Here is a 57671-nt window from a genome sequence, read left to right as displayed (position 1 = left end):
ATCAGGCCGGTACGATCAAGACCCGCGCCGATGATCATAACCGCAATAATGGACATCACTGCATTACTGGCAAAGCCATTGAACAGTTTCTGGTTATCGACCAGCCCCTGCTCCAGCCCCATAAGGGGGGCAAACAGTGAAGTCAGCCCCAGCAACACCATGATACTCACGGCAGCGACATCAACGCCGACGATTTCGAATACAAATAAATAGATCGTGAGCATCAATATGCCGGACACCCAGGCAATTTCGATATTGGGTGTTACGGTGGCAAGCGCCAGTGCTACCACCAGAAATACCAGCCCCGCGAGAATCTGACGCAGTGCGGATGATGAAACATTTATATTCATAACAATCTCTTACCGGATTATTTTAATGCGGCATATAGTGAATATTTTGTGAAGTCCGTAAAACGACGCGCGGATGTTATACAACTGTCTGTATACTGAGAAGCAAATTAAACAGGCCAATTTGAACAAGATTTTAGCACACGTGTCATGGATATCGAGCAACTCAAGACCTTTCTGGAAGTCGACCGCATGCGAAATTTTCGCAAAGCCGCCGAGAACCTGTTTATTTCCCCGTCAGCGGTTAGCGCACGCGTTCGCCAGCTGGAAGACACGCTGGGATTGTCGTTGTTTCGACGCGATCGACAGAAAGTCAGCCTGACACCGGCGGGCGAACGTTTCGAACGCCACGCCCGGTTTATTGTAGGCGCCTGGGAACGGGCGCATGAAGAAGTCGCACTCAGTGACCAGGTCGACAAGCGCCTGGTCATCGGCGGACTGTCCAGCCTTTGGGAAATCTACTTGCAGGGCTGGCTCAACGGTATTCATTGCAGCGCTCCCCTTATCGGGCTGCGCGCCGAGGCCGGGACTTCGAAACGTATCGTTCAGAAGCTCGAACAAGGGATTATCGACCTTGGGTTTCTGTTCGAGCCACCGCGCTTACGTGACATGGTTGTGCAGGAAGTCAGGGACGTTTCCATGATCATGGTCTCAACCGAACAGGATATTCCGGTCGATCGTGCACTGGCGGAAGGTTATGTTCGCGTCGACTGGGGCACTTCATTTACCAGCCTGCATGAAAGCCATTTTCCACAACGTCCGATTGCGGCTGTACGTGCCAATGTTGGCAGTATTGCGCTTGGCCTTATCGAGAATTGTGGAGGGGCAGCCTATCTTCCTGCCACACTGGTGGAAGCGGATATCGCTATGGGTAAATTATGGCGGGTACCGGATGCGCCGGAAATCCTGCTCAAAAGTTACGCGGTATTTCCTATTCATGGCGAGCACCGGTCATTGATAGATCAATTGCTGGAGCGGCTCCAGCCCGATATGGGTGGAGCCGGATGATGCGATCTTCAGCAGACCTGAATACATATTTTCCGGAATCGGCCGATCCGGTTGCCATGAACTTACTGGTCTCTGACAGGTCACAGCTTGCGTGTGTCCTGACATCATTTATACTGTGAACTCATGTTGAGTCGTAACATCTTGTCTTTGATCATTTCCTTGCTGCTGACGCTGTCGCCAATGGCGGCGCTGGATGCGGCTGCTGCCATTGCGGGCAAGGGAGATTGCATGATGATGGACATGAATCACAACACCCCTGCGGGCTCTGATCTGTCAGCCCAAAGCGCAGACGGACAAATGACACCGGACTGCCTGCATTGCAAGGATGACAGCTGCGATGACCACAACTGCGCCAGTCACGGTTGCTCTGCGGGCCATAACCTGTCTTTGATTCAATCCCCCGGCCTGGCTGCACTGGACCACAACACCGTAAGCTATAGCGCCTGCCTGATAAACGGTCTGCTGTCACACAGTGCGCCGCCCCTGCTTCGTCCACCTGTATAGTACCTCCTTGATCGTAATCTGACGCACGCGCCGTTGTGCCGTGTGTTGTTGTGACTCAATTTGGGAGCTACCGACATGTCTGAGTGTCGTATTAATACTTATTTCAGGCGTAATACCGCCTTTTCAATGCTGGTTGGAGCACTGTCAGTGCTGGCAATGGGCCTTGGCCCGGGCATCAGTCAGGCCGCATCCATGTTGACACTGGAAGAGGCCGAGCAACTGGCGCAGACAGAAGACCCGGCCATTATCGCCAGTCGGGCAAGAGCCGAGGCGCTACGAGAGCAGTCTGTTGCCGCCGGCCAGTTACCGGATCCAAAGCTTTTGCTGGGGATGTGGAACGTACCGGTTGATGATTTCAGCATCAGTCGTGAACCAACCACCCAGCTGCGTACCGGTATACGCCAGGCTTTCCCGCGTGGCAACTCACTGGAATACCGGCAGCGCAGTACGGAATGGATGGGTAAGGCAGAAGCCTCCAGGACGCGCACGACACGACTTGAAATACAACGTGATGTCAGACAGGCATGGCTTGAACTGTTTTACCAGCAACGGGCTGCCGGGATCGTGCAGCAGTCACGCAACCTGTTCCAGCAACTGGTCGAGATCACCCGTTCACATTTCGCCAGTGGGCGTGTCAGCCAGCAGGATGTGCTGCAGGCACAACTGGAACTGTCACGCCTGGATGACCGCGCTACCCGCATCAGCAAGCAGGCCGATATCCAGCGTGCCAGACTAAGCCGCTGGCTGGGCGAGCGCGCCTGGGCACCGATCGATGAAACTTTCCCTGAACTGCCTGCTTTACCTGAGCGGGATCAACTGCGCACCGGCCTGCTCTCACACCCGGCAATCGAGGCGGCCAGTGCACGGGTTGAGTCCAGGCAACAACTGGTCAAGGCTGCACGTGAACAGTACAAGCCCGGGTTCAATGTCGGTGTGGAATACCGCAAGCGTTTTGGCGATAACCCTGATGGTAGTTCCCGCACCGATATGATGGCAGCCATGGTGACACTCGACCTGCCCCTGTTTACTGACAAACGGCAAGACAGGCAATTGTCCGCAAGCCAGTCATTGGCCGGTGCCGCGATACAGGCGCGCGAACAACGTTTGCGCGAACTGCGACGCATGCTGGACGCAGACTACGCACGCTGGGAACGACTGGGTGAACAGGAAACCCTTTACCGCGATAATTTGCTGCGTGAGGCACACGCGAATGCCGATGCCGCGCTGTCGTCCTACCAGAACGGGATCAATGAATTCACATCCCTGATGCGGGCACGGCTGATGGAACTGGAAGTAAGCCTGCAGGACATCCGCATCCGCGTCGATCGCGCAAAAGCTGCGGCTGCTCTGCTGTTCCTGGCTGCCGAATTGCCTGACGCCCAGAATAACCCGGGAGATAACCCATGAAACTGTCTGTCACCTCACTCTGTCTTGCCGTGATTATGGCAAGTGGTATGTCTGCCTTGAAATCAACACCGGCGTCTGCTGCCGAAGACAAGGAAATTCTCTACTGGGTCGCCCCGATGGATCCCGGCTATCGTCGAGAAAAACCCGGTAAGTCGCCGATGGGAATGGACCTGGTTCCGGTCTATGCCGACGCAGAAAATGAAGGCGATATTGTCAAAATTAACCCGGTCATGGTGCAGAACCTGGGGGTTCGTACCGCAAAGGTCGAGCGCGGAAAGCTCTGGCGCATGATCGAGGCTGTTGGTTATGTGGCATTTGATGAGCGCAAGCTCAGCCACCTGCACCTGCGAACGGATGGCTGGATCGAGAAACTCACGGTCAAGTCCAACGGTGAGCGTGTCAAAAAAGGTGACGTACTACTGGAGCTGTATTCACGTGAACTGGTCAATGCCCAGGAAGAATATATTCAGGCGCTGCGCGGCAGTAATGATTATCTTACACGCGCATCAAAAGAACGGCTGGAAGCGCTGGGCATGAGTAAACAGCAAATCCGTGAGGTTGCCAGCAAGCGCCGCGCCTTCCAGCAGGTACGCATTCTCGCCAGCCAGGATGGCATTGTTAATAATCTCAATGTACGGGAAGGCATGTATGTCAAACCCAGTACAGAAGTCCTGGCGCTGGCAGACCTGTCCTCGGTATGGTTGCTGGTCGATGTGTTCGAACGCCAGTCCGCATGGGTGGCTGCCGGACAGCCGGCCGAAGTCAGGCTGGGATATATCCCGGGGCGGGAATGGGAAGGTAACGTCGAGTTCGTATACCCGACCATAGATCCGAAAACGCGCACCCTGCAGGCGCGTTTGCAATTCGACAATCCCGACGAAACACTCAAACCGGATATGTATGCCGATGTACGTATCTACGCAGGACCAAAAGAAAACGTGCTGAGTATTCCGCGTGAGGCCCTGATCAAGGACAGCGATTCCCAGCGTGTGGTGCTTTCCCTGGGTGAAGGTCGCTTCCGTGCTGTGCCGGTCGTGGCAGGTATGGAAAGTGGTGAATATGTGGAAATCCTGGAGGGCCTGAACGAGGGTGACAAGGTGGTGACATCTGCCCAGTTCCTGATTGATTCGGAAGCCAGCCTGCGCGCCAGTTTCAGCCGTATGGGGTCTGATGACAACCCGGTAGAAGGCACTGCGATTGATGCCCCCGTGATGGGCATGGGGGTCGTAAACGAGATCTTTGCTGGCGAGCGGCGTGTGAACATTTCCCATGAGCCGATCGAGGCGCTCGGGTGGCCCGCAATGACGATGGATTTCAATCTGGACGAGAATGCCAGCCTGGAGGGTATTACACCCGGTGCCAAGGTGCACTTTATGCTGGTGAAAGATGATCAGGGGAACTACACCGTAGATTCGATCAGTGTCGTTGAATAAACAGAGCGTCACGACGAAACCATCACTCAAGAGAATTAGCTCATGATTGCAAACATCATTCACTGGTCAGTCAGGAACCGTTTCCTGGTATTGCTGATGACGATCGGACTGATTACCTGGGGCAGTTATTCGTTAAAGAATACACCACTGGATGCCCTGCCCGATCTGTCCGATGTCCAGGTCATCATCAAAACCAGCTTCCCGGGCCAGGCCCCGCAGGTCGTGGAAGACCAGGTTACCTACCCGTTGACAACCACCATGCTGTCAGTGCCCAAGGCGACCACGGTACGTGGCTATTCCTTTTTCGGGGATTCCTTCGTCTATATTCTTTTCGAGGATGGTACCGACCTGTACTGGGCGCGTTCACGTGTGCTGGAGTACCTCAGCCAGGTGCAAAGCCGCCTGCCCGCCAACGCGACAACAGCGCTTGGGCCGGACGCTACCGGTGTCGGCTGGGTATACGAGTACGCACTGGTCGACCGTACCGGTCAACATGATCTGTCGCAGTTGCGCAGTATCCAGGACTGGTTTCTGAAATATGAACTGCAGACCGTCCCCGGTGTGTCGGAAGTTGCAACCATTGGCGGTATGGTCAAACAGTACCAGGTCGTTGTTGACCCCGACCGCCTGCGCGCCTATGGCATTTCACTCGACAAGGTCAAACGCGCCATTCAGCGCGGAAACCAGGAAGTCGGCGGTTCGGTCATCGAAATGGCCGAAGCCGAGTACATGGTACGTGCCACCGGCTATATCCAGGGGATTGAACAGCTCAGGGAGATCCCGCTGGGCATGAATGCCAACGGGACGCCGGTGTTGCTGGAAGATATTGCCGATATTCGCCTTGGCCCGCAAATGCGCCGTGGTATCGCCGAGCTGGACGGTGAAGGTGAAGTGGTCGGCGGCGTCATCATCATGCGCTGGGGTGAAAATGCATTAACGACCATCGAAGGGGTAAAGGAGAAACTGAAAACCCTGCAGGCAAGTCTGCCCGACGGCGTTGAAATTGTCCCGACCTACGACCGTTCCGGTCTGATCGACCGTGCAATCGACACGCTGAAGGAAAAGCTGGTCGAGGAATTCATTGTCGTGACGCTGGTATGCGCGGTGTTTCTTTTCCATATTCGTTCAGCGCTTGTGGTTCTGCTCAGTCTGCCGGTCGGCATCCTTGCGGCCTTTATCGTCATGCACATGCAGGGCATCAATGCCAATATCATGTCGCTGGGCGGTATTGCGATTGCGATTGGTGCGATGGTGGATGCGGCAATCGTCATGATCGAAAATATGCACAAACACATGGAGCACGAAACGATTACAGAGGAGAACCGTTGGGATATTGTCGCCAAGGCGGCGGCCGAGGTTGGTCCCGCGCTGTTTTTCTCACTGCTGATCATCACCCTGAGCTTCCTGCCGGTATTTACGCTGGAAGCGCAGGAGGGTCGTATGTTCTCCCCACTGGCGTTCACCAAGACGTATGCCATGGCAGCAGCAGCCGGCCTGTCGATCACACTGGTGCCTGTCCTGATGGGCTATTTTATTCGCGGCAAGATTGTTGCGGAGGAAAGGAACCCGGTCAACCGGTTCCTGATCGCCGGTTACCGGCCGGTCATCGATAGTGTACTTGCAATGCCGAAAACCATCGTACTGGTTTCGACTCTGGCGGCAGCTTCCATGCTCTGGCCTTTGACAGGCCTCTGGCCGCTTGATGACGGGCTGGGTTCCGAGTTCATGCCCGACCTCAACGAAGGTGATCTGCTGTACATGCCGAGCACCTTCCCGGCCGTGTCGATAGGCAAGGCACAGGAAATCATCCAGCAGACCAATAAACTCATTATGACGGTTCCGGAGGTCAAGCGTGTGTTCGGTAAGATCGGCCGTGCCGAGTCAGCAACAGATCCGGCACCCTTGACCATGATCGAAACCACTATCCAGCTCAAGCCGCTGGATGAATGGCGTGAGGGAATGACCATGGACAAGTTGCGTCGTGAACTCGATGCACTGGTCAAGGTGCCCGGCATGAGTAATGCCTGGGTGATGCCGATCAAAAACCGTATCGATATGCTGGCAACCGGCATCAAGACACCGGTCGGCATCAAGGTGGCCGGCCCAGATCTTGCGGTCATTCAGGACATTGGCAAGGATATCGAACGCATTCTGACGCCGGTTAAAGGTACCGTGTCCGTATTTTCCGAACGCGTGGTCGGTGGACGCTATGTACTTGTGGATATCAACCGTACGGCCGCTTCACGTTACGGTCTGAATATTGCCGACGTGCAGCAGATTGTCAGTACTGCTGTCGGTGGTATGAATGTGACTGAAAGTATAGAGGGCCTCGAGCGCTACCCGGTTAATGTGCGTTATCCCCGTTCGGTACGTGACTCCGAGGTCAAACTGGCAGAATTACCTATTCGCACACCCGGGGGCGCCCAGATCACGCTGGGTGACGTTGCCGAAGTCAAAATCGTTAGCGGGCCTGGCGTTATCAAGAGTGAGAATGCGCGTCTCAATGGCTGGATTTACATCGATATCCAGGACCGTGACCTGGGTTCCTACGTCAAGGAAGCCAAGCAGGTCGTTGCCGAGCAGCTCGACCTGCCCGCTGGCTACTCGCTCAACTGGTCCGGCCAGTACGAGTTCATGGAGCGCGCCAAGCAGAAACTGGCCACTGTGGTACCGGTCACGCTGGGGATCATCGTGTTGCTGCTGTACCTCAATTTCCAGCGTTTCACCGAGGTGCTGATCATCCTCGGTACCCTGCCGCTGGCACTGGTTGGTGGTATCTGGCTGCTGTACTGGCTGAACTATGATATCTCGGTGGCCGTGGGTGTGGGTTTCATTGCCCTTGCCGGTGTATCGGTTGAGATTGGTGTCATCATGCTGGTATACCTCAACCAGGCCTACCGTCGACACCAGGAAGTGGCGTGGCGTGAACAACGCACTGTTGACATGAAGGAATTACGTGAAGCGGTCATCGAGGGTGCGCTGATGCGTGTAAGGCCCATTATGATGACCGTTGCCGCGATCATCGCCGGTCTGTTACCGATCATGCTGGGCACCGGTACCGGATCGGAAGTGATGCGCCGTATTGCAGCGCCCATGGTCGGTGGTATGATCAGCGCGACCGTGCTGACGCTGCTGGTGATACCGGCCGCTTTCATGATCTGGCGCGGTTACCAGATCCGGTCAGGGCGTATTTCCCGTGACTGATATATTGCTGCTGGACACACGGGGTACATGGGTTGCAGGAACTGACAGTTGAATTGTTCTCCGATGTGTTATGCATCTGGGCCTATGGCGCACAGCCGCGAATTGATCAGCTAAAGGCTGACTATGGTGACAGGGTTACGTTGAACTACCGGTTCGTCCCGGTTTTTGCCGCGGCCCATGAGCGTATTCAGGATGGCTGGAAAGACCGGGGATTGTACGAGGGTTTCAACCGCAACCTGCACGAGGTTGCCAGTCAGTGGGACCATATCAAGCTGCATCCCGATGTATGGCTCAATGACCCGCCCAGGTCATCGAGCGTGGCACACCTGTACCTGAAAGCCCTGCAGGAACTGGAACAGGACGGTATCTTCCCGGTCACGCCTGTCAGTGAATACAATGATCGCACGCGCTTCGAGGAGTTCCTGTGGCGGGTTCGCTGCGCCTTTTTCGAACAGGCCCGGAATATTTCCCGTATGGATGTGCTGGATCAAATTGCTGCGGAACTCGGGTTGCCTGTTGAGCGTGTGCATGCGCTGATCGATAATGGCAGCGCACACGCTGCTTTTCACCTGGATACAGAGGCCCGTGACCGCTACCAGATCCCGGGCAGCCCGACATTGATATTCAATGAAGGTCGCCAGCGCCTGTACGGTAACGTCGGCTACCGTATCATCGATGCCAATATCAGCGAGCTTCTGGATAGTCCGACACAGGGCTATGCGAGCTGGTGCTGACTGCAGTACTGCATTATTGATTCAGATCAATGCAGCTGAACGGGTGGCTGTTTAGCCTGAATCACGGTACAAGGAACAAGGGTTTTCAGGCTGAGCAGTGATGACAAGGAATGACAGCACAATGCAGGGGATTTTGAGCTGGCTATTGATGCTGGTTATGGCGACTGCGCCACTGCTCGCCGTCAATCCTGTATTTGCTTCTGATTGCGATCATGCCAGTCACGATTCAACAGCAACCCCTTGCAACAATCATACTGTCCTGCATCAGGCAGCTACTGTTTCAGTCAAGCATGATTGCTGTTGCGATGATAAGACTATTGATAAAAACTGCACCGGTAACTGCACGTTTGCTCACAGCATACCTGCCGTACCGGTTAATAGCCTTGCTGTTTTTCCGGAATTATTTGTTCAAACATACGATCTTCATATTGGCCATGGACTCATCGGTCTAAAGCCACTACCACTGCTTCATCCTCCCCGATACTTCGCCTGACAGCAGGGTTTCCACACTCTGCTACGCTAGTGTAGCGCCGCTTCATCTGAATGATGGGAGCTACACAAGAGTTATAACGCCTATTTTTTGCCCCGTATATTCGAAATACCGGGGTACATACCGGGAGACAGACCGATGAAACAGACTCTCATGAAACTGAAACCACTGGCGCTCGCCCTGTGCGTCGCCTCACTGCCTTTACCGGCCTACTCTGCAGATAATCTCGATTCACTGCGGAACACCGTCGAAACACTGAAAAAACAACTGGAACAGGTTCAGAAACAGCTCGATGAACAGGATAAAGCCACGGTAACCCGTGCCGATCTGGAAGAGGTCAGAAAAGAGGCCGCTTCAGCGAATGAATGGAAATCACCGAACACCCTGGTCCACATGGCCGGTTATGCCGATGTCGGCTACGCAAAAACAGAGGGTGAAGATGGAAGTTTCGGGGTGGGTGGTTTTTCACCGATTTTCCACTTCCAGTACCGCGATCTGGTCATGCTGGAATCCGAACTGGAGTTCGAGGTGGAAGATGATGGAGAAACATCGGTTGCGCTTGAGTACCTGACCATCGACTTTTTCCTGAATGACTACGTCACGCTTGTGGCAGGCAAATTCCTCAGCCCGATCGGTCAGTTCCGCCAGAACCTGCACCCCTCGTGGATCAACAAGATTGTTTCGGCCCCGCCCGGCTTCGGCCATGACGGTGCAGCACCAACTTCAGAACTTGGTGCACAGTTGCGCGGTGGTTTCCCGCTTGGCGGAATGCGGACCAACTTTGCCGTGTATGCCGGCAACGGCCCCGAACTGAATTCCGAAACCGAGGACCAGGTCGAGTTCGAACTCGAAGGTGTACGTGCGGAGGGTTTTGGTACTGATGCCGATGAAGAGCTGGTATACGGTGGACGCTTTGGACTTTTACCCATACCTAGTCTTGAAATTGGTGTTTCCGGGGTAACCGGCAAGGCAACCGTAACCGAACTGGAGGACGAGTCGGGACTGCCCGAACTTGTACTGGACGAGGAAAAGCGTGACTACCGCGTGTACGGTGCCGACTTCAACTTCTCGTACCGTTCACTGGGTGTGCGCGGCGAGTATGTCAAGACACGTGTAGGCTCTGCAAATACCGGTATTACGGCTTCGGGATCGGCAACGTGGGAGTCCTGGTACACCCAGGCAGCCTACAAGTTCCTCCCGACAAAATGGGAAGGTGTCGTACGTTACACTGACTTTGACTCCGCTGTCGATGCGCAGGACGTACAACAATGGGCATTTGGCGTGAACTACCTGTTCACCAGTAATTTCATGGCCAAGTTCACCTATGAGTTGAATGATGGTGAGAATGGAAGCCCTGTCGATGACAACCGCTTCCTGACGCAACTGGCTTACGGCTTCTAAGGAGTGATGACGATGAAAACACGTTTGACAAAACAGCTTAAAACAACCGTGGCCGCCATCTCCATCGGGGCGTCAGTTTTGCTTCCGTTACCGGCTGCTGCATTCGACTTTCCGGAACCTGGTGATTTTGCCAGCGGTTCAAAAGCCTGGGCGGAAAATTGTGCACGTTGCCACAATATCAGACCTGCCAACGAACTACGTGACGATCAATGGCTGACCACGGTATTTCATATGCGTGTCCGGGCCGGTCTTACTGGCCAGGAGGCCAGGGATATCCTGACATTCCTGCAAACGTCCAATGTGGCGCTTGTACAGGAACCGGTCAGACCTGATGACGCACCGGCCAGCACACTATCCGGCAAGGAGATCTACCAGCAAACCTGTATCGCCTGTCATGGTGCTGATGGCAAGGGCGCTTTTGCCGGAGTACCTGATTTCACGGACCCGCAGGGGCGCTTGAGTAAAAGCGACGAGGAGTTGTTGAAGAATGTACAGAATGGTTTTCAGAGCCCCGGATCGCCTATGGCCATGCCTCCACGTGGCGGTAACAGTGCGCTCACGGGTGGAGACCTGCAGAAGGTAATCAAATACCTGCACAGTGAGTTTGGTTCATAACAGAACGGCGTACAGCGGTGCCGGGACTTGCCCCGGCACCGGTTGTATTTCCAGGAATGCCATCATACTCAGGCAGCTTGGTTCATTAGGCTTGCGCGAGTACACTCGCAGGCATGCATACGAAAGGACAGGGCCTGACAATTGGCGCACTGGCCAGACAGGCTGGTGTTAACGTCGAAACCATACGCTACTACCAGCGCATCGGCCTGTTATTTGAACCCCCCAAACCTGCACAGGGTTACCGGCGTTATCCACAACAGGAGGTGTCCCGTGTGCACTTCATCAAACGAGCCCAGGAACTGGGGTTTTCACTGAAAGAAATTGCCGGGCTCCTGCAACTGAACGACGGAAATTGCAGTGCTGCGCGCCACATGGCCGAACAGAAACGTGAGCTGGTAAACACCCGGCTCAACGACCTGAAACGTCTGTACGACACGCTAAGCAGCATGATTGATGCTTGCCGGCAGAGCGAAGCAAATGGTGCATGTTGTGCACTCATCGATACCCTGACAAGGAACCCGGACAGACCTTCAGACTGAGGTCGGTTTCACCGCTTCAATGGTCGCGGAAACCACATATTCCTCAACCCCCCGTCCCGGTGCCCAGTCCTTGATGAACTCAAGCGACTCATCCTTTGGCTGGATCGTAATATCGACGAAGCCTGCGGCTTGCAGCCAGCCTTCCAGCTCACTGATCAGCGATGCACCGGCCACACAGGCGGAATGCAGGTAGGGGTCATTACGGATGGAATCCGGCAATTCAGCACTGGCAACAACATCGGATATCGCCAGCCGCCCGCCAGGCTTCAGGACACGCCAGGCTTCCCGGAATACCTGGGCCTTGTCAGGTGACAGGTTGACCACGCAGTTGGAAATAATAACGTCGATGCCGGCATCCGCGACCGGCAGATATTCGATTTCACCCAGACGAAACTCAACCTGGCTGAAACCGCCTTTTTCTGCGTTTGCGCGCGCCTTGCTGAGCATGGCTGGCGTCATATCGATACCAATGACACGTCCGCTTTCACCGACTTCCTGTGCGGCCAGAAAGGCATCGAAACCGCCACCACTGCCGAGATCAAGTACAACTTCACCGGCTTCGAGGCTGGCAATCGCGCGCGGGTTACCACAGCCAAGCCCCATGTCGGCACCCTCCGGCACGCTGTCGAGATCTTGCTGTGAATATCCCAGGCGTGTCGATATCAGTGTATTGATCTGCTCGTCTTCGGAAACACCGCAACAGGATGTCGCCTCGCCACAGCACGCTCCTTCGTCACTGGCCTCGGCAACTTCACTGTAGGCCTGGCGAACATTCTGGCGAACGCCGTCTGATTGTGACTGACTCATAATGACTTTCCTGCATTCATGGCTGGTTTACGGTTACCTGACAGACATCCTGCCAGCGTTTGTAGTCTTCCGGGTAATCGACATCCCAGAGCATATCGAGTTCCGTGTAATGCATGCCGGCATTCTGCAGCGCTGTGCGGGTCTGCTGCATGACGCTGTCGCTACCCCAGTCTATCGCATGAAACCATCGTTCATCTGCCCTTTTCCCGCCGATGAGAACATATCCCCCATCCTCACTGGGTCCGATAACCACCTCTGTCCCGTTGGCCAGTCGTTGCAGTGCATTTTCGAGATAGGCCGTTCCCATAGCCGGGCAGTCGCTACCAATAATGAGTGCACTGTTGTGATGGTCCAGCACCTGGCGAAGCGCAAGATACATCCGCTCCCCAAGGTCACCGCCTTGCTGGGCAACCAGATTTACACCCGTGGTGATGACGAGCGCTTGTACAAACGGGTGTGTGAGGTCGCCGTCGATATGCAGTTCAACCGGCGCAAGCCTGCTGTCGGCTGCGGTGTGAAGCGTTATTTCAAGCAATTGCCGATAAACTGCAAGGGCTGCGTCATCACCAATACCGGCAGCCAGGCGTGTTTTTACCTGGCCGTACTCCGGTGACCTCGCCATGATAACAATACAGGCATCCGGAAACCTGAACTCGCTGACACTAGACATAGTGATTAGCGAGATAATGCGCGGGGACGCCAACAGAAAAAGCCAGTCGTAATAGCCACATTCGGACAATCGTCCGCACCGTGCCATGGCTTTCCCAACGACGGCTGGAGGTCTCCAGTACGCCGCCAGCAAATGCCGGCCTTGTCACCCGCTTCAGGCGTGTGCTGAGATCAATATCTTCCATGAGCGGGATCGCTTGAAAGCCACCAACCTGATCGAATATCTGCCGCTCAATAAAGATACCCTGGTCACCGGTCAAAATACCCGTCAGTCTCGAGCGGATATTCATCAGCCGTTCTACGATTCTCAACAATCGCTGGCTGCCAGAGAGACGTACCGGAAAACCGCCCCAGCCTGCATGGTCCAGAACCTGCGAGATCATTTCATCCGCACCCGCCGGAACCCGGGAGTCCGCATGTAGAAACCACAGGACATCACCGTTCGCCACGTCAGCACCGGCCTGCATCTGAATTGCGCGGCCTGCCGGGGTTACCTGGCAGAGATCACAGCGTGGGCTGGCGATCGCTACGCTGTTGTCGCCGCTACCTCCATCGATGACGATCACTTCGTGTCCACGCTCACGGAACGATTGCAAGGCATTCAAAAGAGTACCCATCGTTTTCGCTTCGTCAAGAACAGGGATAATAATGCTCAGTTTCATAGCCTTGCCGTGACCCGCTCTTAAGTGTAAACATTAGATAAATAATGTAATATATTGATTATAAATGTATGTGTGAAGATTTACATCGCTATGCCGAAGTAACAACTGTCTGATTTTGGGCAAATATGACAAATATGTCGCGACACACATCCCACAGATTTATTAAACTCGTGGAAAACAGAATACGTGGTTGGGCTTAATGAGTAAACGAAGCGTCAATATACTGATGGTTGGCAGTACCACATCCTGCGATGCAGTTCAGGATGCGCTGAAAGATGCTGACTTTGCTTTTAACCTTCTCAATATTTTTCAGCACAATTCTGTCAGTGGCGCGTTAACAAGCGACCAACTCCCTGACGTCATTATCTGCGAGCCTGTACTGGAAGATTTTTCTGCACAGGACCTGCCCCGTTTGCTACAACAGCACGGCTGTGAAAACCTGCCTGTTATTCTTGTCGCCGGAACCGGTTCGGAACCGGAAGCCATCCGTTGCCTGGATAACGGTATTGAGCAGCTGGTCGTCAATACACCCGCCTCACTGGCCAGACTGTGTGCGCTGGTCCCCTATGTTGTGCGACAGGCAGAAGAGAAAGCGCGTCAACAGGCGCTGGCGGAAGAATTGCAGGAAAGTCGTGAGCGCTATCTCGATATTTTTGACAACACCAGTGACCTTATTCAGTGTTTGTCAAAGGATGGAAGTTTTCTCTACACCAACCGGGCCTGGCGGGAAACCATGGGCTACAGTGTGGAAGAGATCAGCCACCTGTTACTGGCCGATGTTTTGCACGCTGACAGTCTGGCGTGTTGCCATGACCGCTTCTCACGCCTGAAAAAAGGTGAATCATTTGAACGTATCGATTTTAAATATGTGACGAAAACAGGTGAGATCGTTCATCTTGAAGGTGACTGCGGAAGTATATTCAAAGGGGGCGAAGCTGTATCGACCCGGGGAATATTCAGGAATGTTTCCGATACTGTTAAATCGGAACAAGCGAGAAAAGTCAGTGAGGCGCGCTACCAGACCCTGTATGAAAATGCCCCGGACATCTATTCCATCGTCAATGCCCGTGGAGAATTTGAATCGATTAATCGTACCGGTGCAGAGATGCTTGGCTACGAGGTTGATGAACTCGTTGGGCAGCCGGCAACCATGGTTATTCATCCTGAGGATTGCGAGCGTGTAATTGCCTATATCACTGAGCGCTTCGCGGATCCGGTTGAGAAAAACGGACTCGAATACCGCAAGGTAAGGAAAGACGGATCTGTACTTTGGGTGCACCAACGGGTGAGCCTTGACCCCGATACCAGTCAACCGCGTATGCTGGTGCTTTGTCGTGATATCTCCGAACAACACGAACTGCGCAAGCAGCTGTCCTACCAGGCAACGCATGACGAACTTACCCAGTTAATCAATCGGCGGGAGTTCGATGCACGTTTGCGTCGCATGCTTGCTGCATCAATGAACACCAGTGACCACCACGTGCTTTGCTACCTGGATCTGGATCAGTTCAAGGTCATCAACGACACCTGCGGGCACAGTGCCGGGGATGAACTGTTGCGCCAGGTGGCATCCCTTTTGTCACGTCAGATCCGCTCGCGAGACACGCTGGCGCGACTGGGTGGGGATGAATTCGCGATATTAATGGAACACTGCCCACTTGAGCAGGCAGAAATTCTTGCCAACCGTATACGGGAAATGATCGAGGACTTCCGTTTCCAGTGGAAAGCCCGGCGTTTCAGTATTGGCGCCAGTATAGGCGTTGTGCCTGTCCAACATTCGGGTTCTGTAGAGGATGTTCTCAGTCTTGCAGATTCAGCCTGCTACGAAGCCAAACAGCTGGGCAGAAACCGTGTACATGTGTTCCGCCCTGGTGACCGGGCCATTATCGGCAAGGTCGGTGATGGGCGCTGGGCAAGCCGTATTACCGAGGCACTGGATAATGATGCGTTCAGTCTCTTCGCCCAGGAAATTACGCCCTGTTGCGGGACAAAAGGCGGACAGCATATCGAGATACTCCTTCGTCTGCGCGACAATGAGGTCATGGTGAACCCCGGCGCATTCATGCCGGTTGCTGAACGCTATAACCTGTCCGGAAAACTTGACCAATGGGTGCTTGACCAGGCCATGACATGGTTTGAAAATCACCCTGACGCACTTGCCGAACTGGAGGTTTGCTCGATAAACCTTTCAGCGCTTTCGCTTTGTGATGATGCATTCAGAAACTATGCGCTGGAACGTATAGACGGCTCCCTTGTTCCGGCCTCGAAACTGTGCTTCGAAGTGACTGAAACAGCGGCTATATCGAATATCTCCCAGGCCACGCAGTTCATGCTTGCACTACGAAACCAGGGGTGTCTTTTCGCACTGGACGATTTCGGCAGCGGGCTGTCATCACTTGCCTACCTTAAAGACCTTCCCGTTGATATCGTCAAGATTGATGGCGCGTTTATCCGTAATATAGCCAACAGTGAAGTTGACCGAATGATGGTCAAGTCGATCTGCGAGATAGCACGCATGATGAATATGAAAACCACTGCGGAATATGTTGAATCGGAAGAATCACTGCAGGTGCTTCGCGAAACCGGTGTCGACTTTGTCCAGGGATTCCACATTGGTCACCCGATACCTCTTGATGAATTTGCCGGGCCCCGGCAACAGGATGCAGAAATCCTTCACTTCAATCGTTAACGCCAAATCGCGTGTCTGACGAGCGACCGCCGGACCACGGCAGCACAGAAAAAGGCTTCGTTCTTTTTACAGAAGGCGACCTCCTCTACGAGGATATGCTGACACAGATTGCTGCAGCCCGCACGGAAGTACTCCTGGAAAGCTATATTTTTGCCGATGACGAGATTGGTCAGCGCTTTGCACAGCTGCTTTCAAACCAGGCGCAGGCGGGCGTCCGGGTCAGGATCCACCTCGATGCCGCCGGTTCGTTTTTCTGGTCATCCCACAAGCTGACAGACGGGATGATATCGCACGGGGTTCAGGTGCGCTGGTTTCACCGCTGGGACTGGCGTCGGCCATGGCGCTATAACCAGCGTAATCATCGTAAACTCCTGGTCGTTGACGGCAACACAGCCTGGGTGGGCGGTTTCAATATTCACCGTGAAAATTCTATTTCAGTATATGGCCCAGCACGCTGGCGTGATATGCATGTACGTTTCGGCGGTAACCTTGCTGCACAGGCAAGAATACTGTTCGATGATTTCTGGCGCGGGAAGAAGCGCTCACACTTCCCACTCACCTCTGTGAACAATACGCTCCTGGTATCGAATTACACGCGCGGCAGCCGTCGTTATATGAACATGTTGTTCCGTCAAACGATGGCCGATGCGCAGCAAAGTATTCATGTAACAACCCCCTACTTCATTCCAGACAGCCTTACGCAAAAGCTGTTAACCCGGGCCGCCAGGCAGGGTATAAAAGTAAAGCTCCTTGTGCCGGGGAAGACCGATATCCCGCTCACCCGGTGGGCCGCGCAGGCCGTCTACGCGCCACTGCTGGATGCCGGTGTACAAATCCATGAGTACCTGCCCAGACTGTTGCACGCCAAAGCCATTGTCGTTGACAGGCATTTTACAATTATCGGAACATCAAACATTGACTACCGGAGCTTCTTTCTTAACTACGAACTGAATCTCTTTACGCAGGATGAGGAACTTTGTCACCAGCTCGAAACTCAATTCATTGAAGATCTTGATTCATCCAGGGAGATCAGTGCGGTACACTGGAAGCGACGCTTCTGGGGAGACAGGTTGCTCGAACTGATTGGATGGATGGCCCGGCGCTGGCTATAGTTAGCAAGTCAGGCCACATTTTGGCAGGGAGGTATAAATGCACAAAATCTGTATTGTTGGTGCAGGTCGTGTTGGTGAATCGACTGCCCAGATTATCGCCAAGGAAGAATTGTGTCGTGAAGTGGCGCTGCTGGATATTCACGAAGGTGTTCCACAGGGCATTGCACTGGATATACAGCAGTCCGCCTCCCTGCTGCGTTTTGATACGCGCGTTACCGGTGATACCGATCCGGCCATCATGGCTGACTCGGACATGGTCATCATAACGGCCGGCTTCCCGCGCAAGCCGGGGATGTCACGTTCCGACGTGCTCGAGGCCAACCTGTCCATTATTGACGGACTGGTTGACCATGCGGTGAAATTCGCACCTGATGCGATGATCATGATGGTCACCAATCCTGTCGATGTGTTGACATGGAGAGCCTGGCAACGCTCCGGCTGGTCACGCAACCGTGTATTTGGACAGTCCGGTGCACTGGATACGGCGCGCATGATCAGTTTTATTGCGCTTGAGACCGGTTACTCAATCAAGGATATCTCTGCCCTGGTGCTCGGTGGTCACGGTGATGCGATGGTCCCCCTGCCCCGTTTCACCGATATTTCCGGTATACCCATAGAACATTTTCTCGGTACAGCTACCATCGAGCAGATTGCCGAGCGAACCCGTCAGGGGGGAGGCGAGATTCTCGCACTGAAAAAACACAGCAGCGCCTACGATTCACCGGCTGCAGCAATAGCCTCGATGGTGGACGCCATACAGCATAATCGCAAGCGTATTCTCCCCTGTGTGAGTATTCTCGAGGGTGAATACGGCCAGCAAGGCATTGCCATGGGCGTTCCGGCTGTGCTCGACGAGAATGGCCTGGTTAAGATCGTCGAATTAAAACTGAACGCATCGGAACAAAAAGACTTTGATCGTTCTGCCGATATGGTCAGGGCCGATATAAGACTACTTCCATAATTCTTGACACTGCACAGGAGAGAGCACCAGTGAGTGAAGATACCGTTACCGTTATTGACAACCGGACCGGCAAGCGTATCGAGCTTCCCATACGCAAGGCGACACAGGGACCCGACGCAGTCGATATCGGCAGCTTCTACCGGGAAACCGGGTATTTCACTTACGACCCCGGCTTCCTGTCTACCGCAAGCTGCCATAGTCAACTGACCTACCTGGACGGTAAAAATGGCAAGCTGATGTACCGGGGATACCCGATCGAACAGCTGGCAGAGAAAAGTAATTTTCTCGAAGTGGCCTACCTTATGCTGTATGGCGAACTGCCGCAACAACAGCAGCTGGAGGAGTTTCGCAGGATTATCATTCACCACACCATGCTGAATGAGTCCCTGAAAAGTTTCTTCCGTGGTTTCTATCATGATGCACACCCGATGGCGATCATGGTTGGCGTGGTGGGGTCGCTCTCTGCTTTCTACCACGATTCTACTGATATCAATAACCCCCGCCACCGGGAGATAGCCGCGCACCGGATGATTGCCAAGATGCCGAGTATTGCAGCGGCCAGTTACAAACACTCGGTCGGTGAACCGCAGGTATACCCGGACAACAGCCTCAGCTACACAGGGAACCTGTTGAACATGATGTTCGCAGTACCCTGCGAACCTTTCGTGCTTAACCCGGTAGCGGAAAAAGCCCTTGATCTGATTTTTATCCTGCACATTGACCACGAGCAGAACGCCAGCACTTCGACCGTACGTCTGGCCGGCAGCTCAGGAGCCAACCCGTTTGCCTGCATTGCCTCGGGAATTGCAGCCCTGTGGGGACCTGCACATGGCGGGGCCAATGAGGCTGTCCTGAACATGCTCGATGAAATCGGCGATATTGCCAATGTGCCAAAGTACCTGGCGCGTGCAAAGGACAAGAATGACCCGTTCAGGTTAATGGGGTTCGGGCACCGGGTCTACAAGAACTATGACCCGCGTGCACGAATCATCCGCGAGATGTGTCATGAAGTGCTGGAAAAACTGGGCGATGCCAATGACCCGCGTTTTGAGCTGGCACTGAAACTGGAAGAAATTGCGCTTAACGACGAATATTTTGTTAAACGGAAACTGTATCCCAACGTGGATTTTTATTCGGGACTGATCTACCGTGCGCTGGGCATACCGACCAATATGTTTACTGTCATGTTTGCCATCGCCCGTACAGTCGGCTGGGTATCCCAGTGGATGGAAATGATCAGTGAAGACAATCAGCGCATAGGCCGCCCGCGCCAGCTATATGTTGGCGAAAAGGAGCGCAATTACGTTCCGATAGACAAGCGCGGTACACGCTGACAATGTTTTTCTGCATACTGTGACTATGGATAAGGCCGCTATCAGCACCGCACCCGAGAAGGAATTCAATCTTGACCCCGGGATTTGTCACCTTAACCATGCTGCTGTAGCGCCCTGGCCCCTACGTACAGTACAGGCCGTAACCGCGTTCTGTGAAGAAAACGCGGCCACAGGTTCACAGCGCTATGCACAATGGCTGAACATCGAGCAACAACTCCGTGACAGGCTGGCACAATTAATCAACGCACAGAGTAGCGATGAGATTGCCCTGCTGAAAAGCACTTCGGAAGCGCTCTCTGTTGTCGCCTGGGGACTGGACTGGAAGCCGGGTGACGAAGTCCTTATCAGTACACAGGAGTTTCCTTCCAATCGTATCGTGTGGGAGTCCCTGAAACCTCTGGGCGTAACTGTCCGCCAGATCGAAACAGATGTCGCAAACACAAGCCCCGCCCAACAGCTGGTCGATGCCATGTCGGAACAGACGCGCCTGGTGTCGGTCAGCTCTGTCCAGTATGCAACAGGCCTTGCACTGGATCTGGCAACCATCGGGCGTGCCTGTCGGGAGCGCGATATCGTCTTCTGCGTAGATGCGATTCAGAGTATTGGCGCCCTGCCCTTCGATGTTCAGGCTTGCCATGCCGACTTCGTGATGGCCGACGGACACAAGTGGATGCTTGGCCCGGAGGGGCTTGCCCTGTTCTATTGCCGGCAGGCATGGCTGGAGCGGCTGACGCTGCGACAGTTCGGCTGGCACATGGTCGAGGCAATGGGGGACTACGACCGTGTTGACTGGGAACCGGCACAGACCGCCCGCCGTTTCGAATGCGGTAGCCCGAATATGCTGGGCATACATGCACTGCACGCCAGTATTGGTTTGCTGCTCGAAACCGGAATGGAAAAAATATCTAATCTGATTTCTGTTAAAGTATCATATCTTATTGATAACCTAATAAATAAAGGCGCTATAATTCTCTCAGAAACACGCCCCGGGCAGCGCGCAGGCATTGTCACCTTCCGATTCCCCGACGAGGATACAGGCAAGCGATACCAGTACTTGCAGAAACAAGGGGTTATCTGTGCACTGAGAGGGGGTGGAATCCGCTTTTCACCTCATTTCTATACCCCTCAGGCAGTTCTGGACAGAGCGCTGGAACTTGCCTGTCAACCACTTTGAATTCCTCATCTCTATAACCGTAAAGTATTTTTTAATCAATAACGTCCGGTTGCCGCTATTATTGGAATATAACCCGCAGAATGAAGGCTCAAACAGATCGTGAGTTTGACTGTCCAAACTGTACACAGGCACCGAAAGCGGAGGTTGTATGGTGTTTAATCCAGCAGCCTGGCTGGGGAGGAAGATTGTTCGCTGGCTCACGATAGAGCACCAGCAAAGCTCCCCGCCACTTTGCGATTTTGATCGTATTCGTTACGAAGTTCGTCCCTGCGACGTTATTCTCGTCGAAGGGCGTAGCCGTGTGTCCGAAATTATCCGTACCATCACTCAAAGTCCCTGGTCACATTCTGCATTGTATATTGGCCGGGTTCACGATATCGATGACCCGGTACTGCGTGGCAAGATACTGAGCTTCTATGACGGGGACCCCAACGAGCAGCTGGTGATTGAGGCCTGGCTTGGTGAGGGTATGGTAGTCAACCCGTTGAGCAAATACCGAAACGCCTCATTACGTATATGCCGCCCTACCGGACTCACGCGGCAAGATGCCCAGTATGTCCTGGAATTCTCGTTACAACACCTGGGGTTTGATTACGATCTTCGCCAACTGCTCGACCTTGCCCGCTTCCTGCTGCCCTACAGTGTTATTCCGCGCCGCTGGCGCTCCAGTCTGTTTGAACATAACGCCGGTTTGCCGACCCGATCGGTTTGCTCGTCCATGATTGCGGCAGCCTTCGCATCGGTCAAGTTTCCGGTGCTACCGGTTCTGGAAGAAAAACTTGATGGCTCACTGCGTATGATTCCGCGTAATACACGCCTGTTTACACCACGTGATTTTGATTACTCACCCTACTTTGAAATCATTAAATGTCCGCACCTGGATTTTGGCAAGTCGCACTCCTACCACGGGCTTCCGTGGGATAAAAAAGGAAGAATCTGCAATGATCACGGCGAGTGTTTTGTCCCTACCATGCAACCGGATGTAGCAGGTGACAAGGATACCGTGCAGACAACCGATATAGAATCAGCGACAGGCAACGCTGCTGTTTCCGGGCCAGATGCGCAAGGTACGGATGAAAATGAACCTTCCGGTACTGAAAAAACCAGCTGACGATTCAGGAGAATGATCATGGTGACACTACTGGAAATCGTCCTTGTTCTCGCCGCCTGCTGGACGCTGGCAGCAAGAGGCGCGCCGGCCTGGGCATGGATTGCATTCATTGGCGCCTGCCTGCTGATATGGCCTTCCTTCCATACCGCCAGCGCATGGCTACTGGTACCGGCATGGCTGGTGTTTATTCCTGCTGCCGCGGTACTGGGCTTACCTTCCCTGCGGTGCAAGGTTGTCAGTGACCCTGTACTGCAATTGTTCAGGAAATTAATGCCATCGATTTCAGACACTGAGCGTGAAGCACTGGAGGCAGGAAGCACCTGGTGGGAAGCTGACCTGTTCAGTGGGAAGCCGGACTGGCGCAAGTTGCTGGCTTATGACAAACCCGCCCTGAATGCCGAGGAACAGGCTTTCATCGATGGCCCCGTTGATGAACTGTGCCGCATGATCGATGACTGGAAAATCACCGAAGACCTGCACGACCTTCCCTTGCCTGTCTGGCAATTTCTCAAACAACAGCGTTTTTTCGGCATGATTATCCCGAAGCAGTATGGCGGACTGGAATTTACAGCGCATGGTCACTCCAGTGTGGTCATGAAAATTGCCAGTCGCAGCATCACGGCTGCAGTCACTACAATGGTTCCCAATTCGCTTGGACCGGCGCAACTGTTGCTGCACTACGGCACCGAAGACCAGAAGGATCACTACCTTCCCCGTCTTGCCAGTGGCGAAGAAATTCCCTGTTTTGCCCTCACCGGCCCGGAGGCCGGCAGTGATGCCGCCGCCATGCCGGATCGTGGTGTGGTTTGCCGGCAGCCATTCAACGGCGAGGAAACACTCGGCATCCGGCTCAACTGGGAGAAGCGCTACATCACACTGGGACCGGTCGCGACAGTGTTGGGGCTGGCTTTCAAGTTATACGATCCGGACCATCTGATCGGTGATGAGGAAGAACGCGGCATCACACTGGCGTTGATCCCGACCGACACACCCGGCATCGATATCGGTAGCCGCCATTTCCCGCTCAATCAGGCATTTATGAATGGTCCCAACCGGGGCAAAGATGTTTTTATCCCCATGGACTGGATCATCGGCGGTCAGGCGCGTATCGGTGAAGGCTGGCGCATGCTCATGGAAAGCCTGGCTGATGGCCGTTCTATTTCCCTGCCGGCGCTCAGCACGGGTGCCGGCAAGCTGTCCGCGCGTACCTGTGGCGCCTATGCGGCCGTACGCAAACAGTTCAAGACGCCGATTGGCAAGTTTGAAGGTATCTCTGAGGTGCTCGGGCGTATTGCCGGTAATGCCTATGCCATGGACGCAGCGCGTGGCCTTACTACGCTGGCAGTTGATGCAGGTGAAAAACCTTCGGTTGCCTCGGCTATCGTCAAGTATCACCTGACAGAACGCATGCGTCGCGTCATCGATGATGCCATGGACATACACGGTGGTCGTGGAATCTGTATGGGACCGCGTAACTACCTGGCACGCGTATACCAGGCCATTCCGATATCCATCACGGTGGAGGGCGCAAATATTCTGACCCGTAGCCTGATCATCTTCGGCCAGGGTGCGATCCGCTGCCACCCCTGGCTACTGAAAGAAATGGAAGCCGCCCGGAAAAAGGATGTCACAGCCTTTGACCACGCATTGTTCGGGCACATCAAACTGCTGACCGGCAATCTGGCACGTGCCACGTTCCATGGACTGACACGTGCACGCTTTGCACAAGCGCCGACTGACCGGGAAGAAGCCCGATATTACCGACAACTGACGCGTCTTAGTGCAGCATTTGCCGTTACCGCAGAAGCCGCATTGCTGACCCTGGGTGGTGCGCTGAAAAGAAAAGAATCGATTTCCGGTCGTCTCGGTGATGTCCTGAGCCTGATGTATATTGCTTCGGCCGCTCTCAAGCGATTCGAGGATGAAGGACGCCAGACCACAGACCGGCCATTACTGGAGTGGACAGTGCGCGATGCGCTATACCAGGCACAGCAAAGGCTGTTCGAGGTATACGATAACCTGCCTCACCGCACACTGGGCCGTATATTGAAATGGATACTGTTTCCATACAATGCAAGTTACCGCGCCCCGGATGATGTCTTGCTTCAGCGCGCTGCGAACGTTGTTCTGCGTTGGGGAACAGGTCGTGAACGCCTTACCGAAGGCTTGTTCATATCAGACGATGAAGATGATCCTGTCCACCAGCTTGAGATTGCGCTGGAACGTGCAACGGCTGCACAACCCGTGCTGTCGAACTTGCGAAACGCCATGCGCAGTGGTCAACTTGAGTCCGGCGATCCCGAACTGTATCTGGACGAAGCGGTTTCAGCCGGCATAATCGACGAACGCGAAGCGGCCCAGGTGCGTGCCGCCATCACTGCAAGGCAACAGGTCATCGGAGTCGATGAATTTCCCAGGGACTACTGGAAGGAGAAGAACAGCTCATGGCAGCGCAACCAAACCCTCTCGCCACAGGCCGACCAGTCTACGTCGTAGACGGAGCGCGCTCACCGTTTTTGCGCGCGAGGAACAAGCCTGGTCCGTTTCACGCATCTGATCTGGCGTTTCAGGCAGGGCGCGCCCTGCTCTATCGTCAACCGTTCAGTGCCGAGGCTTTCGACCAGGTTATTCTTGGCTGCGTTATGCCCGCCCCGCACGAGATCAATATTGCCCGTGTCGTTTCACTGCGCCTCGGCTGCGGGGAAAAAGTCCCTGCCTGGACCGTGCAGCGAAATTGTGCGTCCGGTATGCAGGCTCTCGACTGTGCCGCCCAGGATATCGCCAGCGGGCGCTCCGAACTGGTACTGGCAGGCGGCACAGAGGCCATGAGCCATGCACCGTTACTGTTTGGTACTGCCATGGCTGCCTGGCTGGGCACCTTCAGTTCGGCCCGCACACCAGTCGACAAACTAAAGGCCGCGGTAGCGTTCCGGCCCGCCTTCCTCAAACCGGTCATCGGTCTGCTGTGCGGGCTGACCGACCCGATTGTCGGTCTCAACATGGGGCAGACAGCAGAAATTCTCGCACACCGTTTCAGTGTCAGTCGTGAAGAGATGGATGCTTTCGCTGTGCGCAGCCATCAGCGACTGGCCAGTGCTACAGAGCAGGGGCGCCTCGACGAAATTGAAACTGTCTATGATGAAGCCGGAAAATACCATGATCATGATGACGGCTGCCGCCCGGACAGCAGTGTTGAGAAGCTGGCAAAACTGCGGCCGGCCTTTGAACGCCCCTTCGGTAAAATTACTGCCGGTAACAGTGCGCAAATAACCGACGGTGCCGCCCTGTTGATTCTTGCTTCTGAAGAGGCCGTGGAGAAATACAAGCTCCCGGTAATCGGTCAGATACGTGACAGTCAGTGGGCAGGACTCGACCCCAGCCAGATGGGCCTGGGGCCGGTACATGCCATGGCACCGATTCTTGAACGTCACGGATTCGACTCTGCCGATATTGACTACTGGGAAATCAACGAAGCATTTGCCGCACAGGTGCAGTCCTGCCTGCGCGCCTGGCAAAGTGAAGACTTTTGCAAGGACGAGCTTGGACTTATGCACGCGTTCACACCGATCGATGAGGAACGCCTGAATGTGGATGGTGGCGGTGTTTCTCTCGGACACCCGGTCGGTGCCAGTGGTGCACGCATTGTGCTGCACCTGCTGAAAACCCTGCAACGTGAGGGTGCACAACGTGGGATGGCGAGCCTGTGCATCGGTGGTGGCCAGGGTGGCGCCATGCTGGTAGAGAGGATCGTATGATGGAAAACAGGCCTGACCTGAATACACACATTGATGAAGACAACATTGCCTGGCTGCATTTTGACAAACAGGACTCCGGCACCAATGTTCTGTCCGCTTCTGTGCTGGAAGGCTTTTACGAGACACTGCTGGAGCTTGTAGAGTGTAAACCACGCGGCCTGGTTATCCTGTCAGACAAGCCCAACGGCTTTATCGCCGGTGCAGACGTACGCGAATTTACGCAGCTCGAAAATTACGACCAGGCGCTGGACGCCATCCAGCGAGGGCAGGCCGTGTTTGACCGACTGGCCGCGCTACCCTTCCCGACCGTCGCGTTGATTCATGGTTTCTGCCTGGGAGGTGGTCTTGAACTGTCGCTGGCCTGTCGATACCGTATTGCCCGTGATGACAAGGGCACACGGCTGGGGTTGCCGGAAGTCCGGCTCGGCATACACCCGGGTTTTGGCGGCTCGGCAAGGCTTACACCGCTGGTCGGTGCATTGCACGCCATGGATCTTATGCTCAGCGGGCGTACCGTCGATGGCCGTACGGCAAAACGCATGGGCATCGTTGACTACGCCTTGCCGGAACGTCACCTGAAAACCGCCGCGCGCGCACTGATACTCGATCCTCCTCCGCCACATAAGCCTGCACGCCTGCAGGCCCTGACCAATCACGCCTGGGTGCGCCCGGTGCTGGCAAAAGTTTTTGAATACCAGGTGGGTAAAAAAGCCCGTAAGGAACACTACCCGGCACCCTGGGCGCTTATCGATATCTGGCGTAACTTTGCTGATGCCGAGCGTGACATGCTGCATGCAGAAGCAGAATCGGTCGCAAGACTTATTGTCGGTTCCACAGCGCAGAATCTCATTCGAGTTTTCCTGTTGCAGGAACAGTTGAAGGCCCTGGGCAATCATTCTGACTATCACCCGCAGCGGGTACATGTTGTCGGGGCAGGCATCATGGGGGGCGATATCGCAGCCTGGTGTGCCTTCAGGGGTATGCAGGTAACCCTGCAGGATCAGTCACCCGAACGTATAGCACCGGCAATCAAACGCGCTCACCAGCTGTTCAAACGCCGTTTGCGGCGGCCACGCCCGGTACAGGAAGCCATGGATCGCCTGATGCCGGATCACAGGGGGCTTGGCGTAGAGCGTGCTGATGTCGTGATCGAAGCAATATTCGAAGATGCTGACGCCAAGCGGCAACTGTACGCACAACTGGAACCACGCATGCGAGCTGATGCCATTCTCGCCACCAATACATCCAGTATTCCACTGGGGGAACTGCGTACTGTTCTGAAACAACCCCAACGACTGGTCGGGCTGCACTTTTTCAACCCCGTGGCGAAAATGCAGCTGGTGGAAATCGTACGTGACGAGGTTACCGATGCAGATGTCGTGCTCAGGGCAACAACCTTTGCGCGCCGCATCGACCGGCTTCCGCTGCCGGTGACCAGCACACCGGGCTTTCTTGTCAATCGTATTCTCATGCCCTACCTGCTCGAAGCCGTACAACTGGAGAGTGAAGGGGTACCTGCTATTGAAATTGATCGTCAGGCCGTTGCATTCGGGATGCCGATGGGGCCTGTTGAGCTTGCAGACACGGTAGGACTCGATATATGCCTGCATGTTGCCGAGAACCTCGGAGAACACTTCAACGTCGAGTTACCACAACGATTGCGTGATCTGGTAAGCCAGGGGAACCTGGGGCGTAAAAGTGGCAGGGGTTTCTACCAGTACAAGAAAGGCAAGCCTGTCAAGCCGGTTTGGCCAAGGGTGCATCATGCAGGTGAAGAGGTAATCGACCGCATGATACTGCGTATGCTCAATGAAGTTGTTGCCTGCCTGCGTGAGAAGGTCGTCGAGAAAGCGGATCATCTTGACGGCGGCATGGTATACGGTACCGGCTTTGCGCCGTTCCGCGGTGGCCCCCTGCATTATATCGAGAGTACAGGAGCCGACATACTTTACCAGCGACTGAACAGTCTTGAGCAAAAGTTCGGTATCCGTTTCAAACCGGATTCCGGGTGGAAAGACGTGGCAGGTTTTTCATTAAGTGACAATATGGCGAGTGAATAACAATGAACAAGAACAATGAAAGTCACCTGGTAACACCTGAACAGGCGGGAACACTTTCGGGCCTGTTTTTTGAACGCGTCAAACGAACCCCTGACGCGCTGGCGTATCGTTACTTCGATCAGGAATGCGAAGAATGGAAGGACATCAGCTGGTCCGAAGCCGGTCAGGAAGCAGCACGCTGGCAGGCGGCACTTGCTTCGGAAGATCTGCAGCCCGGAGATCGTGTTGCAGTGCTCATGCAAAACTGCCCGCAATGGGTCATGTACGACCAGGCTGCACTTGCCAATGGACTGGTCATCGTACCCCTGTACACCCAGGACCGGGCCGAAAATGTAGCCTACATATTGCAAAATGCGGGCGTAAAAGTGCTCCTGATCGGGCATCAGGAGCACTGGGACGCGTTACAGCCGGTCTGGGACCAGCTGGGTTTTCTGAACCGCATCATCAGTCTTGAACACATCGATACCAGCGGCCACCCCGATATGCGGCTACTCACAGCCGGGGAATGGCTACCTGACGAGGCCGAGCTGGTGCGCGTTAACTGGGACAAGGACGCGCTGGCAACAATCGTTTATACCTCGGGCACTACCGGGCGGCCCAAGGGGGTAATGCTCAGCCACTATAATATTCTCTGGAATGCCTATCGCAGCCTTCAGGTGGTGAAAAGAACCCCTGATGAACTGTTCCTGTCCTTTCTTCCCCTGTCCCACACGCTCGAACGCACGGCGGGCTATTACCTGCCGATGATGCTGGGCGCCGCTGTAGCATATAACCGCTCTATCCCCCAGCTTGGTGAGGACCTGCTGGCCGTTCGACCAACCCTGTTGATTTCCGTACCGCGTATCTTCGAGCGTGTCTACAACAAGATCCATGCGGGTCTGGAGGAAAAATCTCCGATCGCGCGTGCGCTTTTCCGTATGGCGGTCAACGTCGGGTGGCGGCGGTTCGAATTCCGGCAAGGGCGTGCCGGCTGGACGCCCGGACTTTTGTTATGGCCATTGCTGAACAAGCTGGTTGCAAGCAAGGTCATGGAAAAGCTCGGCGGACGGATGCGACTTGCCGTCGTGGGAGGTGCGCCACTACCGTTTGACGTTGCGCGGTTATTCATTGGCCTTGGGTTACCCATGATTCAGGGCTATGGGCTGACTGAGACCAGTCCTGTCATCAGCGTAAACCCGATAGAGAATAATGATCCCCGCAGCGTCGGCTGCCTGCTGGAAGACGTCGAGGCCCGCATCGGCGAAAAGGATGAACTGTTGATCCGAAGCCCCGGTCTTATGCTTGGCTACTGGGCCAACGAAAAGGCGACGCGTGAAGTAATCGATGATGACGGCTGGCTTCATACCGGTGATAAAGCCAGGCTGGAAAATGGTCAGTTGTATATTACCGGTCGACTCAAGGAGATTATCGTCCTTGCCAATGGTGAGAAAGTTCCCCCGGCTGACATGGAAATGGCTATTGTCGCCGACCCTCTGTTTGAGCAGGCCATGGTCATCGGTGATAACCGTCCTTACCTCACCGCGTTACTTGTACTTGACCCTGAACAGTGGAAGGTGTTTGCAGGGCAACTTGGCGTCGATCCTGACAGTGTGGATGGTTGTAACAGCTCGCGGGTTTCGGCAGCGATTCTCGAACGTGTGGCAAAACAGATCAGCGCTTTCCCCGGCTACGCCAAAATTCACAGCGTTCACTGCCAGCTGGAGCCCTGGACTATCGAGGATGGTCTGATTACGCCTACACTCAAGCTGAAACGTGACAAGGTCTGCGAGACCTACGCACAACAGATCGAAGCGATGTACAAGGGGCACCACTGAACAGGAGTTTTTCAGGAACCTGCAGGTTCAGGTAAGGCGTTTGCAAAGCTGCCCGTCGCCACCTGCTTTTCCTGTTCGTGTCTTTGCCCGCGTTTCTGGTAAAACATCAGGTCCTGGATAATTGCCTCGGTAACGATGTCGTTTTCAGCAAATTCCATCGCCAGCCTGGAACTATTGTGGCGAACAACGCGGCAATACATCTTGCGGTACAGGATTTCATTTCCTGTCCATACCCGCATGTTGAGGATCACCGAACGCTGGGCAGCGGGAAGTTCGCCCTCGTCAACATGAACTGATACCCCGCCCTTGCTGATATTTTCTACGTGGCCATGGCAATAGCCGGCGCCCGGATGGGCAATATCGATATCGACCAGTATCTGGTCGCGCTTCGCTTTTCTTCTTTCCACGGCGGCACCCCGGACATGTTACAACATCAGGGGTAAGACTCCGCACCCCTTCCCTGCACCGTCCTGGCGCCCTTGTCTTTGAATTTTTTGTATTAAAACCGGGCGTCCGGGCCCGTGCAGAAAGCGCTACTACTCAGAATTCTGTGTCCTGGTTCTTGTAATAACGACCAACACTGCCGGAGCTTTACATTTTGTGACCGAGCACTCAGGTCACAACATCAGGTTATCTTAATGTGATTTATAGATACATTAATTATCTTTTTGTTTTATCTGTTTATAAACAGGTTTTCAAAATTTCGGGTCGTAGTCTGCGCCAGATCATCAAATGATTCGCCCCTTAGCTCGGCGAGATATTCGGCCACGTACCGAACATAGGCCGGGCGGTTACTTTTTCCGCGTTTCGGCACCGGTGCCAGGTAAGGGGCATCTGTCTCCACCAGCATTCGATCAGCTGGAACCTGTTTCGCCACCGCTTTAAGTTCGATGGCATTTTTGAAAGTAACGATGCCTGAAAACGAGATATGGAAATTCAGATTCATAGCGGCCCTGGCCATTTCCCAGTCTTCGGTAAAGCAATGCAGTACACCACCGGTTTCCTGTGCATTCTCTTCTTTGAGTATACGCAAGGTATCTTTCTTTGCCGCGCGGGTATGCACGATAAGTGGCTTGTTGACAGCACGCGCCGCACGAATATGGCGGCGGAAACGTTCGCGTTGCCAGCCCGTATCACCCTCGATACGATAATAATCGAGACCGGTTTCGCCAATGGCGACAATGCGCGCGTTATCGGCAAGTGCAACCAGCCGGTTCTCATCGGGGTCCTCACCCTCCTCGCCATCCGGGTGTACGCCGACCGATGCCAGAATCTGTGGATGCGGCGCAATCAGTTCCATCATTGCGGGAAAACGTTCCAGGCTGACCGACACGCACAGCATTTGTTGCACATCGGCATCGCGTGCTTCTGCAAGCACGTTATCGAGCGTTTCGTCTTCCAGTTGCAGTAAATCGAGGTGGCAGTGAGAATCAACCAGCATGTCGGTGGTCCTGGTAAATCGGGAATACAGCCGGAACCGGCTGCTTCATGTTACATGGTATGCGTGGGACGATCAGCCGTCAGTGCGCCAGCCAGGTAGGTTTCGATTTTCTTCTGGGCAGAACCATCATCGTTATCACTGAACTGGACCCCTATACCGGCTGCACGGGCTCCCTGTGCGCCTTTAGGCGTAATCCATATGATCTTGCCTGCCACGGGTATCTTTTCCGGCTCATCCATGAGTGTCAGCAACATAAACACCTCGTCGCCGAGCTGATAGGTTTTATTCGTAGGAATGAACAGACCCCCGTTCTTGACGAAAGGCATGTAGGCGGCATAAAGCGCGCTCTTGTCCTTGATTGTCAGGGAGAGGATGCCCTGTCGGGCTCCGCCACCGGGATTCATTGCCATAATTTACCTGCTACCTTGCATGACATTATTTTGACGGCCAGTCGGCATCGCCGCCCAGCGGATCAGTAGATCTTCAAGCATCAACTGGCGGTTAAGGCCTGAACCCAGTGCATTCCGTGCACTATCTATGCGATCCATGAATGCATAGAGATTTTGACAGTCTACCGACTCTGTAATGGTGTGCAACTTCTGCGCCATATTTACTGCACCGTTATCGGCCGGCACAAACTGTGCCCGAATCAACCACTGCAACCACTGGCGCCATCCCGCAAGTCGCAGCGCCAGTTCGTCGCCCTGCCACTCACTGGCGACGGTCAGGGGATCGAGACGGCCCTCGCCGACCGCCTGTAATTGCTGCAGGCTGTCGTTGAGTAAAGCCTCAGCCCCTTCCTGGTGTAAAACCAGTGCGTACAATGGGCCACCTCCTGCCAGTAACAGGCTGTCCACGGCCGCTTCGCCCTCGAGGTTGTGTGCAGCCAGCCAGCCCAGTGCCTGTTGTTGTGAGGGTAGAGGAACCTGTATTTTCTGGCAACGACTGCGCACTGTGGGTATCAGGCGCCCGGGTGCTGCAGTGCCGAGTATGAGCAGCGTGTTGGCAGTAGGTTCCTCCAGTGTTTTCAGCAGACTGTTTGCGGCATTCATATTCATGGCCTCTGCGGGCCGGACAATGGCAACCTTGTAGCGACCGCCATGACTGGTAATACCCAGTCCTGCAGACAGGGCGCGCACCTGGTCAACCTTGATGGCCTTGCCCGCCTCTTCCGGCTCCAGCAGCAAAAGGTCCGGGTGCGTTCCTGCAGCCAGCCAGCCACACGCCGCACATTGCCCGCAAGGCTCGCCCTGCTCATTCGGTGACTCGCACAGCAACGCATGAGCAATACGCTCCGCCAGATGTTTCTTGCCAACGCCTTCGCTGCCGGACAGTAACAGGGCATGAGGCAGGCGGGACTGCTGGCGCGCCCGGTTGATCTGTTGCCAGACGGGCGCCAGCCAGGGCATGGCAGGCGTCACCTTGTCTGCTCCCCGGTATGCTTGTCACGTGTCGCAAGCAGTTCTTCAACCAATGTATCGAGCTGGCGCTGAACGTCATCCAGTTTTTGCGCTGCGTCTATGACACGGAATCTTCGAGGATACTGCTTCGCCCGTTGCAAATAGGTATCACGTACCGAGGTGAAAAAAGAAGTTTGCTCCTGCTCAAAACGATCCAGCGCACCACGTTTTCCGGCACGCGCCAGGCCGGTTTCGACCGGCAGGTCGAACAGGATGGTCATGTCCGGCTCAAAACCCTGCTGAACCCAGGCTTCCAGCTCGGCAATACGCTGCATGTCTATGCCCCGCCCACCGCCCTGGTAGGCGTAGGTAGCGTCGGTAAAGCGGTCGCAAAGCACCCATTCCCCGGCCTGTAGTGCCGGCAGGATAACCTCGTTGAGATGTTGTGCGCGGGCTGCGAACATCAACAACAGTTCGGTATCTGCGTGAACGGCTTGGTGGGACGGATCAAGCAGCAACTCACGAATCCGCTCGCCCAGTACGGTACCACCCGGTTCTCGTGTCACTCGCAAGGTAATACCGGCGGCTTCAAGCTGACTGGCAAAATAGGTCGCATTGGTCGACTTGCCGGCGCCTTCGCCACCTTCGAGGGTAATGAAACGGCCAATATCTGTCTGAGTATTCACGGGGTCAGCGTCTTTTTCTCTGGTACTTGTCCACAGCTCGATTATGGGCGCCAAGCGTTGCAGAAAACTGGTGGCTGCCATCTCCACGCGCCACAAAGTACAGGCTGTCGCCGGGCGCAGGGTGCAGAACGGCATGAATGGCTTCCTTGCCGGGCATGGCAATGGGTGTTGGCGGCAATCCTGCACGGGTGTAGGTGTTATACGGCGTATCCTTGCGCAAGTCACGAAAGCGGATATCACCGTCGAACTGCTCGCCAATGCCGTAGATAACCGTTGGATCTGTTTGCAGGCGCATACCCTTTCTGAGCCGACGGATAAAAACACCGGCAATTTGAGGGCGTTCAGAGGCAAGCCCGGTTTCCTTTTCGACGATAGATGCCAGAATCAATGCTTCATAGGGTGTTTTCAGAGGCAGGTCTGCTTCGCGCTTCATCCACTCTGCATCAAGCAAGGTTTCCATATCGCGAAATGCGCGCCGCAGAACATCGACATCACGGGTACTGCGCGGGTAGTGGTAGGTTTCCGGTAAAAAGCGGCCTTCAGGATGCAGCCCGGGGTAGCCGATGGCTTGCATGACAGTGGCCCCGTCATGGTCCGCCAGCGTCTGTTCAAGTGCCGGTGCTTCGCTTACGCGAAGCATCATTTCGCGAAACGTTTCACCTTCGATGAGGGTTAATGCGTATTGCAGTACCTGTCCTTCAGTAAGTTGCTGTAACAGCTTGTCTGGTGTTATGCCGGGGGACAGTGCATATTCACCCGCCTTGATTTTCCCGTCGACGTTCTGCCAGCGCGCGAGCATCACAAGATATAAAGGCCGTTCGAGCACACCACGTTCACGCAATTCCGCAGCGACCGTCCTTAAAGAACTGCCTGGTTTTATTACCAGGGAGATTGGCTCGGCACCTGTCGCCAGGGGCGTGCTACGAAAACTGTCGAAATCCATGGCAAGCCAGGCGCCGGCAAAGCTGGCCAGCACCAGCAGCAAACCTGTCAGCCGGAACAGGCGGTCACTCAATCGTGGTCTGGCGGAATTTTCTTGTGTCACTTCGCGTACCAGGTGTTGTTATTGTGATCAGTGTGATTTTGCACAAGCGTTTGCAGGTTGCATGTCACCGGGCCGACGGGATATTCACCAAGGCCGTCTATCGCTGTCACGGGCCAGATGCCGATCAGGCTGTTGCAGACAAACAGTTCGCTGGCCTGTTGTACATCCTGTCGTGAAAGTGCGCAGATTTCAAGTGGCCGTGAGGCCTGTGCTGCAACATCAATGATGACAGACCGCATCACCCCGGCCACACCGCAGTTATCCAGTTGCGGCGTATACAACACACCGTTACTGACGACGAACAGGTTACTCATGGTGCCTTCGATAATGTGCCCCCCGGTATCGCACAGCAGCCCCTCGCGAATGTCGTCATCCTGCCACTCCCTGCGCGCCAGTACCTGCTCGAGACGGTTCAGATGCTTTAACCCGGCCAGGTGCGGCTGGATTGCGAGCTGCATCCGGCAAAGCCGGACCCGTATTCCCTGCTCACCAGGTACTCCACGCCATTCCGGGAGGTCCGAAAGACATAATATACGCCGCACAGCAGGTTTATCAGCCGCATATCCGCGCTGGCCTGAGCCGCGTGTCAGCATGAGTTTCAGCACGCCCGCCGGCTTGTCTGCAGTGAAGGCAATGACTTCACTGCGCAGCGCAGACCAGTCGACCGCCGGGAACCCCAGTCGTTCACAACCGGCCGCCAGTCGTGTGAAATGGCGCTCCGGGAACTGAATGCCTCCATCGCGCACGGCAAAGGTTTCAAACAAACCGTCTCCATACTGCAGTCCACGGTCAGAGACCGGGATCGAGCTTGTCGGTTCACCATCGACAAGACAGCGCATTATGCCTGGCCTTGTTCCAGCGCATGCATGATGGCACGTGCCTTGGCACGCGTTTCCTGCAGCTCATGATGAGGGTCAGAGTCGGCAACGATTCCGGCACCCGCCCGGAACGTGAGTTCTCCCCCGCTGCGCACCAGCGTACGAATCAGAATATTGAGATCAAGGCTGCCATCACGGTTCAGGTAGCCCATCGAGCCGGTATAGGCGCCGCGCCCTGTATCTTCCAGTGCAGCGATAATTTCCATACAGTGCACCTTGGGGCAGCCGGTAATGGTACCACCGGGGAAAACGGCCCGAATCACATCTCCCGGCGTAGTGTCCGGGCGAACCTCTGCCTGCACATTGGACACAATGTGATGAACGCTCGCATAGGACTCCAGTACCATCAGTTCACTGACCTCGACACTGCCGGGTATTGCGATGCGACCAAGATCGTTTCGTTCCAGGTCGATCAGCATAATGTGCTCGGCACGCTCCTTGGGGTGGGCCATCAGTTCTCGTGACAGTGCTGCATCCCGTTGTTCATCACCGGCACGCGGGCGCGTACCGGCAATGGGTCGGGTCTGTACCTGGCCATCATGCACTTCGACCAGTCGCTCAGGCGAAGAACTCATTACAGCGTTAGCGCCGAATGTGGCAAGTCCGTTAAATGGCCCCGGGTTTGCTGTACGCAGGCGACGGTACAGTTGTGCTGTTTCGGTGTGTGGAGGCCATTCACCCTTCCAGGCCCGCGACAGGTTGACCTGGAAAACATCTCCTTCACGGATATAGTCCAGCACACGCTCGACTGCCTCAAGATAGTGTTCATCCGGATCTTCGTACAATTTGACAACTGGATATCCGTTCCGGACTGCCCGGGATGGTACCTGGTCCAGATCAGCAAGCATCGTAGCCAGCAGCGGGTATTGTTCGGAGACCAGTACTGACTGATTACTGGCATGATCAAAGATAATGGCGGCAGGAAAACGTGTTGCACATGCAACAGGCAACTCGCTGTCATCGCGTGGAAGCTGGAGTCGCGGCTCAATCTGTCCTGCGAGCTCATAAGCCAGATACAGGAACCAGCCACCATGGAATGGCAACTCCATAGCCTGTCCACCTTTACCGGCTACCCGCTCTTTTTGCCATGCGGTATCCAGTGCTGCGAGAAAATCAAAATCGTCAGGCTCACGAAGTTCGATGGATTCTCCGGGAAAGGCAAACAAAATATCATAGCGCTCCCGCTGACCAGATGCCGCACTCTCCAGCAGGTGTGGGTAACGTTCGGGGAAAGCTTCGTGTAATGCGAGTAAATCCGGGTTGTGGCTCAGAGTGCGACAATGGATATCAGCAGCGAGTTCATCCACAGGATGAGCGTTGTCAGGTTTCATCGGCATGAAAAACCGTCAACCGGTTCACTGCAATTTCGCGAAAGCCAGTGTTCCGTTGGTGCCACCAAACCCGAACGAGTTGGAAATGGCGACATCGATTTTCATTTCACGGGCTTCGTTAGGAACAAAATCGAGATCGCATTCCGGATCTGGCGTGAACTGGTTAATGGTAGGAGGGGCAATCTGGTCACGTATCGCAAGCACGGAAAATACGGCCTCGATACCACCTGCCGCACCCAGCAGATGTCCTGTCATGGATTTTGTTGAGCTGACTGCTACGTGCCTGGCATGGTCACCAAACGCCAGCTTGATTGCGCTGACTTCGGCTACATCACCAGCCGGCGTGGATGTTCCGTGTGCGTTGATGTAATCAACGGCCTCAGGGTTGAGTCCTGCATCACGCATCGCGTTACGCATACAGCGTGAGGCGCCTTCTCCGTTCGGTGATGGCTGGGTCATGTGGTAGGCGTCGCCACTCATTCCGTAACCCACGACCTCGGCATAAATGTTCGCACCACGCGCGCGGGCATGCTCGTACTCTTCCAGCATCAGTACGCCTGCGCCATCGCCAAGCACGAAGCCGTCGCGGTCGCGGTCCCAGGGGCGGCTGGCGGCCTGAGGGTCATCATTACGCGTCGATAATGCCTTGGCTGCTGCGAACCCGCCCAGACCGGTATGCGTAGTGGCCATTTCAGCGCCTCCCGCCAGCATGGCGTCGGCGTCTCCGTAGGCGATAATGCGCGCCGCCTCACCAATACTGTGTGTTCCGGTCGAGCATGCCGTCACCATGGCAATGTTTGGTCCTTTCAGGTTCAGATGGATTGAAAGGTTGCCTGAGATCATATTGATGATGTTCGATGACACGAAAAACGGTGATATTTTGCGCGGGCCGCCGGCCAGATAGGCGTCGTAGTTTTTTTCAATACCGGGAAGACCACCGATACCGGAGCCCATCGAGACACCGACACGTTCCGTATTGGCCTCGGTCACTTCCAGCCCTGAGTCCCGTATTGCCTGAATCCCCGCTGCCACACCGTAATGAATAAAGGTGTCCATCTTGCGGGCATCTTTCTTCGACACGTATTCCGTGATATCGAAGTTCTGGACACTGCCGCCGAAACGCACCGGGAATGCGGATACATCAAAGGACGTTATCGGGCGAATCCCGCTTTTGCCCGAGATGATGTTTTCCCAGGTATCCGAGACGGTTGAACCGACAGGCGTGACAGCACCCAGACCTGTAACCACTACACGGCGTTCAGACACTGTGCGTTACCCCAGTCCATTGAAAAAATACGGTGTCAAAATGACCAGAACGCCGGCACCCTTGCGGATGACCAGCGTTCTGTACATGAAAACGGCTGTGATTAACCGAGGTGGGCGCTGACGTAATCAATCGCTTGCTGAACAGTGCCGATCTTCTCTGCCTCGTCATCAGGGATTTCACACTCGAACTCTTCTTCAAGCGCCATAACCAGTTCCACGGTATCAAGGGAATCCGCGCCCAGGTCATCTACAAATGACGCTTCATTGGTGACAGAATCCTCGCTGACATCCAATTGCTCGACGACTATCTTTTTGACGCGTTCTTCAACATTACTCATCGCTGAAAGTTCCTCAGTTAATTTATAATCAGTCCTGACTGCGCGCGTATTTTAGTGAAAAGGTCATAGTCACGCCAGTCATCCAGTAATCATTAATTTATCGCTGAAAGTTGCTTGTTCCGGAAACTTTCGAGCGATAAATTATGAATAATAATAATCATGTTTTACAGATAGTTACAATATATATCTAAACCTTGTCTTATCAAGGCATATACATCCCGCCGTTGACGTGCAGGGTTTCTCCGGTGATATAGCCGGCCTGCGATGACGCCAGGAACGCCACTGTGGAGGCAATATCCTCGACATCACCGAGGCGCGCCAGGGGTATCTGGCCGATCAGCATCTTGCGTTGTTCTTCGGGAAGCGCACGCGTCATGTCAGTATCGATAAAGCCCGGCGCAACGGCATTGACGGTAATCGCGCGCGACCCGACCTCACGAGCGAGTGACTTGGTGAAGCCGAGTATGCCGGCCTTTGCCGCTGAATAGTTGGCCTGCCCCGGGTTACCCGTTGAACCTACGACAGATGCGATATTAATGATCCGCCCATGCTTTGCCTTCATCATGCCGCGTAAAACGGCCTTGCTGAGACGAAAAACCGAAGTCAGGTTGGTGTTGATAACATCGTCCCATTCTTCATCTTTCATCCGCATGAGCAGGTTGTCACGAGTGATGCCGGCATTGTTCACCAGGATGGTCGGTGTACTACCGAATTTCTCCTTGATAGCGGCCATGACTGCATTAATTGACCCGGCATCGGTAACGTTCAGCGCAAGACCCAGGCCGCTAACACCCTGTTCATCGAAGTCCGCCTGAATGGCAGCCGCGCCTTTATCCGTAGTTGCGGTACCGACAATCCTTGCACCCTGCTTGCCGAGTGTACGTGCAATCGCCTGACCTATCCCGCGGCTTGCACCGGTGACCAGCGCAATCTGTTCTTGAAACGACATACTTCTGCTCCCTCGTAATCAGCTGATTGAGGCGATCGCCTTGTCCAGATCATCTGCATCCTGGACCGGTATCGCAGTCAGTGTTTTTTCAATACGTTTGGTCAGCCCGGCCAGTACCTTGCCAGGACCGGCTTCCACCAGCGTGTCGGCGCCTTTTGCCTGCATGCCGCGCACACAATCAACCCAGCGCACCGGCCGGTACAGTTGTGCCGCAAGAGCGTCCCGGATGGTGGCCGGATCAGCGTGTGATGCCGCATCAACGTTATGAATTACGGGTATCGATGGCGACTGTATATCAATGGCAGACAGCTGCAACGCAAGTTGTCCGGCAGCGGGCTGCATGAGACTGCAATGGGACGGAACCGATACAGGCAATGGCAATGCACGCTTGGCGCCGGCAGCTTTGGCAAGCGCCATGGCGCGTTCAACGGCACTTGCGTTGCCGGCAATCACCACCTGTCCCGGGGAATTATAATTCACTGCACTGACGACCTCGCCTTGTGCAGCTTCGGCACATACGGCCTCGACCTGCGCATCCTCAAGACCAAGAATTGCCGCCATCGCTCCGACACCGGCCGGCACAGCGTTCTGCATGTATTCGCCACGCTTTTCGACCAGCGAAACCGCATCACTGAACGCCATTGCGCCGGCGCATACCAGCGCGGTGTATTCCCCCAGGCTATGCCCCGCCATCTGCGCGGGAAGTGCATCGGTTTTTGCCTGCCAGCAGCGCCAGGTTGCGACACCGGCTGTCAACATCGCCGGCTGCGTACAGGCTGTCTGGTTCAAGGCTTCCGCCGGCCCGTTCTGAACCCGTTCCCAGAGATCGTAGCCGAGCACTGTTGAAGCCTCGGCAAAAGTATCGCCCACCTGCGGGTAAACCTCTGCCAGCGCGGAAAGCATGCCAACCGATTGTGAACCCTGCCCCGGGAATACCATGGCAAGCGTTGAGCGTGTATTTGAATGAGGCATGGTTCGAAAAAAATCAGAATTTGAGGAGGATTGAACCCCAGGTGAAACCGCCGCCGAAAGCTTCCATCAGCAAGGTTTCACCGGGCTTGATACGGCCGTCGCGTACCGCCACGTCGAGCGCAAGCGGTACCGAAGCACTTGAGGTGTTACCGTGTTCATCAACAGTAACGACCACGTGATCCATGGACATGCCGAGTTTCTTTGCTGTTGCCTGGATAATGCGGATATTTGCCTGGTGGGGGATCAGCCAGTCGATGTCTGATTTCTCCAGGTTATTGGCTTCCAGCGTCTCGTCAACAATACGCCCAAGTGTATTCACAGCAACCTTGAAGACTTCGTTACCCTTCATGGTTACATAGCCATTACCGTCCTTGAGGCTGTCATAACCCTGGCTGACCCCGCCGGGCACGGTCAGCAGATGCTCATAGGCACCATCAGCATGAAGGTGTGTCGAAAGGATGCCGGGCTCTTCACTGGCTTCCAGAATCACGGCGCCTGCACCATCACCAAACAGCACACAGGTACTGCGATCAGTCCAGTCCAGTACACGGGAAAGCGTTTCAGCACCGACTATCAGTGCGCATTTGGCCGCACCGGTTCGAATAAACTTGTCCGCCACACCCAGTGCGTAGACAAACCCTGTGCATACCGCCTGGATATCAAAAGCAGCGCAACCATGTCGGTCCAGTCGCTTCTGCAGCAGGCAGGCCGTACTTGGAAACACGCGATCTGCAGTGGTGGTTGCGACAATAATCAGGTCGATATCCTGGGCATCGCGTCCTGCGGCTTCAAGTGCGCGCCGTGCCGCATGCTCGGCGAGATCAACGGTATTCTGACCCTCGACGGCGACGTGGCGCTTGCTGATGCCGGTTCGTTCGCGTATCCACTGGTCGGTGGTATCAACGATTTTTTCAAGGTCCTTGTTGGTCAGTACCTTGTCAGGAAGATAACCACCCGTTCCTGTAATCCGTGCGTACATCAGCCCGCCTGCCTGTTGGATAAAATAATCTGAAGCCGGGATTTGATGCGCTCCGGCACGTTTTGCTCGACAACTTCGGCCGCGACATTGATAGCATTGCTGAAGGCCAGTATATCCGCCCCGCCATGGCTCTTGATGACTGAACCGCGCAAGCCAAGCAGGCTGGCCCCATTATAACGCCGTGGATCGATCTGCCGACGAAAGGCTTTCAGTACCGGCAAGGCAAACAGGGCAGCAATGCGCGTGAGTATATTACGGGTAAATTCTTTCTTGATGAAGTGGGCGATCATTTTTGCGACACCTTCACTGGTCTTCAGCGCGATGTTGCCAACGAAACCATCGCACACCACCACATCCACATCCCCACAGTACACATCTGTTCCTTCGACAAAACCGACATAGTTCAAGTCACCGGAAGACAGCAGGTTGGCAGCTTCCTTGACGGTTTCATTGCCCTTCATTTCTTCCTCACCGACATTGAGCAGGCCAACGCGTGGTGTTTCAGTATGGTCCAGTGCACTGGCCAGCACAGAACCCATCAGGGCAAACTGGAACAGCTGTTCAGGGGTACTGTCGATATTGGCACCCAGGTCCAGCATCCAGGTGTGACCGTGCATGGACGGCAATGAAGTGCAAATTGCAGGACGATCGATACCCGGCAAGGTTTTCAGGACGTAGCGCGCCGTCGCCATCAGGGCGCCGGTGTTGCCGGCACTGACACAGGCCTGTGCATGTCCTTCCTTGACCATGTTGATTGCAACGCGCATGGAAGAGTCTTTCTTGAAACGCAGGGCATGGGAAGCCAGTTCATCCATTTCGACGTGTTGTGAGGCGTGACGAATTTTCAGACCTGGATGTTCTGTCAGTCCCAGACCTGCAAGCGAATGCTTGATGACAGCTTCGTCACCGACCAGCAGCAATTCGATGTCGTTACGCTTTTCCAGCACGGACTTCGCGGCCGGCAACACGACATCAACACCGTGGTCCCCACCCATAACATCCAGCGCGATAGTAATTTTTTCAGTCATGCACTAAAAAACACACGCTGCCCCCGTTGGGCGGGAAGCAGCGTGTCCTGTAGTAGTAACGAATACCCGGTGACCCGCAACGCGGATCAGTCAAGGTCTTTATTAACAACCTTGCGACCGCGGTAATAACCGTCGGGACTGACGTGATGGCGCAGATGGGTTTCGCCCGTAGTCTGCTCGACAGACAGCGCCGCGCCCTTCAGGCTGTCGTGCGAACGGCGCATGCCACGCCGGGAAGGGGTCTTGCGGCTCTTTTGTACTGCCATGGGTCTATCTCCTGCTTGCTAAAGCGTCTTTCAGCGTTTCAGTTTTTCCAGTATCGCAAAAGGATTATCCTTTTCCGGCACCGGCTTGTTCACGTGGTCTGTCTGTGCCTGGCATTGCTCCAGCCCTTCGTGTATCGGGATGGACGGTATAGCCAGTAATACCTCGTCTTCGATCACATCAAAGGTTCTCAGCGGATTACCGGTCACCAGCATCGGCTCGTAACCTTCCGGCAATTGAACAGTCTCGTCGTCACTATTAATAATGCCGAGTCTGAAGCCAAGATCCAGCGGGAAGCTCAGCGTATCAAGACAGCGCTGGCAAACCAGGCTGACCTCACCCTTGATCCTGCCCTTCAAAGTCCGGATGCGCCGTTCGTCGATATTGAACTCCAGTTCAACGTCAAGCTCACCTTGCTTCGATGCCAGTAGTGGCGCCAGCCGATTCAATTGATCCACTGGCACAACACCGCGAAAGGAGCGCCCTACATCGGCAAGCCCCATGGGCTCAATTTGCTCCGGAAGACGATCCAACATAAGCGCGCAATGATACTCGCTGGGTGGCGCCAGTGTCAAAGGTAAATGATTGAAAAACCGACATGTTAGGCAAGCCGGGACTGTTGCCGGTATAGTTGACACAGACACCGGTTTTACGTAGAAAAACAAGCTCTTTGGCGCATTTCATCATCATTGGCCGGAAATGCCGCTATGCTCAGGGAAGCGCAGGTCAACGCGCGCAGAGAAAACGGGGGACGCTTGATCAGGAAAATCCTTATCGCCAACCGGGGTGAAATCGCCGTCCGTATCGTGCGTGCGTGCCAGGAAGCGAATATCGAATCGGTGGCGATTTATGCTGAACCGGACCGTCACGCCCTGCACGTTAAAAAAGCCGCCGAGGCCTATTCTGTCGGCCAGGACCCGTTGGCCGGTTACCTGAATGCCCATCGTATCGTCAATCTCGCGGTCTCGACCGGCTGTGACGCCTTGCACCCGGGTTACGGTTTTCTGTCCGAGAATCCTCAGCTGGCACACATCTGTGAACGCCGCGGCATCCGCTTCATCGGACCCCCGGCCGAAGTAATCCGTCGCATGGGCAACAAGATCGAGGCAAGGCGCCTGATGCAATCAGCCGGCGTGCCGGTGGTGCCAGGCAGCGAGGAAAACCTGACAGGCATCGATGAAGCCATCACACTGGCCAGCAAGATGGGTTACCCCGTCATGCTCAAGGCCACCTCGGGCGGTGGCGGGCGAGGTATCCGCCGCTGTAACCATGAAGCCGAGCTGCGCAAGAATTACGATCGCGTACTCTCGGAAGCCACCAAGGCCTTCGGTAGTGCTGATATTTTTCTGGAAAAGTGTGTCGACCGACCACGCCATATCGAAGTTCAGATACTGGCTGACAACCATGGCAATACCATTCACCTTTTCGAACGTGACTGCTCCATTCAGCGTCGCCACCAGAAACTGATCGAAATCGCACCCTCACCCCAGCTTGATGATGAACAGCGCGAAAAACTGGGACAGTGGGCTATCAAGGCAGCCGAAGCGGCCGGCTATGTGAATGCCGGCACTGTTGAATTCCTGATGACCGAAGACGGGGATTTCTATTTCATGGAGATGAACACCCGGCTGCAGGTCGAACATACCGTGACCGAGAGTATTACCGGCGTGGATATCGTCGGTGAACAGATCCGTATTGCCGATGGCCAGCCGCTACGTTTTGCCCAGTCGGAAATCCAGCGACGCGGGTATGCCATGCAGTTCCGTATCAACGCGGAAGATCCAAAGAACGATTTCCTGCCCAGCTTCGGGCGCATCACCCGTTACTTTGCGCCGGGCGGGCCGGGCGTGCGCACCGATGCTGCCATGTACAGTGGCTATACTATCCCGCCCTACTACGACTCCATGTGTGCCAAGATCACCGTGTGGGCGCTGGAGTGGGATGAACTCATTAACCGTGCCCGACGCGCCCTGCACGATACCGGTGTGTACGGTGTAAAGACTACCATCCCCTACTATCTTGCCGTACTGGATGCGGAGGAATTCCGCGCGGCCTGTTTCAATACCAGCTTTGTCGAAGATCACCCGGAACTGGTCAACTACAAGGCCAGTCGCCCGACCCGTGAACTGGCCGCCGTGATTGCCGCGACCATCGCCAACAACGCAGGATACTGATAACACCATGAGCAAAGTCAATATCACCGATGTCATTCTGCGTGATGCCCACCAGTCACTGATCGCCACCCGCATGCGCACCGAAGACATGCTGCCGGTGTGTGAACGGCTGGACCGCATTGGTTACTGGTCGCTGGAAGTCTGGGGCGGAGCCACTTTTGATGCCTGTATCCGCTACCTGAAGGAAGACCCCTGGGAACGCCTGCGAAAGTTACGTGGTGCACTGCCAAGAACACAACTGCAAATGTTGCTTCGTGGCCAGAACCTGCTTGGTTACCGCCACTATTCCGATGATGTCGTACGCGCATTTATTGAGCGCGCAGCAGACAATGGCATCGATGTCTTCCGTATTTTTGATGCACTGAATGATATACGTAACATGGAAACGTCGATTTCTGCAGTACGTGCCGCGGAAAAGCATGCGCAGGGCGCTATCTGCTATACCACCAGCCCGGTACACGGCATTGAGCAGTTTGTCACCCAGGCCCGGCAACTCGAAGAGCTGGGGTGTAACAGCATTGTCGTCAAGGATATGGCCGGTCTGCTCACGCCAATGACGACGGCGGAACTGTTTGGCGCATTAACCTCTACCGTTTCCCTGCCGGTGCACCTGCACATGCACGCCACAGCAGGCGTTGCAGAAATGTGTCACCTGAAAGCCATTGAAAATGGTTGTCGCCACATCGATACCGCTATATCCGCCTTCTCCGGTGGCGCGTCACACCCACCCACTGAAAGCATGGTTGCCGCATTGAGCGATAGCCAATGGGAGACAGGGCTGGACCTTAAAGCTCTGCAGGAGATTGGTTTCTATTTTCGTGAGGTACGCAAAAAATACCACCAGTTCGAGAGTGAAATGACCGGTCTGGATACACGTGTTCAGGTTTACCAGGTACCGGGCGGCATGATCTCCAACCTGCACACACAATTACGTGAACAGGGTTCACTGAATCGCATTGAAGAGGTACTGCAGGAAATACCCCGCGTGCGGAAGGATCTTGGCTATCCGCCACTTGTCACGCCAACCTCACAAATCGTTGGCGCGCAGGCCGTATTGAATGTATTGACCGGCGAGCGCTACAAAACCATCAGCAATGAAGTAAAACTTTACCTTCAGGGACGCTATGGCCGTGCACCCGGGAAAGTCAATTCAATGGTTCGGCAGCAGGCCATTGGCAACGAGGATGTTATTGATATACGCCCCGCTGATCTGCTTGACGATGAAATGGATGAACTGCGTGAAGAAACCAACGACATCACGCACAGTGAGGAAGATGTTCTGACCTACGCCATGTTCCCCGATATCGGCCGCGAGTTCCTCACAGAACGCAATGCCGATATCCTGGTACCGGAACCACTTGAACCGATCGGCAATGGCCAGGGATCACAACCAAAACCTACCGAGTTCAACGTTACCCTGCACGGCGAAACCTACCATATACAGATCACCGGAACAGGGCACCCCGGACAGCAGGATCGGCCATTCTACATGACGGTAGACGGTGTACCCGAGGAGGTACTGGTCGAAACACTTTCCGAGCTGGAAACCCAGGATACCGACACCACATCCATCAAGGGCAGCAGGCGCCGCCCTGCCACCAACCCGGGAGACGTTGCCACATCCATGCCCGGAACCGTAATCGATGTCCTGGTGAATGTTGGCGACAAGGTTTCAGCCGGCGACCCGGTATTGATAACCGAAGCAATGAAAATGGAGACAGAAATCCAGGCTCCTGTTTCAGGCACTGTAAACAAGGTTCTGGTTGCCAAAGGCGACAGCGTAAACCCGGATGAAGCACTGATTGAGATCAGCGCCTGAAGGTTTATTTCGTTTATTTCTTCAACAAGCGTTTACAATTGAGACGGGTTACGTTTACCCGATTAGCGGGCGCTATCGACAGTCAACAAGTCTGTATGCATATAAGGCTGCAGCACTTCGGGAATTGCCACGGAACCATCCGCCTTCTGGTAATTTTCCAGCACAGCCACCAGTGTGCGCCCGACAGCAAGTCCTGAACCGTTAATGGTATGCACCAGTTCCGGCTTCCCGGTTTCCGGATTGCGCCAGCGGGCTTTCATGCGGCGTGCCTGGAACGCCTCGAAATTACTGCATGAGGAAATCTCGCGGTAGGCCTGCTGACCGGGAAGCCAGACTTCCAGGTCGTAAGTCTTCGCTGCAGAAAAACCGATATCACCGCTGCACAGGTTTACCACGCGATAAGGCAAAACGAGTTTTTGCAGGATGGTTTCTGCATGCCCGGTCAGTTCCTCAAGTGCCGCATAGGAATCTCCCGGGCGAACAATCTGCACCATTTCGACTTTTTCGAACTGGTGTTGCCGTATCAGTCCGCGGGTATCCTTGCCGTAGGAACCGGCTTCGGAACGGAAGCACGGGGTGTGGGCAGTCATGCGCAGAGGCATGTCATCGGCTTCCACGATCTCGTCGCGTACCAGGTTGGTCAGCGGAACCTCGGCAGTCGGAATCAGGTAAAACGGGTCGTCGCCGCGGGTGGCGAACAGGTCTTCCTCGAACTTCGGTAACTGCCCTGTCCCGCGCAAGCTGTCTGCGTTGACAAGATAGGGTACATAACATTCCTGGTAGCCATGCTCACCGATATGCGTGTCCAGCATGAACTGGGTCAGTGCGCGATGCAGGCGCGCGAGCGGTCCTCGTAACACCGCAAAGCGAGAGCCGGACAGTTTGACGGCGGCATCGAATTCCATACCGTGCAGGCCTTCGCCGATATCGACATGGTCTTTCACCTCGAAATCAAATACCGGTTGCTCTCCCCAACGACGGACTTCAAGGTTGTCCTCCTCGCTATTCCCCACCGGTACAGACGCGTGCGGAATATTTGGTATGGACATTAATATGGCATCCAGCGCCTTTTGAACCTCTTCCAGTTCGCGTCTGGCGGCGTCGAGTTGTTCACCCAGTCCGGCGACTTCGTCCAGCATCGGCTGGATATCCTCGCCGGCAGCCTTGGCCTTGCCGATGGCCTTTGAGCGGCTGTTGCGTTCGGCCTGCAGGGATTCGGTTTTTACCTGGATGGCCTTGCGGCGCGTTTCCAGGTCTTCGATAGCCGCCGTATCGAGGCTAAAACCACGCTGTTTGAGTTGTTCGGCAACACCGGCAAGGTCGCTTCGGAAAAGTTTGGGATCCAGCATGAGAGTCTCTTGTTCAGTCGTTCATTTCAGCCTGCCAGCGAACGATGTGTCCGGCGCCAACGAGGTCTTTGACATGATCCAGAATACGCTCGGTCTTTTCCGGCGTATCAAAGAATTCTACTGTTACCGGCAGATCCAGTGACAGATCGACCAGTGATGCAGTGTGCAGGCGACCACTTCCGCCAAAGCCACTGACGGCGCGGAACACGGTCACGCCGCGCACCTTCTCTTCGTCATGAAGCCGCTTCAGTAATGGCTCCAGTGTCTTGTCTGCCTCGGTGAGGTAGACACGCACGAAAATCACAGTTTCCCAGTTCATAGCTGCCTCGCTAACATAACGCCAAGTGCGGCGGCTGCCACGCACAGCACCACACTGGCCAGGGTGTTGACCAGGGCGCGGACATATTGCCCGCCTTCCATGAGTATCAGTGTCTCGATGGAAAAGGTCGAGAAAGTGGTAAAGGCGCCCAGCAAGCCGATCAACAGGAAGGCACGCATGCCGGCGCTTTCCAGCGAACGCTCCAGCAACCAGATGTACAGGAATCCCATTAACAGGCTGCCCAGAATATTCACGGCCAGTGTGCCATAGGGGAAGCCGCGCCCCGCCATAGCGTAAACCCCGGTAGACACCCAGTATCGTAATACAGCACCGAGTGCGCCGCCTCCGGCAATGGCAAGTACCTGACTCATGTGCGCGAAGGATACCGGAAGGCATGCCGGTGCGCATTCATTTGTCGCCCTCAAGGCGATCACGTTCGCGCAAGCGGGCCAGCTTTTCGGCAATTTTTATTTCCAGGCCACGCTCGACAGGCCGGTAGTAACGTGTTCCCGCCAGTTCCTCGGGGAAGTAGTTTTCATTGGCTGCGTAGGCATCAGGCTCATCGTGGGCATAACGATAAGTCTTGCCGTAGCCGAGTTCTTTCATCAGCCGGGTCGGTGCATTGCGCAAGTGCAGGGGGACATCCAGCGAGCCCTGTTCGCGGGCATCTTTCATGGCGGCCTTCCACGCCATGTAGACGGCATTGCTCTTGGCAGCACAGGCGAGGTAGGTCACGGCCTGGGCGATGGCCAACTCCCCTTCAGGGCTGCCGAGCCGTTCCTGGGTCTCCCAGGCGTCGAGCGCCAGGGCAAGTGCACGGGGGTCGGCATTACCGATATCTTCCGAGGCCATGCGCACTACCCGTCTTGCCACGTACAGGGGATCACAGCCGCCATCGATCATACGCGCCAGCCAGTACAGGGCGGCGTCAGGCGCCGAACCACGGACCGCCTTGTGCAGGGCGGAAATCTGGTCGTAGAAGGCTTCTCCACCTTTATCAAAACGGCGTACCCCACCACCAATGACTTCTGCCAGCACCGGGGCATCGATCCTCCCCTGTTCATCCGCAAGATCACTGGCGATCTCCAGCAGGCTCAGTGCACGACGCGCGTCACCATCAGCAGCACGTGCCAGTTGTTGCAGCTGCGCATCCTCAATTTCAAGCCCAAGCGCAGCCAGGCCATGCTCACGATTATTGAGCGCCTGTTTCAGTACATTGACCAGGTCCGCTTCTTCGAGCCGCCGCAGGACATAGGTTCGCGCCCGTGACAGCAAGGCATTATTCAGTTCAAACGAAGGGTTCTCTGTGGTGGCGCCAACGAAAAGCAAGGTCCCGTCTTCGACAAAAGGAAGAAAAGCATCCTGTTGCGCCTTGTTGAAGCGATGCACTTCATCGACAAACAGCAATGTCTGTCGCTGTTCGATATCCTGCCGCTGCTTTGCAATTTCGACCACCTGGCGTACATCCTTGACGCCGGCAAGAACGGCAGAGATGGCAACAAATTCTGCGCCGGAGGTGTTCGCCAGCAGATGGGCCAGTGTGGTTTTTCCGGTGCCGGGTGGGCCCCAGAAAATCATCGAATGAAGCTGGCCACTTTCCACTGCAAGTCGCAGTGGCTTGCCTGGGCCAAGAATATGTGTCTGGCCGATAAACGTGTCCAGGCTGGTCGGCCTTATGCGGTCAGCCAGTGGCCTGAATGCCGCCAGCGCTTCGCTCATGGAATATCGCCGATTACATCCGTTCCGGGCGGGAATTCGAGCCTGAACAAGGCCTCATCGAGCGGCTGGTTCAGCCTGATATCACTGAAACGGATACGCGTCTGGTTACCGAAATTATCGCGCACCTCAATGACCTTCAGTTGTCCCTTGTGGAGACCGATCCTGACAGTTTCTACCGCGGCATCCTGTCCTTTCGGTTGCAGGCGGAACCACGCCACGTCCTCTGCAAGACCGATCGCTGTGGTATTCATGATTTCAGACAAGGGCCGCAGGCCACTTAACAGCATTGCAGGCGTACTCGTTAATGTCTCGTCGATGGGGCTGACGCTGGCCTGTTCGAGATCGGCATCATAATTCCACAGGCGTTCGCCATCGGCGACAATGATCTGGTGGTAGGGTGTGGTGTAGTTCCAGCGAAAACGCCCCGGCTTGCTGATCCAGACCTCCCCTCCGGACTCCTGTATCAGCTCACCGTTGGCATCCACGACACGCTGGGTGAATTTCGCTTCAAAGGTTTTCAGCGCCGAGAAGTAATCACTGACCGGATCGGCTTCGACCGCAAATGAAAGTGCAGCTGAAACGACCATAAACAGACGTAATAGTAGTATTGATCTCATGGATTGATCCTGTTGACCTGCATACCGGTCATAGACCACGTGTTTCTCCATGCGTTCATCATAATTCCGGTGGCGGCGGTGCAAGTACTTCACGGTTGCCGTTGGACTGCTGTGGCCCGACAATGCCGATACTTTCCATTTGCTCGATCATGCGTGCCGCACGGTTATAGCCGATTTTCAGACGGCGCTGCACACCTGAAATAGATGCGCGACGTGTTTCCGTGACAATGCGAACCGCTTCGTCGAACAGCGGATCACTTTCTGCATCATCTCCCCCGGCCGCCTGTCCGCCACCGCCGGGCAGGAAATCAGTCGTGGTTTGCAGAATGTCCTCGATGTAATCCGGTTCACCGATGCCCTTGAGATGGGCTACCACGCGATGGACTTCTGCATCATCGACAAAGGCGCCATGTACACGCGTGGGAATTGCGGTACCAGGCGGCAGGTAAAGCATATCGCCGTGTCCGAGTAATTGCTCTGCGCCTGACTGGTCAAGAATGGTCCGGGAATCAATCTTGGAGGACACCTGGAATGCTATACGCGTCGGAATATTGGCCTTGATCAGGCCGGTTATAACATCGACTGACGGGCGCTGCGTGGCAAGCACCAGGTGCACACCGGCGGCACGTGCCTTTTGTGCCAGCCGCGCAATCAGCTCTTCAACTTTCTTGCCGACCACCATCATCATGTCAGCCAGTTCGTCGATGATGATAACAATGAAAGGCAGGGGCTCGAGTATCGGTGCTTGCGGATTTTCTTCCAGCACTTCTTCCGGGTTAAACAACGGGTCCGGAATTGGCTCACCCCTGTCGATGGCCTCCTTCACCTTCTTGTTATAGCCCCCGATGTTACGTACGCCCAGTGCCGCCATCAGCTTGTAACGGCGTTCCATTTCACCAACACACCAGCGCAGCGCGTTGGCAGCTTCCTTCATATCGGTAACAACCGGTGTCAGCAGGTGCGGGATACCCTCGTAAACTGACAGCTCCAGCATCTTTGGATCGATCATGATGATCCGTACATCTTTCGGCAAGGCCTTGTAAAGCAGGCTCAGCACCATGGCATTGATCGCAACAGACTTGCCCGAACCGGTAGTGCCCGCGACCAGCAAATGCGGCATACGCGCCAGGTCGGCAACAATCGGGTGTCCACCAATGTCCTTGCCGAGTGCCAGCGTTAACGGAGATGCAGCCTCGTCATAATCGCTGGAAGACAGAATTTCGCTCAGGGCCACAATCTCGCGGCTTTCGTTGGGAATCTCCAGACCGATGACGTCTTTACCCGGAATGACATCAACCACGCGCACACTGATAGCCGATAAACCACGCGCTATATCCTTGGCAAGGTTACTGATCTGGCTGACCTTGACACCAGAACCAGGCTGCAGCTCGAAACGCGTAATGACCGGGCCGGGCTGCACGGCTACCACTTCCACCTCGATACCAAAGTCGGCGAGCTTCATCTCTACCAGTCTCGACAGGGCTTCCAGTGCGGGTTCCGAATAACCGTCAACATGCTCGCGAGCATCATCCAGCAGCGCCAGGGGTGGCAGTTCGGTATTGGGCGGTGCGTCGAACAGCTTGACCTGACGCTCTCGATCTACCCGCTCGCTGGGTTCGACTTTCTTGATAACCGGCTCGATACGGGGTGCCTTGCGCGTTGCAATCTTCAGTTTCTTGCGCCTGGTTTCCGACGGTTCTTCGCGCTGTTTGCGTGCCCGACGTGCCACAATCTGTTCACGAAACTGTGCCACACGACCGCCCAGCCAACTGATAAAGTCCAGTGTCCAGCGCCCTGTCCAGTCCATCAGACTCAGCCAGGACAGCCCGGTAAACAGGGTCACCCCGGTCAGAAACAGCGCCAACAGGAACAGCGTGGCGCCCAGGAAACTGAACAGCGAAGCAAGATTCTGCCCGACCAGGTTACCGAATACGCCCCCGGCATCCAGCGGCAGGCTGCCTGGCCCGGCATGGAAATGCAGTGTCGCCAGCCCACAACCAGACGCCACCGTCAGCAAGAACCCGGCCCAGCGGATACTCAACACATGGACATCGATACCACCGCTCGGGGTGCGACCGCGGTAGACCAGCCAACCGCTGAAACCCACCATGAGCGGAAACAGGTAGGCCATGACCCCGAACAGGTAAAGGAAAATATCCGCAAACCAGGCGCCGACCACACCGCCAAAGTTACGCACTGTTTCACTCGGACCCTGGTGCGACCAACCCGGATCGTCAGGGTTATAGGTGACCAGCGACAGGAAAAAATAAACGGCCAGCGCGGAAAGGATGAATAACATGCCCTCGCGCAGCCCCTTGCTGACCTGTGGGTTGATTTTCGGCGTTCCAGCCTTTTTGCGACGCGCTTGAGCCAAGGTAAGAATTTTCGCTAAGTATGCTATTTAAGCTATTAAAAGACAGAGTGATTTTACTTCGCTTTCAGCGAGGATAGCAAGGCGGGGTGACAGATTTCACCGTCCCTGACGTTAATCCCCCGCCGCAATGCCCCGTTTTCATCCAGCGCGCCATTCGCCAAGGGTAACAGGAACGGCGACAAGGCGGCGGAAAGCGCCTGCGAGGCGGTGCGTGGTACGGCGCCGGGCAGATTAGTGACGGCCAGGTGAACCACATCATCCACGCGGTACGTCGGGTTAGTGTAATCAGTCGGACGGGTGGTTTCGATGCAGCCCCCCTGGTCGACAGAAATATCCACGATCGCACTGCCTGCCTGCATGCGGGATACCTGCTCCGCCGAAATCACATGCGGAGCACGGGCACCTGGAATCAACACAGCGCCTATCACCAGGTCTGCCTCCAGTACGGCTGACGCGATACAATCAGGCCAGGCATACAGTGCTGTCACGTTGTTCCCTACTTCGCGCATGGCTTCAAGGCGTTCCCGTTTGCGGTCAAAAACGGTTACAAGTGCGCCAAGTGAAGCAGCCGCACAGGTAGCCGCAGTGCCCGCCGTTCCTGCGCCAATGACCACGATTTTACCGCGTTCCGCGCCAGCTGTGCCGCCGATCAACAGCCCTTTTCCGCCCTGTGGTGCATGCAACAGTCCGGCGCCCAGTTGTATGGCCAATTGTCCGGCGATATCGCTCATGGGTGCCAGCAACGGCAGAAACCCTGCATCATCCTGCACGGTTTCGAAACCGATTGCGGTCAGTCCGATCGCCTGCAAGCGCTGCAACAACGCCGGTGCAGCAGCGAGATGCAGGTAACTGAACAGGATATGTTCCCGGTGCAGGTAACGAAGGTCTCCCTCTACCGGCTCCTTGACCTTGACGATCAGCTCGGCAAATTCATAAAGCTGTTGCGCCGAATCACAGACCGTCGCTCCGGCGCCACGGTATTGCTCATCCGGGTAGCCGGATGGAACCCCTGCGCCGATTTCCACGAATACACCATGTCCTGCGGCAACCAGTTCCGAACACGCATCCGGCACCAGGCCAACGCGCGCTTCCAGCGGCTTGATTTCACGGGGAACCCCGATATGCATTGCTTCTCCTTTACCCTGTCCGGGGCATTCCGTACCATACGCGCCTGACCAAGGTTGCCAGGCATTGTGCCGACCGGCAGCTCAGAACTGAACCCCCCGTCATAGTTCGGAGTGATTATACATGAGCGAAACCAGACACAGCCGCCTTCTCATTCTTGGCTCCGGGCCGGCCGGCTACACCGCTGCCATCTATGCAGCACGCGCCAACCTGAACCCGGTGCTGGTGACCGGTCTTGAACAGGGTGGCCAGCTCATGACCACGACTGAGGTCGAAAACTGGCCGGGTGGTGCAGAAGGACTGCAGGGCCCTGCACTGATGGACGAAATGCGTGAGCATGCGGCACGCTTCAACACAGACATAGTATTCGACCACATCAATGAAGCCGACCTGAAGCAGAAACCCATGGTACTGAAAGGTGATGCAGCCACCTATACCTGTGATGCCCTGGTGATCTGCACCGGCGCTTCGGCACAGTACCTCGGACTACCCTCGGAAGAAGCCTTCAAGGGGCGCGGTGTTTCCGCCTGCGCCACCTGTGACGGGTTCTTCTACCGTGAGAAACCGGTGGCCGTCATCGGGGGTGGCAATACCGCCGTTGAGGAAGCTTTGTACCTGTCCAATATTGCTTCACATGTCACGCTGGTTCATCGCCGTGATGCCTTGCGTGCCGAAAAGATCCTGCAGGATCGCCTGTTCAAAAAAGAAAAAGAAGGCAAGGTCACGATTGAATGGGACCATGTACTGGATGAAGTGCTGGGTGACGACAGCGGCGTAACCGGCATGCGCATCAGAAGTGTCAAGGATGGCAGCACCAGAGACATCACGCTGGATGGCGTTTTTATCGCCATCGGTCACAAACCCAACACCGACCTGTTTGCCGATCAACTTGAGATGCACCAGGGTGGCTACCTTGCAGTGAAAAGCGGGCTGGAAGGCGACGCTACCGCCTGCAGTATCGAAGGTGTTTTTGCCGCAGGTGATGTTGCCGATCACATTTACCGCCAGGCTGTTACCTCCGCCGGTTCCGGCTGCATGGCAGCGCTCGATGCGGAACGCTACCTGGATGCTCTCGCACAAAAGAAAGACACAGCAGCTTAAGCTATAACGATTTCCGGATAACCCCGCCATTACGATGCCTTACCCTTACGGGTCAAGGCATCGCAATGACGAGGCTGTCAGACCTTCCTCGTTAAATCTCCGTTACAATGCCGGTATGAGACTGGAGATACTCAACAGCATCGATACTATCCCGGCAGCCCGGTGGAATGCCGTATCAGGCACGGGCAACCCTTTTCTCCGCCATGAGTTCATGCTTGCCCTCGAGCGTAACGGTTGCGTCGGTGAACAACATGGCTGGCTGCCCCGCCACCTTGCGGCCTTCGACAACAATAACGATCTGGTTGGCGCTGTGCCCATGTATCTCAAGGACAACTCCTACGGGGAGTTTGTATTTGACTGGTCCTGGGCCGAAGCCTACCAGCGCGCAGGATTATCTTATTACCCCAAGGCCGTAGTGGCGATTCCCTACACGCCAACACCCGGGCCACGCATCCTGGTGCATCCCCAGGCCGATCGCGACACGATTGCCTCCGCGTTGATTGAGCTGGCGCGCAACGGGTCGCAAAGTGAAAACCTGTCATCCCTGCACTGGCTTTTTACTGACAAAGACGATACCGAACGACTGCGCCAACAAGGCTTTCTCATACGGCTGGGTTGCCAGTTTCACTGGAAAAACAGGGGCTACCGGGACTTTGAAGCGTTTCTGTCATCATTCAGTGCGCGCAAACGCAAAAAAGTGCGCCGGGAACGTCGTTATGTCCAGGAACAGCATATCGATATCATCACAGTACACGGCCATGAAGCGACTGACCTGCAGTTACAGACCATGCATGATTTCTACCGGATCACCTTCGAAAAGAAATGGGGTCACCCGACACTGACACTGGATTTCTTTCGGGAAATCGCACAAACCATGGGTGAGCAGCTGGTGTTTTTCATTGCGGAAAAGCAACAAACGATGGTGGCCGGTGCCATCTGTTTCCGCGGCAACGATACCCTGTACGGTCGTCACTGGGGGTGTTACGAGGACTACCACAGCCTGCATTTTGAAGCCTGTTATTACCAGGGCATCGAGTATTGCATCAAACACGGCCTTAACGTGTTCCAACCGGGCGCACAGGGCGAACATAAAATCAGTCGCGGCTTTCTGCCAACGCCGACCTGGTCAGCGCACTGGATTGCCGATGACAGGTTTCGTGGATTGATTGCCGATTTTCTCGAACACGAGACCAGTGCCATGAACGAATACATCGAGGAACTGAACCAGCGTTCCCCGTTCCGGGAGGTTGTCACGGCATGACCCAGCAGGGCCCTTTCTGGATTTCACCCGATCGCGGGGACACAGACTTTCCTGATGCCAACCTCGCGTTGACAGAGCCGGATGGTCTGCTGGCGGCGGGAGGAAATCTTTCACCTGAACGTCTTTTGAAAGCCTACCGCAGCGGCATATTTCCCTGGTATAACGACGAGCAGCCGATTCTCTGGTGGTCACCCAATCCTCGTTCGGTAGTGGACCCCGGGCAACCGAAGATTTCACGCAGTCTGCGCAAACGACTGCGGCAAAAGCGCTTTGAAGTCAGTTATGACCGCTGCTTTGAAAATGTCATCAACGCCTGTGCAGAGCCAAGAAAAACCGAGTCCGGCACGTGGATCAGCGAGGCAATGAAGCTTGCCTATACCCGGCTGCATCAACTCGGGCATGCCCACTCTATCGAATGCTGGCAGGATGATAAACTGGTTGGCGGACTGTACGGTGTATCGATTGGCCGGGTATTTTTTGGTGAATCCATGTTCAGTCGTGTGAACGATGCATCGAAAGTCGCATTCGCACACCTCGTCCGCCAACTGGCAGACTGGCAATTCGAACTGGTCGACTGCCAGGTATACACGTCGCACCTGGCAAGTCTGGGTGCCTACAGCATCCCCCGCCAGCAGTTCCTGGATCGGCTCGCTATCCTGTGCAACCTCGAACCGGCCGCTGATGCGTGGCAGACGGGTGGCGAGCTGACATACCTGTCCGGGGGGCAAGCTGATGAAGCGTGATAACGGAGCTGACAAGACACAGCATAGCCTGCGTTTCTACGCATCGGCTCCCCACGCCTGTAACTACCTGGAAAATCGCACATCCATATCCGTATTTGCCGATCCCGATGCCACGCTTTCCACTGACATCTATCACAAGCTGGCGCCACTGGGGTTTCGCCGCAGCGGCAGCGGCCTGTACATGCCGGCCTGCACGAGCTGCGACCAATGTATTCCGGCACGCGTTGTCGTCAGCAAATTCCGGCGCAGCCGCAACCAGCAGCGTGTCTGGCAGCGCAACCGGGACATTACCTGCACGCCACTGGATGCCGGCTTCCGGCAGGAGCATTTTGAACTGTACAGTCGCTACCTTGAACAACGGCACGGTGGGGGCGGCATGGAAAACCCGACACCGGACGACTACCTGGGGTTCCTGAGCAGTGAATGGAGCGACACCCTGTTCCTGGAATTTCGTGCCGGCAGTACCCTGCTGGGCATTGCGGTAACCGACTGTCTGCCGGATGCTCTTTCGTCCGTTTATACCTTCTTTGATCCGGATTTTTCCTCCCGAAGTCCAGGCACACTGGCCATTCTGATGCAGATCGAAACGGCCCGGCAATTGAGTCTGGAGTGGCTGTACCTGGGCTACTGGATACCGGATTGCCAGAAAATGGCCTACAAGAA

The 57671-nt window shown here is 55.2% G+C and carries 53 protein-coding genes (2 of these 53 only partly in view); 26 read left to right on the top strand and 27 right to left on the bottom strand.

The annotated features are described in order from the left end of the window. Window positions 1–350 carry the beginning of an SLC13 family permease gene (locus tag DFR30_RS07965; protein ID WP_132972151.1) on the bottom strand. The gene continues 1609 nt to the left of window position 1, outside the view, so only the first 350 of its 1959 coding nucleotides appear in the window; it begins with the start codon at window positions 348–350; its stop codon lies off the left edge, out of view. Between the two features lie 147 nt (window positions 351–497). On the opposite strand from DFR30_RS07965, the gene DFR30_RS07960 reads away from it, so the two are divergent. The 10 genes from DFR30_RS07960 to DFR30_RS07915 all read left to right on the top strand — a co-directional run bounded on the left by DFR30_RS07960 (window position 498) and on the right by DFR30_RS07915 (window position 11682). Then, window positions 498–1355, top strand: a complete 858-nt coding sequence (locus tag DFR30_RS07960; protein ID WP_132972150.1) for a LysR family transcriptional regulator — start codon at window positions 498–500, stop codon at window positions 1353–1355. A 141-nt stretch (window positions 1356–1496) separates the two neighbouring features. Further along, on the top strand, window positions 1497–1859 hold the full coding sequence (locus tag DFR30_RS07955) for a hypothetical protein (RefSeq protein ID WP_132972149.1): 363 nt from the start codon (window positions 1497–1499) through the stop codon (window positions 1857–1859). A 75-nt stretch (window positions 1860–1934) separates the two neighbouring features. After that, a complete protein-coding gene (locus tag DFR30_RS07950; RefSeq protein WP_132972148.1) occupies window positions 1935–3266 on the top strand; it encodes a TolC family protein in 1332 nt (443 codons plus the stop codon). After that, entirely contained in the window at window positions 3263–4699 is a 1437-nt protein-coding gene (locus DFR30_RS07945) for an efflux RND transporter periplasmic adaptor subunit (protein ID WP_132972147.1), read from the top strand. Before DFR30_RS07950 ends, DFR30_RS07945 begins: the two co-directional genes overlap by 4 nt. Window positions 4700–4741: 42 nt before the next feature. Next, entirely contained in the window at window positions 4742–7903 is a 3162-nt protein-coding gene (locus DFR30_RS07940; protein ID WP_132972146.1) for an efflux RND transporter permease subunit, read from the top strand. A gap of 32 nt (window positions 7904–7935) precedes the next feature. Next, the gene (locus tag DFR30_RS07935; RefSeq protein WP_165869140.1) at window positions 7936–8637 is read left to right on the top strand and encodes a DsbA family oxidoreductase; all 702 of its coding nucleotides are present in this window, start codon (window positions 7936–7938) and stop codon (window positions 8635–8637) included. A gap of 100 nt (window positions 8638–8737) precedes the next feature. Then, entirely contained in the window at window positions 8738–9130 is a 393-nt protein-coding gene (locus DFR30_RS07930; protein ID WP_132972144.1) for a hypothetical protein, read from the top strand. Between the two features lie 135 nt (window positions 9131–9265). Further along, on the top strand, window positions 9266–10528 hold the full coding sequence (locus DFR30_RS07925; RefSeq protein WP_207891847.1) for a porin: 1263 nt from the start codon (window positions 9266–9268) through the stop codon (window positions 10526–10528). Window positions 10529–10540: 12 nt separating this feature from the next. Next, entirely contained in the window at window positions 10541–11143 is a 603-nt protein-coding gene (locus tag DFR30_RS07920) for a cytochrome c (RefSeq protein WP_132972143.1), read from the top strand. 113 nt (window positions 11144–11256) lie between these two features. Then, entirely contained in the window at window positions 11257–11682 is a 426-nt protein-coding gene (locus DFR30_RS07915) for a MerR family transcriptional regulator (RefSeq protein ID WP_132972142.1), read from the top strand. On the opposite strand, the gene DFR30_RS07910 is transcribed toward DFR30_RS07915, so the two are convergent. Genes DFR30_RS07910 through DFR30_RS07900 form a run of 3 tightly spaced genes read right to left on the bottom strand, consistent with a single transcriptional unit; the run spans window position 11674 to window position 13820 of the window. Beyond that, window positions 11674–12489 (bottom strand): arsenite methyltransferase, encoded by an 816-nt coding sequence (locus tag DFR30_RS07910; protein ID WP_132972141.1) that lies wholly within the window; start codon window positions 12487–12489, stop codon window positions 11674–11676. The two genes, DFR30_RS07915 and DFR30_RS07910, sit on opposite strands and share 9 nt — an antisense overlap. Before the next feature lie 16 nt (window positions 12490–12505). Further along, entirely contained in the window at window positions 12506–13111 is a 606-nt protein-coding gene (locus DFR30_RS07905) for a TIGR04282 family arsenosugar biosynthesis glycosyltransferase (RefSeq protein ID WP_165869139.1), read from the bottom strand. 40 nt (window positions 13112–13151) lie between these two features. Continuing rightward, on the bottom strand, window positions 13152–13820 hold the full coding sequence (locus DFR30_RS07900) for a TIGR04283 family arsenosugar biosynthesis glycosyltransferase (protein ID WP_132972139.1): 669 nt from the start codon (window positions 13818–13820) through the stop codon (window positions 13152–13154). Window positions 13821–14019: 199 nt separating this feature from the next. Here DFR30_RS07900 and DFR30_RS07895 point away from each other — a divergent pair, with 199 nt between their 5' ends. From DFR30_RS07895 to DFR30_RS07850, 10 genes are all read left to right on the top strand, one after another. Further along, a complete protein-coding gene (locus tag DFR30_RS07895) occupies window positions 14020–16509 on the top strand; it encodes an EAL domain-containing protein (protein WP_132972138.1) in 2490 nt (829 codons plus the stop codon). A gap of 11 nt (window positions 16510–16520) precedes the next feature. Continuing rightward, on the top strand, window positions 16521–17621 hold the full coding sequence (locus DFR30_RS07890; protein WP_207891846.1) for a phospholipase D-like domain-containing protein: 1101 nt from the start codon (window positions 16521–16523) through the stop codon (window positions 17619–17621). Between the two features lie 37 nt (window positions 17622–17658). Further along, the gene (gene mdh / locus DFR30_RS07885; RefSeq protein WP_132972137.1) at window positions 17659–18582 is read left to right on the top strand and encodes a malate dehydrogenase; all 924 of its coding nucleotides are present in this window, start codon (window positions 17659–17661) and stop codon (window positions 18580–18582) included. A gap of 29 nt (window positions 18583–18611) precedes the next feature. Further along, window positions 18612–19916: a citrate synthase gene (locus tag DFR30_RS07880; protein ID WP_132972136.1), complete on the top strand. Its 1305-nt coding sequence runs from the start codon at window positions 18612–18614 to the stop codon at window positions 19914–19916. Window positions 19917–19941: 25 nt separating this feature from the next. Continuing rightward, window positions 19942–21090 carry an aminotransferase class V-fold PLP-dependent enzyme gene (locus tag DFR30_RS07875; RefSeq protein WP_132972135.1) on the top strand — a complete coding sequence of 383 codons (1149 nt, stop codon included), beginning with the start codon at window positions 19942–19944 and terminating at the stop codon, window positions 21088–21090. Window positions 21091–21238: 148 nt separating this feature from the next. Beyond that, entirely contained in the window at window positions 21239–22201 is a 963-nt protein-coding gene (locus DFR30_RS07870) for a YiiX/YebB-like N1pC/P60 family cysteine hydrolase (protein WP_132972134.1), read from the top strand. Between the two features lie 18 nt (window positions 22202–22219). Next, the gene (locus DFR30_RS07865) at window positions 22220–24697 is read left to right on the top strand and encodes an acyl-CoA dehydrogenase (protein WP_132972133.1); all 2478 of its coding nucleotides are present in this window, start codon (window positions 22220–22222) and stop codon (window positions 24695–24697) included. After that, entirely contained in the window at window positions 24646–25956 is a 1311-nt protein-coding gene (locus DFR30_RS07860) for an acetyl-CoA C-acetyltransferase (protein ID WP_132972132.1), read from the top strand. The genes DFR30_RS07865 and DFR30_RS07860 overlap by 52 nt, the downstream gene beginning before the upstream one ends. Next, window positions 25956–28016, top strand: a complete 2061-nt coding sequence (locus DFR30_RS07855) for a 3-hydroxyacyl-CoA dehydrogenase NAD-binding domain-containing protein (protein WP_132974417.1) — start codon at window positions 25956–25958, stop codon at window positions 28014–28016. Before DFR30_RS07860 ends, DFR30_RS07855 begins: the two co-directional genes overlap by 1 nt. 2 nt (window positions 28017–28018) lie before the next feature. After that, window positions 28019–29830 (top strand): AMP-dependent synthetase/ligase, encoded by a 1812-nt coding sequence (locus tag DFR30_RS07850; protein WP_132972131.1) that lies wholly within the window; start codon window positions 28019–28021, stop codon window positions 29828–29830. 11 nt (window positions 29831–29841) lie between these two features. Here DFR30_RS07850 and DFR30_RS07845 read toward each other — a convergent pair whose 3' ends face one another. The 16 genes from DFR30_RS07845 to DFR30_RS07770 form a co-directional block, all read right to left on the bottom strand. Continuing rightward, the gene (locus tag DFR30_RS07845; protein WP_132972130.1) at window positions 29842–30237 is read right to left on the bottom strand and encodes a PilZ domain-containing protein; all 396 of its coding nucleotides are present in this window, start codon (window positions 30235–30237) and stop codon (window positions 29842–29844) included. Between the two features lie 266 nt (window positions 30238–30503). Further along, window positions 30504–31271 carry a TatD family hydrolase gene (locus DFR30_RS07840; protein ID WP_132972129.1) on the bottom strand — a complete coding sequence of 256 codons (768 nt, stop codon included), beginning with the start codon at window positions 31269–31271 and terminating at the stop codon, window positions 30504–30506. A 50-nt stretch (window positions 31272–31321) separates the two neighbouring features. Further along, on the bottom strand, window positions 31322–31675 hold the full coding sequence (locus DFR30_RS07835; protein WP_132974416.1) for a PilZ domain-containing protein: 354 nt from the start codon (window positions 31673–31675) through the stop codon (window positions 31322–31324). Between the two features lie 9 nt (window positions 31676–31684). Next, on the bottom strand, window positions 31685–32692 hold the full coding sequence (locus tag DFR30_RS07830) for a DNA polymerase III subunit delta' (RefSeq protein WP_132972128.1): 1008 nt from the start codon (window positions 32690–32692) through the stop codon (window positions 31685–31687). Beyond that, complete coding sequence (gene tmk, locus DFR30_RS07825) at window positions 32689–33357, bottom strand: dTMP kinase (protein ID WP_243640699.1); 669 nt, start codon at window positions 33355–33357, stop codon at window positions 32689–32691. Before tmk ends, DFR30_RS07830 begins: the two co-directional genes overlap by 4 nt. A 4-nt stretch (window positions 33358–33361) precedes the next feature. Further along, window positions 33362–34402, bottom strand: a complete 1041-nt coding sequence (gene mltG, locus DFR30_RS07820) for an endolytic transglycosylase MltG (protein ID WP_243640698.1) — start codon at window positions 34400–34402, stop codon at window positions 33362–33364. After that, window positions 34399–35241: an aminodeoxychorismate lyase gene (pabC, locus tag DFR30_RS07815; protein WP_132972126.1), complete on the bottom strand. Its 843-nt coding sequence runs from the start codon at window positions 35239–35241 to the stop codon at window positions 34399–34401. The genes mltG and pabC overlap by 4 nt, the downstream gene beginning before the upstream one ends. Further along, complete coding sequence (locus DFR30_RS07810) at window positions 35241–36611, bottom strand: aminodeoxychorismate synthase component I (RefSeq protein ID WP_132974414.1); 1371 nt, start codon at window positions 36609–36611, stop codon at window positions 35241–35243. The genes pabC and DFR30_RS07810 overlap by 1 nt, the downstream gene beginning before the upstream one ends. Before the next feature lie 24 nt (window positions 36612–36635). Further along, window positions 36636–37877 carry a beta-ketoacyl-ACP synthase II gene (gene fabF, locus DFR30_RS07805; protein ID WP_132972125.1) on the bottom strand — a complete coding sequence of 414 codons (1242 nt, stop codon included), beginning with the start codon at window positions 37875–37877 and terminating at the stop codon, window positions 36636–36638. 101 nt (window positions 37878–37978) lie between these two features. Next, on the bottom strand, window positions 37979–38215 hold the full coding sequence (gene acpP / locus DFR30_RS07800) for an acyl carrier protein (RefSeq protein WP_132972124.1): 237 nt from the start codon (window positions 38213–38215) through the stop codon (window positions 37979–37981). A 202-nt stretch (window positions 38216–38417) separates the two neighbouring features. Further along, a complete protein-coding gene (fabG, locus tag DFR30_RS07795) occupies window positions 38418–39164 on the bottom strand; it encodes a 3-oxoacyl-ACP reductase FabG (protein WP_132972123.1) in 747 nt (248 codons plus the stop codon). An 18-nt stretch (window positions 39165–39182) separates the two neighbouring features. Further along, window positions 39183–40136 carry an ACP S-malonyltransferase gene (gene fabD / locus DFR30_RS07790; protein WP_132972122.1) on the bottom strand — a complete coding sequence of 318 codons (954 nt, stop codon included), beginning with the start codon at window positions 40134–40136 and terminating at the stop codon, window positions 39183–39185. A 13-nt stretch (window positions 40137–40149) separates the two neighbouring features. Continuing rightward, window positions 40150–41118, bottom strand: coding sequence for a beta-ketoacyl-ACP synthase III (locus tag DFR30_RS07785; RefSeq protein ID WP_132972121.1), 969 nt, complete (start codon window positions 41116–41118; stop codon window positions 40150–40152). Further along, a complete protein-coding gene (gene plsX / locus DFR30_RS07780) occupies window positions 41115–42143 on the bottom strand; it encodes a phosphate acyltransferase PlsX (RefSeq protein WP_132972120.1) in 1029 nt (342 codons plus the stop codon). The genes DFR30_RS07785 and plsX overlap by 4 nt, the downstream gene beginning before the upstream one ends. An 86-nt stretch (window positions 42144–42229) precedes the next feature. Further along, window positions 42230–42409 carry a 50S ribosomal protein L32 gene (rpmF, locus tag DFR30_RS07775; RefSeq protein ID WP_132972119.1) on the bottom strand — a complete coding sequence of 60 codons (180 nt, stop codon included), beginning with the start codon at window positions 42407–42409 and terminating at the stop codon, window positions 42230–42232. Window positions 42410–42439: 30 nt separating this feature from the next. Continuing rightward, on the bottom strand, window positions 42440–42943 hold the full coding sequence (locus tag DFR30_RS07770; protein ID WP_132972118.1) for a YceD family protein: 504 nt from the start codon (window positions 42941–42943) through the stop codon (window positions 42440–42442). Between the two features lie 219 nt (window positions 42944–43162). Between DFR30_RS07770 and DFR30_RS07765 the strand changes: the two genes are divergently transcribed. Continuing rightward, window positions 43163–44581 (top strand): acetyl-CoA carboxylase biotin carboxylase subunit, encoded by a 1419-nt coding sequence (locus DFR30_RS07765; protein ID WP_132974413.1) that lies wholly within the window; start codon window positions 43163–43165, stop codon window positions 44579–44581. Window positions 44582–44588: 7 nt separating this feature from the next. Beyond that, complete coding sequence (oadA, locus tag DFR30_RS07760) at window positions 44589–46400, top strand: sodium-extruding oxaloacetate decarboxylase subunit alpha (protein ID WP_132972117.1); 1812 nt, start codon at window positions 44589–44591, stop codon at window positions 46398–46400. Between the two features lie 62 nt (window positions 46401–46462). Here oadA and serS read toward each other — a convergent pair whose 3' ends face one another. From serS to ald, 7 genes are read right to left on the bottom strand one after another with little or no spacing between them, the layout of a single operon-like run. Further along, on the bottom strand, window positions 46463–47749 hold the full coding sequence (serS, locus tag DFR30_RS07755; RefSeq protein ID WP_132972116.1) for a serine--tRNA ligase: 1287 nt from the start codon (window positions 47747–47749) through the stop codon (window positions 46463–46465). Window positions 47750–47762: 13 nt separating this feature from the next. Beyond that, complete coding sequence (locus tag DFR30_RS07750; protein ID WP_132972115.1) at window positions 47763–48068, bottom strand: DUF190 domain-containing protein; 306 nt, start codon at window positions 48066–48068, stop codon at window positions 47763–47765. Further along, the gene (crcB, locus tag DFR30_RS07745) at window positions 48065–48439 is read right to left on the bottom strand and encodes a fluoride efflux transporter CrcB (protein WP_132972114.1); all 375 of its coding nucleotides are present in this window, start codon (window positions 48437–48439) and stop codon (window positions 48065–48067) included. The genes DFR30_RS07750 and crcB overlap by 4 nt, the downstream gene beginning before the upstream one ends. Before the next feature lie 37 nt (window positions 48440–48476). After that, window positions 48477–49787 carry a replication-associated recombination protein A gene (locus DFR30_RS07740; protein WP_132972113.1) on the bottom strand — a complete coding sequence of 437 codons (1311 nt, stop codon included), beginning with the start codon at window positions 49785–49787 and terminating at the stop codon, window positions 48477–48479. Next, on the bottom strand, window positions 49784–50404 hold the full coding sequence (lolA, locus tag DFR30_RS07735) for an outer membrane lipoprotein periplasmic chaperone LolA (RefSeq protein WP_165869138.1): 621 nt from the start codon (window positions 50402–50404) through the stop codon (window positions 49784–49786). The genes DFR30_RS07740 and lolA overlap by 4 nt, the downstream gene beginning before the upstream one ends. Before the next feature lie 58 nt (window positions 50405–50462). After that, window positions 50463–52778, bottom strand: coding sequence for a DNA translocase FtsK (locus DFR30_RS07730; RefSeq protein WP_132972111.1), 2316 nt, complete (start codon window positions 52776–52778; stop codon window positions 50463–50465). 53 nt (window positions 52779–52831) lie between these two features. Then, complete coding sequence (ald, locus tag DFR30_RS07725) at window positions 52832–53905, bottom strand: alanine dehydrogenase (protein ID WP_132972110.1); 1074 nt, start codon at window positions 53903–53905, stop codon at window positions 52832–52834. A 121-nt stretch (window positions 53906–54026) separates the two neighbouring features. Between ald and trxB the strand changes: the two genes are divergently transcribed. From trxB to DFR30_RS07705, 4 genes are all read left to right on the top strand, one after another. Further along, window positions 54027–55004, top strand: coding sequence for a thioredoxin-disulfide reductase (gene trxB / locus DFR30_RS07720; RefSeq protein WP_132972109.1), 978 nt, complete (start codon window positions 54027–54029; stop codon window positions 55002–55004). A 115-nt stretch (window positions 55005–55119) separates the two neighbouring features. Beyond that, complete coding sequence (locus DFR30_RS07715) at window positions 55120–56265, top strand: GNAT family N-acetyltransferase (protein WP_132972108.1); 1146 nt, start codon at window positions 55120–55122, stop codon at window positions 56263–56265. Then, window positions 56262–57008, top strand: a complete 747-nt coding sequence (gene aat / locus DFR30_RS07710; protein WP_132972107.1) for a leucyl/phenylalanyl-tRNA--protein transferase — start codon at window positions 56262–56264, stop codon at window positions 57006–57008. Before DFR30_RS07715 ends, aat begins: the two co-directional genes overlap by 4 nt. Beyond that, window positions 56998–57671: the 5' portion of an arginyltransferase gene (locus DFR30_RS07705; protein ID WP_132972106.1), read on the top strand. The gene runs 97 nt beyond the window's last position; 674 of the gene's 771 nt are visible here — the first part of the coding sequence; it begins with the start codon at window positions 56998–57000; its stop codon lies off the right edge, out of view. Before aat ends, DFR30_RS07705 begins: the two co-directional genes overlap by 11 nt.

This window comes from Thiogranum longum, from assembly GCF_004339085.1.
GTDB lineage: Bacteria > Pseudomonadota > Gammaproteobacteria > DSM-19610 > DSM-19610 > Thiogranum > Thiogranum longum.
This window is presented reverse-complemented; position numbering and strand designations above follow the sequence as displayed.

What these genes read in the sequence shown, in the direction of transcription:
- DFR30_RS07960 (WP_132972150.1), top strand. Translation starts at nt 498, where the DNA reads ATGGATATCGAGCAACTCAAGACCTTTCTGGAAGTCGACCGCATGCGA.
- DFR30_RS07950 (WP_132972148.1), top strand. Translation starts at nt 1,935, where the DNA reads ATGTCTGAGTGTCGTATTAATACTTATTTCAGGCGTAATACCGCCTTT.
- DFR30_RS07945 (WP_132972147.1), top strand. Translation starts at nt 3,263, where the DNA reads ATGAAACTGTCTGTCACCTCACTCTGTCTTGCCGTGATTATGGCAAGT.
- DFR30_RS07940 (WP_132972146.1), top strand. Translation starts at nt 4,742, where the DNA reads ATGATTGCAAACATCATTCACTGGTCAGTCAGGAACCGTTTCCTGGTA.
- DFR30_RS07930 (WP_132972144.1), top strand. Translation starts at nt 8,738, where the DNA reads ATGACAAGGAATGACAGCACAATGCAGGGGATTTTGAGCTGGCTATTG.
- DFR30_RS07925 (WP_207891847.1), top strand. Translation starts at nt 9,266, where the DNA reads ATGAAACAGACTCTCATGAAACTGAAACCACTGGCGCTCGCCCTGTGC.
- DFR30_RS07920 (WP_132972143.1), top strand. Translation starts at nt 10,541, where the DNA reads ATGAAAACACGTTTGACAAAACAGCTTAAAACAACCGTGGCCGCCATC.
- DFR30_RS07915 (WP_132972142.1), top strand. Translation starts at nt 11,257, where the DNA reads ATGCATACGAAAGGACAGGGCCTGACAATTGGCGCACTGGCCAGACAG.
- DFR30_RS07910 (WP_132972141.1), bottom strand. Translation starts at nt 12,489, where the DNA reads ATGAGTCAGTCACAATCAGACGGCGTTCGCCAGAATGTTCGCCAGGCC.
- DFR30_RS07905 (WP_165869139.1), bottom strand. Translation starts at nt 13,111, where the DNA reads ATGGCGAGGTCACCGGAGTACGGCCAGGTAAAAACACGCCTGGCTGCC.
- DFR30_RS07900 (WP_132972139.1), bottom strand. Translation starts at nt 13,820, where the DNA reads ATGAAACTGAGCATTATTATCCCTGTTCTTGACGAAGCGAAAACGATG.
- DFR30_RS07895 (WP_132972138.1), top strand. Translation starts at nt 14,020, where the DNA reads ATGAGTAAACGAAGCGTCAATATACTGATGGTTGGCAGTACCACATCC.
- mdh (WP_132972137.1), top strand. Translation starts at nt 17,659, where the DNA reads ATGCACAAAATCTGTATTGTTGGTGCAGGTCGTGTTGGTGAATCGACT.
- DFR30_RS07875 (WP_132972135.1), top strand. Translation starts at nt 19,942, where the DNA reads ATGGATAAGGCCGCTATCAGCACCGCACCCGAGAAGGAATTCAATCTT.
- DFR30_RS07870 (WP_132972134.1), top strand. Translation starts at nt 21,239, where the DNA reads ATGGTGTTTAATCCAGCAGCCTGGCTGGGGAGGAAGATTGTTCGCTGG.
- DFR30_RS07865 (WP_132972133.1), top strand. Translation starts at nt 22,220, where the DNA reads ATGGTGACACTACTGGAAATCGTCCTTGTTCTCGCCGCCTGCTGGACG.
- DFR30_RS07860 (WP_132972132.1), top strand. Translation starts at nt 24,646, where the DNA reads ATGGCAGCGCAACCAAACCCTCTCGCCACAGGCCGACCAGTCTACGTC.
- DFR30_RS07855 (WP_132974417.1), top strand. Translation starts at nt 25,956, where the DNA reads ATGGAAAACAGGCCTGACCTGAATACACACATTGATGAAGACAACATT.
- DFR30_RS07850 (WP_132972131.1), top strand. Translation starts at nt 28,019, where the DNA reads ATGAACAAGAACAATGAAAGTCACCTGGTAACACCTGAACAGGCGGGA.
- DFR30_RS07840 (WP_132972129.1), bottom strand. Translation starts at nt 31,271, where the DNA reads ATGCTGGTTGATTCTCACTGCCACCTCGATTTACTGCAACTGGAAGAC.
- DFR30_RS07835 (WP_132974416.1), bottom strand. Translation starts at nt 31,675, where the DNA reads ATGAATCCCGGTGGCGGAGCCCGACAGGGCATCCTCTCCCTGACAATC.
- pabC (WP_132972126.1), bottom strand. Translation starts at nt 35,241, where the DNA reads ATGCGCTGTCTTGTCGATGGTGAACCGACAAGCTCGATCCCGGTCTCT.
- DFR30_RS07810 (WP_132974414.1), bottom strand. Translation starts at nt 36,611, where the DNA reads ATGAAACCTGACAACGCTCATCCTGTGGATGAACTCGCTGCTGATATC.
- acpP (WP_132972124.1), bottom strand. Translation starts at nt 38,215, where the DNA reads ATGAGTAATGTTGAAGAACGCGTCAAAAAGATAGTCGTCGAGCAATTG.
- fabG (WP_132972123.1), bottom strand. Translation starts at nt 39,164, where the DNA reads ATGTCGTTTCAAGAACAGATTGCGCTGGTCACCGGTGCAAGCCGCGGG.
- fabD (WP_132972122.1), bottom strand. Translation starts at nt 40,136, where the DNA reads ATGCCTCATTCAAATACACGCTCAACGCTTGCCATGGTATTCCCGGGG.
- plsX (WP_132972120.1), bottom strand. Translation starts at nt 42,143, where the DNA reads ATGACTGAAAAAATTACTATCGCGCTGGATGTTATGGGTGGGGACCAC.
- rpmF (WP_132972119.1), bottom strand. Translation starts at nt 42,409, where the DNA reads ATGGCAGTACAAAAGAGCCGCAAGACCCCTTCCCGGCGTGGCATGCGC.
- DFR30_RS07770 (WP_132972118.1), bottom strand. Translation starts at nt 42,943, where the DNA reads ATGTTGGATCGTCTTCCGGAGCAAATTGAGCCCATGGGGCTTGCCGAT.
- oadA (WP_132972117.1), top strand. Translation starts at nt 44,589, where the DNA reads ATGAGCAAAGTCAATATCACCGATGTCATTCTGCGTGATGCCCACCAG.
- serS (WP_132972116.1), bottom strand. Translation starts at nt 47,749, where the DNA reads ATGCTGGATCCCAAACTTTTCCGAAGCGACCTTGCCGGTGTTGCCGAA.
- DFR30_RS07750 (WP_132972115.1), bottom strand. Translation starts at nt 48,068, where the DNA reads ATGAACTGGGAAACTGTGATTTTCGTGCGTGTCTACCTCACCGAGGCA.
- crcB (WP_132972114.1), bottom strand. Translation starts at nt 48,439, where the DNA reads ATGAGTCAGGTACTTGCCATTGCCGGAGGCGGCGCACTCGGTGCTGTA.
- DFR30_RS07740 (WP_132972113.1), bottom strand. Translation starts at nt 49,787, where the DNA reads ATGAGCGAAGCGCTGGCGGCATTCAGGCCACTGGCTGACCGCATAAGG.
- lolA (WP_165869138.1), bottom strand. Translation starts at nt 50,404, where the DNA reads ATGAGATCAATACTACTATTACGTCTGTTTATGGTCGTTTCAGCTGCA.
- ald (WP_132972110.1), bottom strand. Translation starts at nt 53,905, where the DNA reads ATGCATATCGGGGTTCCCCGTGAAATCAAGCCGCTGGAAGCGCGCGTT.
- trxB (WP_132972109.1), top strand. Translation starts at nt 54,027, where the DNA reads ATGAGCGAAACCAGACACAGCCGCCTTCTCATTCTTGGCTCCGGGCCG.
- DFR30_RS07715 (WP_132972108.1), top strand. Translation starts at nt 55,120, where the DNA reads ATGAGACTGGAGATACTCAACAGCATCGATACTATCCCGGCAGCCCGG.
- aat (WP_132972107.1), top strand. Translation starts at nt 56,262, where the DNA reads ATGACCCAGCAGGGCCCTTTCTGGATTTCACCCGATCGCGGGGACACA.